The organism is Paenibacillus sp. Y930, assembly GCF_056786375.1.
The window spans coordinates 1-57,671 of sequence record NZ_JBXCIX010000011.1; the positions used below are offsets into that span (position 1 = coordinate 1).

Consider the following 57,671-nt stretch of genomic DNA (forward strand, 5'->3'; position numbering starts at 1 on the left):
TTGGACCGCAGGGTCCTGGGAGAGTAGGACGTCGCCAAGCACGGATGAGTCTACTGCATACGCAGTAGGCTTTTTTGTTGTTTTCTAACGGGTGATTACGAGGGATCGCTGTAGAGTGAAGAACATTGTCTAAACAATGACAGATAGAGGCAAGTTCAAAAGAAAATGAAGTAGTTTGGCTTAATGTTATTCATTTTCTCGCCCTTTAAGCCGTTAATAAGGTATAGACTATTATTATAAGTCAGAAAGGATAGGATATTGTGAAAGTGCTTGATCGTTGGAACGTATTATTAGGACAGGGGTATAGATGGTTAGCTATTGCACTCGTGATCACGCTTATAACAACTTCTATGACAGGAATTGCATATGCGGCAGAGGATAAGGTAATAGGAATTGAATTCGATTATGAATCTTCCGATTACAATAGTAATACTTCAGCTCTTGAATTATTTGTAGAAGATGACAAGGTGAATTTAGATGTACTAGCTGAGATGTCAGAATCAACATCGAAGAAGGATGTTACATCAGCCGTGACATGGAAGTCTTCAAATACGGCCTATGTAAAAGTTGAAAAAGGCGTTCTTACCGCTGTTGGTAAAGGAACTGCTACAATAAGTGCTACATATAAGGATTATAAAATTTCGATAAAAGCAACTTCAGACTATATTTACGATAGTATAACTCTAATGGAAAATAACGTGGCTGCTCCCGCAAAAACCGAAATTGAGATTGGTGAAGAACTAGTATACACACTTGATGGTTCCAAAGATTCCGTCGTGGAGGATATTACTTCAGAGGCGACATGGACATCCTCCAATTCTTCAATTGCTAAAGTGGAAGAAGGTACAATTACACTCCTAGCAACGGGTACAGTTACTATTACTGCGAAATTAAAAGGAAAAACAGATTCAATCAATATCGTTGTAACTTCACCATATAAATCAATTTCAATCTCCCCTGAAAAGCTAATTGAGCTTGAGATTGGTACGGATGATAAAGAACTGCAAGCTACTGCTCAACCTAAAGCTGGAGGGCTGTCTGAGGTTGTTACGGATGTTGCAGAATGGACAAGCGCTAATTCCGAGATTGCTTCCGTTGAGAAGGGCATTGTAAAACCTATAAGTCCTGGTCAGACAACGATCAGTGTCTCATACAAGGGAGTAAAGACATCAATCGATGTTATTGTACGTACTGCATACCAATCGATTAGATTATCACCAGAGACAGAATACCATATGCTTTTGCAGGACAAACCTTTACAAATTGAAGCTGAAGTATTGAATAATTTCAATGTTTCATATAATGCTACTAAATTAGCTGATTGGACTACATCTAATGCGGTCGTTGCTACGGTGTCAGATGGTCTTGTAACGCCAAAAGCTATTGGAACAACAAAAATTACGGCATCCTATAAAGGGGTAAGCCGCAGTATTAATGTTACAGTTTATCCAAGTATCACTGAACTAAGCTTAGAAAGTGAAACGCTTGATGGCTTTGTTAATAGCAGTGGTCAGCTGCCAGCTGTAACAGGTAAATTGTTCGACGGCTCAGTAGTTGATGTATCTAAGCTTGTGCAATGGTCTTCTAAGGATCAGAAAGTCGCTATCATTGAAGACGGAAAGTGGAGTGCTAAGACTTTAGGAGAAACTATTCTTACAGCTAAGATAGGTAACTATGAAGTTGATGTGAAGTTACTTGTCCATGCTAAACCACTCAAATTAGTTATTGACACTAAAGAATTAAATATTATTCTTGGGAAAGAATCTGCTTATCCATCTGTCATTGTTATTAATGAAGATGGGGAGGAAGAGGATGTTTCCAAAAGAGTGAAATGGAAAACTTCATCTGATAATCTTATATTAAAAGCAGATACAATTAAAGGATTGGAAGTATCACTTGTTACGTTAACAGCTACCTATCTGAATAAATCAACATCTTTGAAAGTACGAATTGATGAGGAAATTGTAAAACTTGTTGCTGAGCCTGAATCTTTAGAACTTAATCCAAATAAGTCAAAATCAATTAAAGTAAGAGGCTATTATAAGGACGGTAGATCGGTACTGCTTAGCTCTAAAATAAACTGGACGGTATCGCCAGCAACACTTGCATCAGTTAAAGGTTCAACGATTAAAGCATTAAAGGTCGGAACAGGTATAGTGTCAGGATCTTATCAAGGGCTAACAATCAATGTTCCAATTAATGTTACACCAAAGCTAAAATCATTAACTCTTTCAGACAGATCGGCTAAGCTAGCTCCAGGTGGAACGTTCACGGTTAAGCTTACGGCCAACTACACTACTGGAAACCCGGTAGAAGCGACAGAAGCTGCTATATGGACATCGTCAAAGGCTAGTGTTGCCACTGTTAAAAATGGTAAAATAACAGCGATCGCTAAAGGCTCGGCTACCATTAAAGCCACCTTTGGAGGCAAAAGCATAACGATACGTGTTATCGTAAAATAGCAAACAACAAAACATCCTTAGCCTTTGGCTAAGGATGTTTTGTTGTTACTAAGAAAATATGCCGCATGATTTGAATGATTTTGAGCTCCCTACGTAGAAATACTTATCATGATAATGGGTGAAGATTAAGGTTGAAAGTAGTTCACTTCTTTGTTTTGTATACGGAGAATACCTGTTTGTTTCTTTTTATTGAGCTTACGTAATCGAATGTTAAGCAGTAGTCGCGGCATGAGCAACCAAATATGCCATGTCATTAGGCTACTCATAATAGATGGATGAAGCCAAGGATACAATATCCCGATAATAATAATACCGAGCCAAAATAAATGATTATGAACTTTACGGAATACTGTGAAGCTAATATCATTAGCAGGCATAAATCCAGTCCACGGCGGAATAATCGTCCATTTCCATTGGCGATCGGCAGCTTCATTAACTTGTATAAACGTTATTAAAATAATGATGATATGTAGTATTTGAACAGCAGCAAACCCAATTAGCCATGCAAATAACCCATACATATTATAATAAAGCATTTGAAACCCTAAAAGTAATAGTACACATAGTATATAACTGAGGAGCATTTCAGGACGTATACAAATTTTCAGAACATGTTTATACTGGTAAATGGTTGCTGTAGGGTGATCAGTTAACGATTGCTTCATACTTATATCCCTTCTTCAAACATGGTGATACTATATATATCGGTTATTTTCCAATCTATGTTTATAAGAGATATTTATGTTAGGTAGGGTTAAGCGATATATTGAAAATAGCGATGTATATTTTCATAGAATATAAGACATACTATTAGTATAAGTTCAAACAGCTATTAGAAAAAAGATAGAATGACAAGGTGGCTATACTATGAACACAATAACAGAACACAACTGTACGATATGCGGTTTACAACGAGAAGAAGGTATTCGTATCGTTTCCAGCTTTATTTGTTCGAGCTGCGAATATGAAATGGTAACTACAGATGTGATGGATGAAAAGTATCCTTTTTTCATAACTAAAATGAAGCATATATTTTTCAAGAAAAACGCGTAACGACTACCAATGGGTGGTCGTTTTTTGTTTGCTAGTATACAGAGATATGATACAGTTAATGCAAGCTATCGTAAGGAGTTGAAACATTTATGCAAAAGCATTGGCATGCGCCATTGTTAGAACATCTCATACAGTTTTCACAGCAAAAGCCGTTGTCTCTACATGTACCTGGTCATCGTCATGGCGAAGTATATAATCAACTAACAGAGCAACTACGACATACAGATTATGAAGAACTCATGCGATATATGGCTAAGCTTGGAGCGATTGATGTAACGGAATTATCCCATACCGATGATTTGCATGATCCCGAGACCATTATTAAGGACGCGCAAGCTGCTACAGCAAAGCTATACGGTGCCGAGCAAAGCTTTTTTCTAGTAGGTGGAAGTACGGCAGGTAATTTAGCGTTGATACTATCTCTTTGCGACACAAATGATTATATAATAGTGCAACGCAATGTCCATAAATCAATAATTAATGGCTGCAAATTAGCAGGAGCTAACGTTATATTTCTTAATCCAGCCAATGAGGCTACGACAAATTTACCTGTTATACCAAGTATTGATACGGTGCAGCAAGCATTAGTACAATACCCACAAGCGAAAGCTGTGTTTCTCACGAACCCTAATTATTATGGAATTAGTGCGGACTTAACAGAATATGTAACACTTATCCATGACTACCATATGCCACTAGTAGTAGACGAAGCACATGGCGCTCATTATGGAATAGCACCCTATGCGCCACATTCGGCGCTCGAGGCAGGTGCTGATGCCGTTGTACAGTCTATGCACAAGACGTTACCTGCCTTCACAATGGGGGCAGTATTGCATACACAAGGGCAGTATATATTGAAGATGAGGTTACAGCAGCAATTAAGCATCATTCAAAGTTCGAGTCCATCTTATGTTATTATGGCGTCGTTAGATGCAGCAAGAGCGACTTTGGAGTGTTATGGCTATGAATGGTTTCTTCAAACGTATACGATTGTGAATCGATTAACAGAGTGGCTACATAGTAAGCAATTATGTTTACGTGTAGAACAGTTAGATAGTAAGTTATTAGAATATAAGCAGGATCCATATCGAATGCTATTGTTTGATCAGTCTAATAAGGTGACGGGTCATCAACTGCAAAAAATGCTGGAATCTAAAATGCTCTGGGCTGAAATGGCTAATGAAAAATATGTAGTACTTGTATGGCATATGAATGCTACAGAACAACAGTATGAAATGGTGCAACGGGTGTTATTAGAAATTCATCAGCAGATTTCACTTATGGTCGCGTTACGTCATTCTGTTTCTACTATTAAAAATGCAACCGGAGTAACGATTAGCAATCCCGTTAAGCTGCAACGGTTTCCTAGCAATAGGAAGGTTGAAACGATCGCACTAATTGAGGCAAAAGGAAGACATAGTGCGGAAATGGTCATTCCATATCCACCAGGCATTCCTATTTTATTTGAAGAAGAGATTGTTCAAGCTGTTCATATTGATTATTTGCTGCAATTGATTCATTCAGGGGCAAGATTTCAAGGTTCAACTACAATATCTGAAGGAATGATTAAAGTATTTATTTAGGAAACGTATAATATAGACGGTTAGTCTGATACAATAATAAGTATATTTAGAATGAGAACGCTATTGGTAGAATAGGGGCTTGTACGTTGAATAAGGGACTATTTATTTCATTTGAAGGCGGCGAGGGTGCAGGTAAGTCCTCCGTTATTACATCGCTAACTACAGCGTTAATAGAGCAAGGACATAAAGTGATCGTAACGAGAGAACCAGGTGGCATTCCGATTGCAGAAAAAATTAGAGAAGTTATTCTCGACCTAGAACATACTGCAATGGATGCTCGCACTGAAGCTTTACTATATGCTGCAGCTAGACGCCAACATCTTGTAGAAAAAGTCATACCTGCTCTTGAAGAAGGATATATTGTAATATGTGATCGATTTATTGATAGTAGTCTAGCCTATCAAGGTGTAGCACGCGGACTAGGAATTGATGAAATATGGTCTATTAATCAATTTGCTATTGAGCATCTAATGCCACAATTAACGATCTATATGGATGTAACGCCAGAGGTAGGGCTAGCTAGAATTTCAGCGGCAGCAGGACGCGAAATTAATCGACTTGATTTGGAAAGCAAAAGCTTTCATGATAAGGTTAGGGCAGGATATTTGACTTTATGTGAACGCTACAGTAATCGTATGATTAAAGTGGACGCGAATGAGAGCCAACAAGATGTTTATCATAACATTTTTAATATTGTTAGCGCATTTATAGAAGAAAAATGATTAGGTATCGTCAAAATGTAACATATACACGTGATGTCTTATTCGTAAATAATGTGAATTGCGTTCAATCGCACAACCAAGATTTCAAATTCTATCATATAATAGGAGGAATTCTTATGAAATTGGTCATTGCAGTAATTCAGGATAAAGACAGTAATCGTTTATCGATTGCGTTAGTTCAAGAGGGCTTCCGCGCTACAAAGCTTGCAAGTACGGGTGGTTTTTTACGAGCTGGTAATACAACCTTTTTGATCGGTGTCGAGGATGAGCGTGTACATGAGGTTTTCCAAGTCATTAACAATAGTTGTAAAGTAAGAGATCAATTGGTTACGCCAGTTACACCAATGGGTGGGTCGACCGATTCTTATATTCCATTCCCTGTAGAGGTACAGGTAGGTGGCGCAACGGTATTTGTAGTTCCAGTAGAAAGATTTGAACATTTTTGAATGGAAGTGAGCATGAATGAGGGTAGACCAAAGCTTTAGACCACTTGGGCAAAGTCGCACAGCTAATGAAGGTGTTAATAAGCAAGTCCAGTCTAATCAGTTTTCTGAGATGTTAATGCAGAAAAATAGACAGCATACTGTTAGTGAAATGCAACAAATGATAAAAGGCATTCAAGAACAAGGTGATCGTCTGTCACGACATATGACTGTTCGCGAATTGAAAATTTATCGCCAAATGGTCAAACAGTTTTTAGAGGATACACTCAGAAAAGGCATTGGCTTGAAAGAAGTGCGAGGCTTTGATCGTCGAGGCCGTGTAAAGCGCTATAAGCTATTAGAAGAAGTGGATGAAAAGCTAGTATTATTGGCCGAAGAATTGTTAGCAACGGAAGAAGGCCGTATACAGCTACTTCATACACTAGGTGAAATTCGAGGCATACTTATTAATTATGTGTTTTGATGTAAGGAGCATTAAGATGATGACTGAGGATACGACAGAGCAACAATGGAGAGCACAGCGAATATTGAAAAATGCACTTAGAGACAATCGTATATCGCATGCCTATCTATTTGAAGGACCCTCAGGAACAGGGAAGTTAGCTGCAGCCAATGCTTTCGCAAAAGCAATATTTTGCTTGCACCCAATAGACGGTACAGCTTGTGGAGAGTGCCAACAATGTCGGAAATTCGAAAATGGTAATCAACAAGATATCAGGTACATCGCTCCTGAAGGGCAAAGTATAAAAATCGATCAAATCCGTCAATTACAGCGAGATATGTCATATCGTACAACATCGGCTGGGCAAATGATCTATATCGTAGAGCAAGCTGAAAAAATGACCGTTCAAGCGGCTAATAGCTTATTGAAGTTTCTTGAAGATCCTGTATCACCTGTCGTTGCCATACTAATTAGTCACAATGAACAGGCTTTACTGCCAACCATTAGATCAAGAACAATGCGCGTTCCATTTACCCCGCTTGCACCAGAGATTATGTTGCAATTACTTGTAGCAGAAGGGATCTCACCAACATTAGCTAGGACGGCTGTTCATCTTTCGTCTGGTATCGATGGGGCTCGAGAAATTCTTGAAAAGAATGGGTTTGCAGAAGTTAGAAGCCTAGTGATACAATTAGGAAAGGAAAGTATAATAAAATATACTACAGCAATGGTGACCGCCGGGCAAAAGCTATTCAAAACTGAATATGCGGAGCAAATATCACTTGTGCTACAGTTACTATTGTTATGGTATAAAGATATGACACAATTCCAAGCTGGGAGAAATGAGAACATTGTTTTCATTGATCAATTGGAGTGGATCAGCGAGCATGCGTTTTCACGCTCATTCGCTAACTGGGTTACATGTATGGAATATGTACTGGAAGCGGACAAGCGTATGAGAGCAAATGTAACGCCCCAACTTTCTTTTGAGCAACTTTTGGTTAAATTACAGGAGGGCTAATCCTTGTATAATGTTATAGGTGTTCGCTTTAAGAAAGCGGGCAAAATATACTACTTTGACCCTGTAGAGCATCCCGTAGAAAAGGATCAACATGTTATTGTTGAGACAGCCAGAGGAATTGAATACGGTAAAGTAGTTATTGGTCAAAAGCAAGTAGGAGAAGAGGATGTTGTACTACCTCTTAAGCGCGTCATTCGTATTGCAAATGACTCTGATGCACAAGTTGTTGATGAGAATCGCAATGCTGCAACAGGAGCCTTTACAACATGTATTGAGAAAATTCAACACCATCAATTGCGTATGAAGCTAGTGGACGTTGAATTTACTTTTGATCGCAATAAAATTATTTTTTACTTTACTGCTGAAGGAAGAGTCGATTTTCGTGAACTTGTGAAAGATTTAGCAAGTGTATTCCGCACTCGGATTGAGCTACGTCAAATCGGTGTACGAGATGAAGCGAAAATGCTAGGTGGAATTGGTCCTTGTGGTAGAGTATTATGTTGTTCATCTTGGTTGGGAGATTTTGAGCCTGTTTCTATAAAAATGGCTAAGGATCAAAATTTATCGTTAAATCCAACCAAAATATCAGGACTTTGTGGAAGATTAATGTGTTGCTTGAAATACGAGCATGATAATTATGAAAGTGTTCGTGAAGAGATGCCTACAATCGGTAAAATGGTTGTTACTTCTATGGGTGAGGGCAAAGTAACCGGAATTAATGCTTCGACAAAAACAGTATTTGTACAGTTATTTGATATACCAGGTAAGGCAAAAGAACTTTCTTTAGATGAAGTAGTAGTAAAATAGGCATAATGCCAATAGTAGCTTAGCATGTGACTCTGGGGTGGATACTTAGAGATGAAGGATATATTTATTCAAATGACTGAAATAGAAGAGCGAACAGGACAATTACATGTCGATCTTGCTTTGCTGAAACAGCAAGTAGTAGCGTTAATAGAAGATAATCAACGTCTATCTATTGAAAACGAGCAACTTAGACAAGTATTGAAGCGGGAGCATGATTCTGAGCGAGAAGTGGATACAAGTTCTTCTGTCCACGAGAAAACAAATCAGCATACGATGCAAACAGCGGATTCTTTAGAGCAATCTGCTGAACCAGGCGAAGGTCATGATAATTTGGCAAACTTATATCATGAAGGCTTCCATATTTGTAATGTATACTATGGACATCTTCGTACCGAAGGGGATTGTCTGTTCTGCCTGTCTTTCTTGAATAAGTGAGAACACATTGAGATATAAGGGCCGCCCAGATCTAATAAGGGCGGCTTTTTTTAGATGAAAGTTCAAAAAGCGGACTTTTATATAAATACAGTAATGTAAGGAGAGAGAATTGCTTGGTCACACACAATCCAGTAGAGCTATTTGAAGGCGAACGAATTGATGATTTATTAACGGAATCACAGTTGAAAATTATTCAAAGTAGAGAAGTGTTCAGCTTTTCATTAGATGCGGTCTTACTTGCTCGGTTTGCTCGCTTTCCGAAGAACGGTAGAGCAGCTGACTTCTGTTCAGGTAATGGTGTTATAGCGCTACTGAGTACCGATAAGACGGAGGCTCATATCGATGCGATAGAGATCCAACCGCGCGTAGCGGAGATCGCAAGACGTAATGTAGCGATGAATGGGCTAGAGGAGCGTATTACAATTATTGAAGCTGATTTGAAGGAATATGCCCAGGCAGCGGAAAATGGTATATACGATGTTATAACGGTTAATCCTCCCTATATGAAGTCTGCTGCTGGTGATATGAATATTAATGAACATTATGCGATTGCTCGCCATGAAATTTATTGTAATGTCGAAGATATAGCTAAAGCTTCATGTAAATTACTTCGTCCAGGTGGAAAGTTATTTATGGTTCATCGACCATCGCGTCTAGTCGATATCACAGAGGCATTACGCAAATGGAAAATTGAACCTAAAGTTATTCAGTTTGTACATTCTCATATCGATTCGGAAGCTAATATGGTATTAATTGAAGCAACGCGTGATGGGAAGCCTGATATTAGAGTACTACCACCACAAATTGTATATAATGAAGCGGGAGAACAAGTGATATGAACATTCAGAAGAGCTTTATAGGGGCTTCACAGGAGCAACAAGTGGGTAAGCTGTATTTAGTTGCTACACCGATTGGTAATCTTGAAGACATGACGATGAGAGCGATTCGTACATTACAGGAAGTTGATCTTATTGCTGCAGAGGATACAAGACAAACGAGAAAGCTATTAACGCATTTTGAAATCAAAACAAAATGTGTTAGCTATCATGAACATAATAAGGAAGCTAGTGGACCTGAGTTGATTAAGCTTCTATTAGAAGGAAATAATATTGCACTTGTAAGTGACGCAGGGATGCCGGCGATTTCTGATCCAGGAGTAGATATTGTAAGAGATGCAATCACTAGCGATATTTCAGTTATTCCGATACCAGGAGCAAATGCAGCCTTATCTGCACTTATTATGTCAGGCTTGCCAACGGATCGATTTTCATTTATTGGTTTTTTACCCCGTGATAAAAAAACGATTATACAACTCCTTGATAAATATTCATCTTATACAGAGACACTGATTCTTTATGAATCTCCACATCGAATTCGCAAAACCTTAGCTATATTATTAGAAGTTTGGGGTAATCGTAAAGTTGCCATCGTAAGGGAGTTAACGAAGCGTCATGAGGAAGCTTTGCGAGGAACGTTGACGGAATGTATAGACTGGTTTGAAGAACATCAACCAATGGGGGAATTTTGTATCCTTATTGAAGGTTTGGATCAAGAAGGAATCAAGCAGCTAGAAGAAGCAGCTAATGAATGGTGGCAGAGATTGACTCTTGAAGAGCATGTAGAGCATTATGAAGCAACGATGTCTAGGAAGGATGCAATGAAGCAAGTAGCGGGGGATCGTGGGGTGTCCAAGCGTGACATATACAACGAAGTCAATAGATGAGATGAAGTTCAAAAAGTGGGCTTTGATAACGAAGTGATGCTAACGTAGCGTATTCGACATCGCATCTGAAACGAACTTGGAAAGTACGGTTCGCGTGTACCAATAACGTACACTTGCGCTTCCGCCTTTCTCAAGTAGCGTTTCACCTGCTCGATTCTGAAAGCCCACTTTTTGAACCTCGATTGGAAGATGAAGTTCAAAACTTGCTAGAGACTTGTGTACGTATGACGTACACGGTCGCTTACTTTAATCGAGACAAAAAAAGACCTTCCTGGCAGAAAACATCCAGGAAGGCATCAAGGAGTATTTAAAAGGTTAGAATTAACATATCAATAAATACATTATACATCATTTTTCTTATTTTGTCACAGGTTCAGGCATTTCTGATAAACAGCTATGGCAAATAATTTTTCCTTTGAAGTAAGAAACGTTTTCTGCGTTACCACAGAAGATACATGCAGGCTCGTATTTTTTCAACATAATACGTTCACCGTCTACATAAATTTCAAGAGCATCTTTCTCTCCGATACCTAATGTACGTCTTAATTCGATAGGGATAACGACACGACCTAATTCATCTACTTTACGTACAATACCTGTTGATTTCATCATAATAATTCCATCCTCTCGCAAGTTAACAATGCCATCTTTCGACAATGTTCGTGTTATTTACATTAATAATACCAACAATTACCATACCAGTCAATATTATTTTTGTGTGGAAGAGCTTATACAATAGACTTTACATTATAAAGATGGTAATTTACTTTGTAATAGAATACAACATTTTCGACAATTTGGAAACTATTAAACGACATTGTTCGACAAAAAAAACGACATGTGTCTAAAAAATGAACAAAAGGAGGTAGTTAGAGATGTCAATGCTGGGTGAAGAGAAAGTATTTAAGGATCCGATACATAATTATGTGTATGTACAAGATGAACTCATTTGGAATTTAATTAATACATCGGAGTTTCAACGATTGAGAAGAATTAGACAACTTGGCACGACATATTTAACATTTCATGGAGCTGAACATAGCCGATTTTCACATTCATTAGGTGTATATGAAATTACAAGAAAGATAATTTCGCAATTTGAACGATATAATTATCCTGACTGGCCGAAAGAAGAGCGATTAATAGCTCTATGTGCAGCGTTGCTTCACGATGTTGGTCATGCTCCATTCTCTCATTCTATTGAAGAAATATTTGAAACAGATCATGAAGAGTGGACAATAGAAATATTACTAGGCGATACGGAAATTAATAAAGTGTTAAAGAGCAGTTCAGAGCTGTTGCCACAGAAGGTAGCTCAAGTGATTAAGAAGACATATCCCCAATCTATCGTTGTCAGTTTGATCTCAAGTCAATTGGATGCAGATCGCATGGATTACTTACTAAGAGATGCATATTTTACCGGAACGAATTACGGAAACTTTGACTTAGAGCGAATTTTAAGAGTATTACGTCCGCATGAGGGAAGTATAGTTGTAAAGGAAAGTGGCATGCATGCGGTTGAGCATTATTTGATGTCGAGATATCAGATGTATTGGCAAGTTTATTTCCATCCGGTCACTCGCAGTTCAGAAATAATTCTGCGACAAATTTTCAAGCGTGCCAAACAATTATTTGAGAAAAAGTATACATTTAAATGGATGGATTCAGCAATTCTCTCTTTAATAGAAGAAACACTAAATTTAGAGACATATTTACGACTAGATGAGTCACTAATGCAGTATACTTTTTCATGCTGGATGAACGAAGAAGATTCGATTTTATCGGGGTTGTGCGAACGCTTTCTCAATCGAAAACTGTACAAGTATATAACGATTGAGAAATTAAGCGAAGAATGGCTGGAAGAACTAAAAAATGTATTTGTTTCCATTGGATTGCATCCAGAATATGATCTGGAAATTGACTATCCATATGATCGACCATATGATATATATCGACCTGAGCAAGGTGGAAATGGAAGTAAGGAAAAAGCGCCAATTATGCTACTGAATCAAAATGGAAGTTTGTCTGAAATTGCGTCTAAATCTGATATTGTTGCATCAATTAGCGGATTACATGAAGGTAAAGTTCATCTTTATTATCCAGAAGAATTACTAATTAGACATATTGACCAATTAAACGATAACATCCTACAAATTTTCAATCTAACTAAAGAGGAGTATTGAACAACATGCCTGTATTATTCGACACACACGCTCATCTAGATTCGCCTCAATTCGATGAAGATCGCGCGGAGATGATTGCTAGAGCAAGAGAAGCTGGCGTAGAGCTTATAGTAAATGTTGGTTTTGATCGCAAAACAATTCCAACGACAATTTCTTTAGCAGAAGAGTACGATTTTATCTATGCTGCGGTTGGCTGGCATCCTGTAGAAAGTATACATATGCAAGCGGGAGATCTTGAATGGATTGAGGAATTATGTCAACATCCTAAGGTGGTAGCGATTGGTGAAATTGGTCTTGATTATCATTGGGATACATCTCCTAAAGAGGTACAGCATGAGGTGTTTCGCAAGCAGATTAGATTAGCCAAAAAAGTTAATAAACCGATCATTATCCATAATCGTGATGCCCATGAAGATGTGATTCGAATATTGAAAGAAGAAGATGCCTCAGAAGTAGGAGGAATTATGCATTGTTATTCAGGAAGTTGGGAAAGTGCAAAGCAATGTCTAGATATGAATTTCTATATATCATTCGGAGGACCGGTCACATTCAAAAATGCTAGAGTCCCAAAAGAGGTGCTTGCAAATGTTCCACTTGATCGATTATTAATTGAAACAGATTGCCCATATCTTGCTCCTCATCCGCATCGAGGGAAACGTAATGAAACCGCTTTTGTGTCTCTTATTGCGGAGACTGCCTCTCAAATTAAGGGGATTTCTGTAGAGGAATTGGCAGCTATTACGACTCAAAATGGAAAGAATTGTTTCCGAATTAAGTAGAATCGGTTGAAATCAGCAGGAAAACGGACATTTCATGGATTAAAACTAACCTTTGTAGCCGAAATCAATATAATATTCCGAAATAACCCTCAAATTTACGTGAAATCGCATTTTATCGCGTCTTTACAAGTAGTCTCTGAACAAGGTATGATTCATCTCAGAACTTTTAGATTCTGTATTGGATTTCCAATTTTCGCTATTAACGTTTCAATCGCATCATAAGTTGTCTCACTTTGTTATTTGATAACACTTATTATCATAACTTCAAAGTTGCTATCTATCGATTTTGCATAATTAAGAGATAGACGACATAGAGATAGAGATGTGGGAGGAATCAGAAGAACTGGAAGCGTGCAAAGCACGTCATATAAGTTATAGTCACGTCAGTTGTAACATGCGTAACACTTGGCGGCGGGGCTATGAAGGAGGACCGATGAAATGGGCAATATTCCAGCTAAGGACACCCATGGCAAACGATCATCCAGCATGACTTTCGCAATGCGATGGCAGCATGGAAACTTGCGTTTGATTATGTTAAGTATAATAATCTCACTCGCTATGACTTTCATGTTTTTGGTGTTGTTATACGGGGCGACGGAAAAAAACGTCTCCGTAGTAGTGAATGGACAAGAAACCATTGTAAAAACAAAACAATGGGTCCTGCAACGCCTACTGGATGAACAAGCTATTACTGTAGGACCACATGATAAAATTTCAGCATCACTCAATGCACCGATTAAAGATGGTGATGTCGTTGAAATTGATCATGCTATGCCAATTACGGTTATAGCCGACGGAAATACGTCAAAAGTATACACGACGGAGAAAACGGTGCAGGCAGCGATCGAAGATCTCGATATATCGATTGGCAGTCAAGATGAAATAGATCCTCCCCTTGCTTCGAGTATCGGGGAGAACGCAACCATCATGGTTGTTCGTGTAGAAACAAAAATCACGTCTAACGAAAAGACGGTACCATTCTCTATCGTGAAGAAGGAAGACACTAATTTGAATAAGGGCACAGAAAAGGTAGTGCAATCTGGCCAAGCAGGTGTTGTGGTTGAACAGTTAGAAGAAAGATATGAAGATGGTGTGTTCGTATCTCATTCGGTTCTAAGTGAAACTGTGAAGACAAATACGGTAGACCAGGTAGTCGCTGTGGGTGCAGCGAAACCTAAGTCAACAGTCACAACGTTATCAAACAGCAGTCCAGCTGTTGAAAAAGTAACGAAGGGTGACTACACTTTCAATGCGAAAAAAGTTTTAACGAATGTTACGCTGACTGCATATACGGCGGGCGCTGAATCGACAGGTAAAAGTGCAGGAGATGAAGGCTATGGCATTACTGCTTCTGGCACTACTGTGGAGGAAGGCCGTACGATTGCAGTGGATACATCTGTCGTTCCTATGGGATGGTGGGTATACATCGAAGGCGTAGGCTTAAGACGTGCAGAAGATAAAGGCGGAGCGATTAAAGGAAATAAGATTGACGTTTACTTTGAAAGTCTAAAAGTCGCTACGAAATTTGGTAAGAAGAAAGGTGTTAAGGTCTACGTAATCGGACCTAACAAACCTTCTGCTAGTTAATTTTATTTTCTGTATCGCATGGTTTAGTTGAATATGCGATCATAAGAGGGAGGCTCATAGCCTCCCTTTTTTGTTTTTATGTAGAAGTAATATCGGTTATACTAAAGAAATGAGTAAGCGACCGTGTACGTTATTAGTACACGAGTCTCTACAAGGTTTCTGAAAGAAACATCCTTCGGAAGCATAAGTTCGCTTTATATTCGTTGAACTAACTTAAAATAGAGGTTCAAAAAGTGGGCTTTCAGAACCGAGCAGGTGAAACGCTACTTGAGAATGGCGAAAGCGCAAGTGTACATGATTACGTACACGCGAACCGTACTTTCCAAGTTCGTTTCAGATGCGATGCGGAATACGCTACGTTAGAGCTACATCGTTATCAAAGTCCACTTTTTGAACTACCTCTAAAGGGGGGGGGATTAGTGTTGATTAAAGAAGTAATAGTCGTTGAAGGTAAGGATGATACAACGGCGATTAAGCGTGCAGTCGATGCAGATACGATCGAAACAAATGGCTCCGCGATCGGAAAAGATGTACTAGCACGTATTCGACTTGCCAATGAACGTAGAGGTATTATTATTTTTACAGATCCTGATCATGCGGGCGAAAGAATACGAAAAATTGTAGCTAACCATGCGCCGGGTTGTAAGCATGCGTTTTTACCGCAGGAAAAGGCTTGTTATAAAGGTGATATCGGCATTGAGAATGCCTCTCCAGAGGCGATTCGTCAGGCTCTATCGGAGTTGCGTACAGAGACGACCGCCATGATAGGGGAAGTGACGATGGAGGATTTGATGGCAGCAGGCTTGCTCGTCCATCCTCAGGCTGCTTCGCGGAGATTAGAATTAGGTAAATTGCTAGGGATTGGCTATGCCAATGGTAAGCAGTTCTATAAGCGCTGCACAAGCTTTAACATTACGAAGCAGGAGTTTCAAGCTGCGCTCGATCAATTAGGATATCAGTTGGAGGAATAGAATTCATGAACGAATTAGAGGTTTCAACCCCACAACGTACAAAAGAAATTATTGCAAAGCATAAGTTTTCATTCAAAAAAAGTTTAGGACAAAACTTTTTGATTGATGGTCATATCCTTGATCAAATTGTAAATGCTGCAGACTTGAGTAAAGATAAAGGTGCTTTAGAGATCGGTCCTGGTATTGGTGCGTTGACACAACCATTAGCGCAACAAGCGGGCAAAGTGACAGCTATTGAAATCGATAGACGATTAATTCCAATACTAGCAGAAGTTTTTGAAGATCAAGATCATGTCAATATCGTGCAGGGTGATGTCCTTGACATTAATTTACGTCAATTATTTACCGATCAATTTTCGGATTATAAGAAAGTAAGTGTTGTTGCAAACTTGCCATACTATGTAACGACGCCAATTTTGATGAAGCTGCTAGAAGAGAAGTTACCACTTGAAAACATTGTTGTCATGATTCAGAAAGAAGTAGCACAGCGTATGTCAGCAAAGCCAGGTGGTAAGGAGTACGGAAGCTTGAGTGTAGCGGTACAATATTATTGCACGACGGAAATTGTCTGTATCGTTCCTAACACGGCATTTATACCGCAGCCTAATGTAGACTCAGCGGTTATAAAGCTGACGGTAAGAGATGAACCTGCAGTTAAGGTTGAGGATGAAGCCTTTTTCTTCCGCGTTGTTCAGAGCGCATTTGTACAGCGTCGTAAAACATTAATTAATAATCTAATGATGGTTACTGGTAAAGAGAAGCGTCCTGAGTTAACAGCGTTGTTAGAATCTATTCATATCGATCCGATTCGTAGAGGGGAAACGCTTAGTCTTGAAGAATTCGCAACGCTAAGCATTGCGTTATTAGCTGTGGATTGGTTTAACTAGAAATTCTGCTCTGAATTACTCACCATTCGCCTTGGCTATCCATACGATAGACCAAGAGGTGATTTACCTATGAAGCAAGGTGATCTTGTTGTTCGTCAATCTTATGGCGGAGATGTGTTATTTCGCATAGAGATGGTTCAAAGTGAAAATGTAATATTAAAAGGATTAGATTTCAGACTTCTGGCGGATTCGCCCAAAGTTGATCTTAGGTCCATTCATGATCCTGCGACCACAGTAGTCGCACAGACGGTACGGCATAAAGTGAACGAAACATTACGTCATATGCATACTACAATTGAACGACCAGATCTTTATAGAGATATGATGTATAGCTACCGGGAAATTGAAGATGAGATGTATTTTGAATGGCCTGGTAAAGTACTTCATCTTGATGGAGATGCTAACTATTTGAAAAAAAGTATGCAGCTATACGAAGCGATGAAGGTTCCGGCAGAAGGATATTTTATTAATGAATCTAAGATGGCAGATGCTCTTGTACGACTGCTTCCGGAGATTCAACCAGACATTGTCGTAATTACTGGTCATGATGGCGTATTGAAGCATCGCGAGGGTATGGACCTTAATAGTTTAAGCAGTTATAAAAATTCGCAGCATTTTGTTAATGCAGTTAGAGTAGCAAGAAATTATGAGCGCAATCGGGATAGTCTAGTTGTCGTTGCTGGAGCATGTCAATCACATTATGAGGCATTGCTTAATACAGGAGCTAACTTTGCAAGTTCACCAGGCAGAATACTTATACATGCCCTTGATCCGGTTTATATCGCGATTAAAGCGAGCTATACTCCGATTAAGGAAATTGTTAATCTGAAAGATCTCGTTGCGGGTACAATTAGCGGGATAGACGGTGTCGGTGGAATAGAGACGATTGGTCGATATCGCGTTGGTTATCCAAAGCCAAAACAATTTGTATAGTTTCGGAGATGATGAGCATAATAACGAAGCTTAGATAATATTCGAAAAAATGGATAAAATAACCGTTGACAAGAACTTATTGCTACTGATATAATATTTTGTTTATTTGACAAACTCCAAATTGTTCGTTATAATGGACAAGGAAAGAGGTGGTGTCACAATGGCAAAAAATACGCTATTGGATATTAAACGCAGCTTAGAGGCTCATGTTGGTTCAAGAATCACTCTTAGAGCAAATGGAGGTCGTCGTAAGACGATTGAACGTACTGGCACGTTAGAAGAAACCTACCCTTCCGTATTCATCGTTAAGTTAGATGAACAACAGCATGCTTTCAAACGTGTATCCTATAGCTATGCGGATATCTTAACGGAATCGGTAGAAGTTACAGTTTGTAATGATGAGGGGCAAGTTCGTATTGCTCATCTTCAAGAATAACGGCTTAATAGCGATAGTGAATATGATCGGATAATCGACGCAGAGAAATCTGCGTCTTGTTTTTTTATTCAGCATGAATTTAAGGATTCAACACATACTAAGCTTACTTCATTCCGATGAAGGAGTTCATATTCGATGCCGAGTACGCTACGGAGTGTATGCATCGTAATCACAAGTGGACAATTTAACCATCTGCTAAATCAGGAGGTAAAGCTTATGGGTAGACGACGCAGCGTGATGTCCGAACAGTTAAAGATGGAAGTCGCTAAAGATCTTGGGATTTTGGATACAGTCGAGCAAGAAGGCTGGGGCGGTATTAAAGCCAAAGATGCTGGTAACATGGTGAAGCGTGCCATTCAATTAGCAGAGGAAGCAGTAGCAAAGCAAAATAAGTAACAACAAAAATTAGCTAAACATGCTGTCAATTAAAAGCATTGTTTAGCTTTTCTTTGTTTCCTTTGCTATAATGTACCTATGCTAAAATGGACGGGTGAAGAAAAATAATGAAGATATATGAAAAAGCGCCAGCCAAAATCAATCTAGTATTAGACGCGTTACATAAGCGTGAAGATGGATTTCATGAAGTTGAGATGATTATGACAATGGTTGATTTGGCTGATCGTCTGGAAATGGAACCACTGGCTCGTGATCAAATTATCATAAGCTCTCAAGTTGGTTATATTCCGCTAGATTCAAAAAATCTAGCTTTTCAAGCCGCTCAGCTGATTAAAGAAAGATATCAGGTGAAGCAAGGCGTATATATACATTTGGACAAAAAAATTCCTGTAGCTGCTGGCTTGGCAGGAGGTAGCAGTGATGCGGCAGCGACACTTCGTGGCTTGAATCGTCTCTGGAATCTTAAAATTTCAGAACACGAGCTATGTGAATTGGGTGCGGAACTTGGTTCTGATGTGCCTTTCTGCGTTACAGGAGGAACAGCACTTGCTACTGGTCGAGGTGAACGACTACAACCGATCTCTATTCCGCCGCAATGCTGGGTAGTGCTAGCAAAGCCGCCAATCAATGTATCTACAGCTGATGTATATGGAAAATTTAAAGTAAATAAGGTGGAGCAACATCCATCTGTGCAAAATATGATCAATGCATTGGATAGCGGTTCATTTACAGGAATGTGTGATTCTCTTGGCAATGTGTTGGAATCGGTGACGCTTCAATTGTATCCTGAAGTAAAGCAATTGAAAGAAATTATGATTCGACTCGGAGCAGATGGGGTACTAATGTCTGGGAGCGGGCCAACTGTATTTGGTCTAGTATCCAAAGAAGCGAAGCTGTCAAGAATTTACAACGGACTACGTGGTTTCTGCAAGGAAGTTTACGTTGTTCGTATACTGACATAAGCCAAAAGCAAATCAAACTTGATTAAACCCGAATAAAAATGTAATATTGACATTATATTATTCGGATTTAGAGGAGAGATTGCATTGAAGAAATTGAAGCGTAGCTCCAGGCTTGTAGAAATGACACAATATCTGCTTGCTCGTCCTCACACTTTAATCTCGTTAACTGCATTTGCAGAGCGGTATCAATCTGCCAAGTCCTCCATTAGTGAAGATCTAGCTATTATTAAAGAGGTATTTGAAGAAGAAGGTATCGGTCAACTGCATACATTAGCAGGAGCTGCAGGTGGGGTTAAGTTTAAGCCGATGATGCCAATTGCAACATCTTTAGCTATTATTAATGAAGTATGTCAGACATTGCAGCAGCCAGATCGTGTGCTTCCTGGTGGATACTTATATATGACCGATATGCTTGGTCAACCGAAGTTGTTGGCAGATATCGGTAAGATGTTTGCAACAGCATTTGCTGAATCACAAATTGATATTATTATGACTGTGGAGACGAAAGGGATTTCATTAGCGTATGCTACAGCTGCGTGTATGAATATTCCTGTTGTTATCGTCCGTAGAGACAATAAGGTAACAGAAGGATCTGCAGTAAGTATTAATTATGTATCCGGTTCAACGAAACGCATTCAGACGATGTCGCTAGCACGTCGTGCATTGAAAGAACGCTCGCGTGTTCTTATTATCGATGATTTTATGAAAGCAGGCGGCACGATTCAAGGTATGATGGACTTGCTTCATGAGTTCAATGCTACGGTCGCTGGTGTCGGTGTACTCGTAGAATCTGGCGAAGTTGAGAATGAGGAACGACTATTAACGGATTATGTATCGCTTGCTAATCTTATTGCGGTAGATATGAAGACAAAGCAGATGGAAGTTGTCCCAGGAAACTATTTTGCTATGCCAACGATTTGATACAATGACATAACTGAAAGACCGTCTAGGGCGGTCTTTCTTCATAAATATTGCACCAAGCATAGAGACGATTCCCAAAATGAAATTGTCAAAAATAAAACGTTTTCATCGATTCGTGTCGAATATAGACGAATATTATGTAAATTAAAAAAAATATTAAAAAAAAGTATCAAATTACCAAATAATAAGAAGGAATTGGCTTTGAAATGTGGAATTATACACCAAGTCTCCAATAGACAAAGGTGGTGAACACAAATGCAAATTACTGATGTAAGACTCCGCCGCGTGAACTCTGAAGGACGTATGAAGGCTATCGCATCTATCACGATTGATAACGAATTCGTTGTTCATGATATTCGTGTAATCGATGGAAACAACGGTATGTTCGTTGCTATGCCAAGTAAGCGTACTCCAGACGGAGAATTCCGCGATATCGCTCATCCAATCTCCTCAACTACAAGAGAGAAGATCCAATCTGCTGTACTAGCAGAGTATGAGCTTGCAGCTGATGAAGTTGTAATCGAAGAAGTATCGTAATCCAAGAAGCTATTATTAGTATGTTAACAAGGGGGAAGAGAGCTTAGGCTCTCTTTTCTTTTTTTGTATAATAAGATATATTCAGTTGAGGGTTTTATTGATGAAGGAGGTAGAATGACATGAAAATTATGTCTATTGTATTAGCGGCAGGACAAGGCAAGCGTATGAAATCAAAACAATATAAAGTATTACATCCCGTATGCGGTAAGCCGATGGTGGGTCATGTATTAGATACAGTTATTCAAGCAAATAGCGAAAAAATAGTTGTTGTAGTAGGTCATGGTGCTGAGCAGGTTCAGACATTCATTGGCGACCAAGCACAATTTGTGAAACAGGAGCAGCAATTAGGTACGGGGCACGCCGTACAGCAAGCTGAAGGCTTACTAGGCGCTGAAGAAGGCACAACGATCGTAATCTGCGGAGATACTCCACTTGTTCAAGCAAGCACGATTAAGCAAATGTTGAAGCTGCATGAAGAAAGCGGAGCAGTAGCGACAATACTAACGGCATTATTTGATAATCCGATAGGCTATGGTCGTATTATTCGTAATGAAGCAGGCATCGTTGAACGGATTGTAGAGCAGAAGGATTGTTCGGATGCTGAAGCGGCAGTTCAAGAAATTAATACAGGAACATATTGCTTCGACAATAAGAAATTATTCGAGGCTCTAAGTCGTGTAACGAATAATAACGCGCAAGGTGAATACTACTTGACGGATGTTATTGGATTGTTTAGACAAGCTGATGAAGTTGTGCAGGGCTATTGCACACCAGATATTGCAGAAGCTATTGGGGTTAATGATCGTGTAGCACTAGCAGAAGCAGAACAGCAGATGCGCACACGGATTAATCGTCAGCATCTTGTTAATGGTGTAACCATTATCGATCCAGCATCGACTTATATTGAGTCGGATGTAGTCATTGGTGCGGATACGATTATATATCCTGGAACGCTGTTGAAAGGTAAGACTACGATTGGGGAAGATTGTATTATTGGACCACAATCGGATATATCTCATGGTACGATCCATAACGGAGTATCAATCAAACATTCTGTACTTGATCATGCAGAGGTAGGGGATGAAAGCAGCATTGGACCATTTGCCTACTTGCGTCCTGGTACGAAGGTTGGCAAGCGGTGCAAAGTTGGCGATTTTGTCGAGCTCAAAAATGCGATCCTTGATGATGGCAGTAAAGTATCACATCTAAGCTATGTTGGTGATGCTGAAGTAGGGAAAGAAGTTAATATTGGTTGTGGTGCAATTACCGTTAACTATGATGGGATTAACAAAGCGAAAACGGTTATTGGCGATCATGCTTTTATTGGCAGTAATGTTAATCTAATCGCTCCAGTTAATGTTGGTCAAGGTGCTTATGTCGTTGCAGGATCAACGATTACTAGAGATGTACCGGCTGGCGACTTAGCTATTGCCCGTCAACGACAAGAAAATAAACCTGAATACGCAGATAAAATTCGTGCTCGTGCGAAAGCGAAGAAGGATAACGATAAGGATTAAGAGTCTATGCTTCCGATGTATTTTTCTGCACGGAGAAGGTAGACTCTGAAGCTTAGAAAAATTGAAGGTCTATGCTTCCGATGTATTTTTCTGTACGAAGAAGGTAGGTTTTAAGGCTCTGAAAAATTGAAGGAGACGAAGTATAATGAAATGGATTGTAGGTCTGGGAAATCCAGGCGCTAGCTACGCAAAAACACGTCATAATGTCGGCTTTATGGTTATTGATGAACTATCGCGCCGCTTTGGTATCACTATGAATGGGAGCAAGTATAAAGCACTAGTTGGCGAAGGTAATATTGCTGGCACAAAGGTAGCTTTAATTAAACCAATCACCTATATGAACTTATCTGGCGAGGCAGTTCGAGCTTATATAGACTTCTATAAGCTTAACGTTGAAGATGGAATTATCGTCTATGATGATCTTGATACGGAGGTAGGTAAGCTTAGACTACGCTATCAGGGCAGTGCAGGCGGTCATAACGGCATTAAGTCACTTATTGCGCATTTGAATACACAAAAGTTCAATCGCGTGCGTATGGGTATTTCTCGCCCTGAACCAGGTATCGTTATTGCGGATTATGTGTTAAGTAAATTTGCTAAGGCAGAGCAAGGTCGTCTAGAAGAGATGATCAGCAATGCCTGTGATGCGATCGAATATAGTCTGAAACATCCATTCGAAGATACGATGGGCAAATATAATGGGTAATAGAATGTAAAAATTAGGGCATACTGAAGGGTATAAATAACCTTCGGGAGGCATAACATGGCTGTAACCTATATTTGCAAATATTGCAGATCCAATATTGGTAAGATCGAAGAGACGGTTATATCTGAGCAGCGTCTAGGCTTCAATTCCTTGACCGACGATGAACGTAAAGATATAATAACGTATAATTTAAATGGCGACATTGTAGTGCAGCTCGTTTGCGATTACTGCAATGAAGCATTAAGCAGTAACCCGGAATTGATGCTAATTAATAATCCTTTGCAGTAGTCAAAGTCAAAGAGTCGTCTTCACCGCCGGGTAACCTGCGCAGCAACAAATCGTGATTACAGGTGAATCATTTGAACTTCCTCACGTGCGTAACAGCCGTCCACAAGCTAGCGTCACCCAGTGGATGGCTTGTTTGCGCACAATATGTGAGTTGTTATAGTGCAAGATAGAGTTACATAGCTTGTAACTTAGAAAGAAGGTGTCACACAAATTGAAAGCGCTAATAGAGTTATTGGCTGAAGACTCTGAGTTAAAATCAGTAGTACAAGGCTTTGAAAAAGGAATGAAAGAACAGATGGTGTCAGGGCTCGCGGGCTCTTCTAGGCAAGTGTTTCTCGCAGCATTAGAAGATCACTTGCAGCATCCTTTACTAGTTGTTACGCATAATATGTTTTCCGCTCAGAAAATAGCAGAAGACTTGCAAGATTGTTTGTCTAGTGACAAGGTGCTACTATACCCTGCCAATGAATTAATGGCTGCTGAGGCAGCGATATCTAGCCCCGAAACATTAGCCCAAAGAATGGATGTACTACTATCCTTGGCTAAAGGCTTTCGTGGTATTGTTGTCGTGCCATTTTCGGGAATTAGAAGATATCTTCCGACGAAGGAAGCTTTTCTACATGCCGAATTAGAAATTTCCGTAAATCAGCAAATAGATCCTGATCATTTTCTCCATAAGCTCAATGAGCTTGGTTATACGAGAGCTGATCGTGTGGAATCTAAAGGTGAGTTAAGTGTGCGCGGTGGAATTATAGACTTCTATCCACTTACTTCAAAGCTTGCCGTACGTGTAGAGTGGTTCGGAGATGAAATTGACTCGATACGTACCTTTGATCCAGTAGATCAAAGGACCGTTGAACGTATGGACAGTTTCGTGATTCCGCCAGCACAAGAAATATTAGCAACGAAAGAAAGAATGGAAACGGCAGCAAGGCATGCAACGAATCTATTAGAAGCTCAGCTAGATAAGATGACTGATCGTGCTACGCAGGACAAGTTGCGTGATCAGATTGGAGCCGAAATTGGCAAGCTTCGAGAAGGAATCTACTTCTCTGAAATTTATAAGTACATTTCATTACTATATCCGGAGCAGCAAAGCATACTAGACTTTGTGCCAGCCGATACATTGCTGGTGCTCGATGAACCAAGTCGATTAATAGAAACAGCGAAGCAGCTTGAACGCGATGAGTCGGAATGGAACTTACATTTATTGCAAAATGGTAAGTCGTTGCCGAGCTTTGTGCTTGCTAGAGAAAGCACACAAATTCTACAGTATCGTCCGTTTCCAACATTATTTCTTCAGCTATTTTTAAGACAAATTCCCCATACGCAACCGCAAAATATCGTCAATATTACGACGCGTACGATGCAAAGCTTCCACGGTCAGATGAATGTGCTGAAGGCGGAGATGGAACGTTGGCGGAAAAACAACGCAACGATCATTATGCTAGCGGGCAACAAAGAGCGCTTAGATCGGATACAACGTGTATTATTGGATTATGATATTGTGCCACCACAATTGCTAGAAGGTAACTTACAGCAAGGTTTTGAGTTGCCATCATCTAACTTAATTGTCATTACTGAAGGAGAAATGTTCACGCAGAAGCAACGTAAAGCTAGACGTGTAGATAAGAAGATGGACAATGCTGAGCGTATTAAGAGCTATACAGAATTAAAAGTTGGCGATTATGTTGTTCATCAAAATCATGGCGTCGGTAAATACGTAGGGATTGGCACACTGGAAATTGGTGGGATTCACCGCGACTATTTACATATCGTATATGCAGCTGGTGATAAGCTTTCTGTACCTGTAGACCAAGTTGATCTGATTCAGAAATATGTAGGTAATGAAGATAAAGAGCCTAAAGTGAATAAGCTTGGCGGCTCGGAATGGACGAAGGCGAAAAGTAAGGCAAGATCATCGGTGCAAGATATTGCGGATGATCTTATTAAGCTATACGCGGAAAGACAAGCGACTCCTGGCTTTGCATTTAGTGAAGATACAACATATCAAAATGAATTTGAAGCGATGTTTCCGTACGAGGAAACAAAGGATCAACTACGAGCGATTCAAGAAATTAAGCGAGATATGGAAAAAGCGCAACCGATGGACCGACTATTATGCGGTGATGTTGGCTATGGTAAGACGGAGGTTGCGGTTCGTGCCGCCTTCAAATCAGCGATGGAGGGCAAGCAGGTTGCCGTACTCGTACCTACGACAATATTGGCACAGCAGCATTATGAAACGTTCCGTGAGCGATTCAGTGGCTATCCTATTAATGTCCAGGTTATGAGTCGTTTCCGCTCCCGCAAAGAGCAAAATGAAACGATTAAAGGGTTGAAGAATGGTACGGTTGATGTTGTTATTGGTACACATCGTCTCCTGTCCCAAGATATTATATTCTCTGCATTAGGAATCGTTATTGTCGATGAAGAACAACGCTTCGGAGTAACACACAAAGAAAAGTTGAAAAAACTAAAAACAAGTGTTGATGTGCTTACATTAACAGCGACACCTATTCCACGAACACTTCATATGTCTATGCTAGGGGTACGTGACTTGTCTGTAATTGAAACACCACCTGAAAATCGTTTCCCTGTACAGACCTATGTATTGGAGCATTCGCATGCGCTAGTTCGTGAATCGATTGAGCGTGAATTAGCACGTGGCGGGCAAGTGTATTACTTATATAATCGTGTGCAAGGTATCCAACAAATTGCTGAGGAAATAAGTGAGCTTGTACCAGGTGCTCGTGTTAGCGTTGGGCATGGACGAATGAGTGAGCAGGAGCTTGAATCGACGATTCTAGATTTTCTTGAAGGTGAATCAGATGTATTGGTAAGTACAAGTATTATTGAGACGGGTGTAGATATTCCGAACGTTAATACATTGATCGTGCATGATGCTGATAAAATGGGATTGTCTCAACTCTATCAACTACGTGGACGTGTTGGTCGTTCTAATCGAATTGCTTATGCATATTTCACATATCAACGAGATAAAGTATTAACCGAAGTGGCTGAAAAACGTTTGCAATCGATTAAAGAATTTACAGAGCTTGGTTCAGGGTTCAAAATTGCAATGCGTGATTTGTCGATTCGGGGAGCGGGTAACTTACTTGGAGCCGAGCAGCATGGTTTTGTTGCTTCCGTTGGTTTTGAGATGTTCTCGCAAATGCTTGCTGAAGAGATCAAGATTAGAAAACAACAGATGGATGGCGTGGAAGTTGAAGAGAAGAAAGCTGTTCAGACCGTTATCGATCTTAGTGTAGATGCGTATTTACCGAATGAATATATTTACGACAGCATACAAAAAATTGAGATTTACAAAAAAACTGCCGTCATATCGACCATTGAAGAATCAGATATATTAATCGAAGAGATCATCGATCGTTTCGGTGACTTACCGCAATCGGTTGTTAATCTAATGACGGTTGCTCGCTTGAAGGTGCTTGGTTCTTTACTTGGTATTACGCAGATTACGAATAAAAATGATGATTTCCGCTTATTATTCGATACGATGCCTAAGAAAAAGGCGGTCCGAAAAGATATTGATAAATTATGTTTGAAGATGGAAAATCGCTTTAAGCAATCAAGAGAAGATGAAGGCTCATATAGTATTGAATTGCGTGGCAAAGGTTTGTCGATGGAACAAAAGTTACATTTAACCGAGCGATTCCTATTTGAATATCAATCTTTAACTCAGCAAGTGGAAGAGAGTCTTCATAAGGCAACAACGTAATGAGAAATTGGCTTTTGCTTTATAGAATCTGCTACAATGGATAGCAGATTCCAACATTCGAAAGGGGTTTACACATGTTATTAAATTTTACAGCTAAGAGCTTTAGTAATGCGCTAAAGTTAATCGTAATATCTGCAGTGTTCGTAGCATTATTGGCTGCCTGCGGTAAAGATGAAGTTAATCCTTCCTTAACGTTCAAGGGTGTCGAAGGTGGAGAAGTTATTGCAACGTATAAAGAGGGTACGGTAACCGATCTAGAGTTTAATAAGTTCAAATCAGGCATTGCTTTATTACAAGGAATGGACGAAGCGCTTCTTGATCAAAGTGAATATCGTGAAGCGTTTTTAGAACAATATATTACGTACAAAATTTTGGCTCACCGTACTACGGAAGAGCAACAAGCGAAGTCCAAAGAAGAAGCATTAGCGAGTTTCGAGCAAACAAAAGAAGGACTAGCTGTATATGGTGACTTCAAAGATATGCTGAAAGAAAAGAATTTAACAGAAAATGATATGGCTTCGCTTATTATGATTGCTGCTACTGCTAATGAGTATATTCAAAGCCAAATTACTGACGATATGATTAAGGAAGAATATGAAGCAAATAAAGATATTTATACGCTTTATAACGGTCGTCAAATTATTGTGAACAATAGTGTGGTAGACGCAACAACGCAACAAGTAACAGAAACTCGTACCGATGAAGAAGTGTTAGCTCGTGCGAAAGAGGTACAAGCTAAGCTTGTGGCAGGTGGAGACTGGGAGGCATTAGCTGCTGAGTATTCTGATGATGCAAGGACAAAAGCTACTGGCGGAGTATTCACAAACTATATGGGTGGATATTGGACTGAAGAGATTAAGACAGCTGCATTCACGCTTCCGTTGAATGAAGTGAGCGAGCCGATTAAATCTTCGACTGGCTACAGTATTATTAAAGTAGAAGCACGCGATGTTTTAGAGTATGATGCGATTGCTGATACAACGATAGAAATGATTCGTAACGTATTATCTAATACGGTAACAACAAACTTTGTGAACAACGAGTTACCAGGCTATGAAATTAATATGACATTACCTCCGCTAGAAACAACAGAAGGCGATCAAGCGCCTACGACAGAAACACCTGAAAAATAATAAATAGCGAAATAAGACAGCGGTCGTTCGTTATTGTATAAAAAGCTCATCTACGTCCATATTAGACGTAGATGAGCTTTTTGTGTGCAGGAATGGAACCGGGATTTCGGTTATAGATCATAATACAGTGCGATAAGCAATTCCATTATTATTGAGAAATGATGTCATTGTTATGTATAAGATGCTAGTTATGGATGAATACTATGGTCAGATTCAATTTTTGGCTGCGCCTTATGTTATTGGAGTTCTTTATAGAAGTAATGAATGCAAACTATTTTGATCTGTTTGAAAGAGAGGTCTTGCGTAATGAAAGCTACAGGCATTGTTCGTCGTATTGACGATTTGGGTCGTGTTGTAATACCGAAAGAAATTCGTCGCACATTAAGAATTCGTGAAGGCGATCCATTAGAGATATTTGTTGACCGTGATGGTGAAGTTATACTTAAGAAATACTCTCCTATCGGGGAACTAGGTGACTTTGCTAAGGAGTATGCGGAATCGTTATTCGAAAGTATTGGACATATTACACTTATTTCCGACCGAGATACGATTATTACTGTTGCAGGAGCATCAAAAAAAGAAATGCTCGATAGATCTATTGGACAAACGTTAGAGGATTGTATGGATAATCGCAAGACACATCTAGAAACAAATAGTGGAAGTTATGAAATTGTTAAAGATCAGCCAGATACTTACAGCTCCTACATCATTGCACCGATTATTGCAGGCGGAGATCCCATCGGTACGGTTGTTATGCTTACTAAGGAAGATAACGTTAAGATTGGTAATCTAGAACAGAAAATGGCCGAAACTGCAGCGGCATTTCTAGCGAAGCAAATGGAACAATAATCGACAGTTTTCACGTGAAACATACAAGCTTCCTCATCCAGATAACAATTCTGGCAGAGGAAGCTTTTTTCACCTATAATGGTGTGATGGTACAAACCACAATAGAATCGGGTGAACATGAAACATTGAGTCTTAGAACAAAGTGGCTGAAGCTAAGTGGTTATGGTGCGCTATGGTTAACATCGGCAACATTTGCTACGAAGCTCATTGGTGTATTGCAAAAGATACCGCTGCAAAATCTAGCGGGAGATGCGGCATTTGGTATTTATAATATTGTATATCCTATTTACCAGCTAATGATGGCATTAGCGATTGCCGGAATTCCAACGGCGCTGGCCTTTTATGTCGCGCAAAAAAATGAAAAAGAGCAGCATAATACTTTGACTATAGCATTAGTTGTCATTAGTGGGGCAGCAGTATTGAGCTGTATAATCGGATTGTTAGCTGCGCCTTGGCTCGCTAATCTTATTGGTAATGATGAGGTTATAACATCTATTCGGATTTTAGCGCTTGCGCTATTGTTTACTCCTTTACTAGCAGTATATCGAGGGTACTATCAAGGAAAAGATGATGCTAAAGCATCTTCTATCTCGCAATTGATTGAGCAATGCGTTCGAGTAGCGTGTATGCTGTTACTGCTTTGGATTGGACTTAGCTACAATTGGTCAGATAGTAAGCTTGCGGCTGGCGTGATGTTCGGTTCAGTTGTCGGAGCTATCGCAGCACTGTTATGGTTTTTGTTGTATCAAAAAGGTGACAAGATCGTGCGGGTAGAACGGAAGCTTATTGCGACAGAAGGTAAATTATTATTCCGAATGGCTTTACCGACCGCGCTGGCGGCTATAGTTGTGCCGATGGTAGCTGTTGTTGATGCAATAAGTATTCCTCGCTTTATGCTGGGAGCAGGTGAACAGGTTTCATTCGTAATGGCGGAATTTGGTCGATACAGCCGTATACAGCCGCTTATTCAATTAGTTTCGATGTTGCTTGGTGCATTTGCCGCAGGCTTTATTCCTAATTGGGTGAAGCGAGGTAAAATAGCACTTTATGGGGAAAGATTATTACTCGTTCATCGACTCGCATGGATGATCGGAGCAGCGGCAGCAGTTGGTCTATGTCTGCTCGCTACGCCGTTAAATATTATGCTATATAAGAATACGGAAAGTCTGATGACCTTCCGTATTCTAAGTTGGACGACATTAGCAAGCAGTATGTTAGCTGTACAAGCCCCATTACTACAGGCTGCAGGAGTAAGAAAGCTACCACTTTACTTGTTGCTTATTGCAGCTGGAAGTAAAGCGCTGTTGAACTATGTATTTGTGCCAATTTGGGGTATTGAGGGTGCGGCATTGTCTGGCAATATTGCCCTATTTATTCCCGCAATAATCGGTGCATTAGTACTGCGACGGGCAACGAAACATATAGATGCAGTTGTGCATCGCAGGGCATATAGCTGGCTAGAGGCGCTACGAGTGCTTGCTGTAACGCTACTAGCGCTTGTACTGATGATTCTATCGATTAACATCGTCAGTGAGCTTGTTCGTTATCTATGGCCGCTAGGCTGGAATATACGTCTTTACTCTACGTTAGAGTCACTATTGTCGGTAGTAGTTGGGTCGATTGTATTCGGTCTCATACTTCTAGTATGTAAAGGTATAACTAAAACGGAGTTGAAATTGTTGAATAATCGCGATTGATTGTTCAGATGAAAGTGAAGGAGTGAGTAGCAAATGATGAAATCAATTACTGTCGTTGGACTAGGTTCAGGTAGTGAGGAACAGATTACATTAGGAATATGGAAACAGATTAAAGAGGCAAGTCAGCTTTATGTTAGAACCGAACATCATCCGATGATGAAGCTGTTACACGATGAGCATATTGCTTATATAAGCTTTGATAGCATTTACGAGGCGCATAGTAATTTTCCAGAGGTATATGCAGAAATCGTTCAAACATTGCTGCAGAGCGTTCAGGCTATTGCAGAAGCGGGCGAAGAGGCTCATATCGTCTATGCGGTGCCTGGACATCCTATGGTCGCGGAAAGCACCGTTCAGCAGCTCATTACGCGTTGTGAAGCGGAAGGAATAGCCTTACATATTCGTGGCGGTGAAAGTTTTTTGGATGCAGCGTTCACAGCACTTAGATTCGATCCTATCGAAGGATTTGCATTACTTGATGCGGCCGAACTGCAGCCATCGTTATTGCAACCGCAATTGCATACACTAATCGGGCAAGTTTATGATAAGTATACGGCATCTGATGTAAAGCTGGCATTGATGGAGCGGTATCCAGATGACTATGAGGTTATTGTTGGGCATGCACTAGGCGTAGCGGGCGAGCAGGAGCTCATCTCCGTGCCTGTCTATGAATTAGATCGAATAGATGGCTATCACAACCTATCGATCATCTATGTGCCGCGTGCGACCGATGAGGCCGTGCGGAATCGCAGCTTCGACCGCTTGCATGAAATTGTTACGATTCTACGTAGTCCAGAAGGTTGTCCATGGGATCAAGAACAGACTCATCAATCGATTCGCAAAAATTTCATTGAGGAGCTGTACGAAGCGTTGGAGGCAATTGATGCCGATGATCCTGAGGGAATGCAGGAGGAGTTCGGTGATGTACTATTGCAATTAATGCTGCACAGTCAGATGGAGGAGGAGCTAGGCAGCTTTTCCATCTACGATGTGCTTCAGACGTTGAATGAGAAATTAATTTATCGTCATCCGCATGTATTTGGTGAAGACTCTGCTCAAAGCTCAGAGGAAGCGCTAGTCAGCTGGGAGAAGATGAAAGCTGAAGAACAACGTGCTAATGGAATTATAGATCAACGGCCATCTAAGCTGGATGGTATTCCGAAAGACCTACCTGCTATTCTAACTGCTTATAAGATTCAGAAAAAAGCATCTAAAGTTGGTTTTGATTGGGACGAGATTGGTCCTGTACTTGCCAAAATCGAAGAGGAAATTGCCGAGTTGAAGGAAGTTATTGCATCAGGTGAGCAGGATAAGCAAGCAGAAGAATTAGGTGATCTGCTATTTGCAGTTGTGAATGTTGCTAGATTCATTCATGCGGATCCGGAAGCATCACTTGCCCGGACAAATATGAAGTTCAAAGCTAGATTTCAATATATTGAAGAGCAGCTTCGTATAAATGATAAAAGCTTTGACGATACTGATTTAGTAGAGATGGATCGATGGTGGGAGGAAGCCAAAGGGATTGTAAAATTCTAAAAGTCGTCATAAACTTTGCTTATTCAGCAAATCTTGTAAATAATTTAATAGGAATAAGAAGGATTTTGTAAACTTTAGTTGAATTAATAATCTTCGTGAGATTCAAATGCATATCGCTGTAATCTCACTAAATGGCGTTAGCCTTAAATTAAACATATATTTTTCAGGAGGAATATAAGAAATGAACAAAACAGATCTAATTAATAACATTGCAGAAAAAAATGGTTTAACGAAACGTGATGTAGAAACAGTACTTAACGGTTTTCTTGCTGAAGTAACAGAAGCGCTTGCTGGTGGAGATAAAGTACAACTTATTGGTTTTGGTACTTTTGAAACTCGTAAACGTTCTGGACGTGTTGGTCGTAACCCTCAAACGGGTGCTGACATTAACATCCCTGAAACTACTGTTCCCGCTTTTAAAGCTGGTAACAAACTGAAAGAAGCTATCAAGTAGTCTATGCGCTTAGATAAATTTCTCAAAGTATCAAGACTAATTAAGCGACGTACCGTTGCCAAGGATGTGTCAGAACAGGGACGGATTTGGATCAACGGCCGTGAAGCTAAGCCTAGTAGTGCCGTTAAAGTAGGCGATGAATTGCAAATCCAATATGGTCAGAAGATCGTAACGGTTCGCATAGATCGTATTGCTGAAACAACGCGAAAAGACGAAGCCACGGAGCTTTATACTTTGGTGAAAGAAGAAGCACGCCCAAAAGAGAATCTTCTGGATTGGGAATAGACATCATAGAGAGTAGTATCATTCACGAAAGTGAGCGATACTACTCTCTTTTGTATAGTTAATAGTTCTAAAGTTAGAATGCCCTCCATACACTATAAGAAATGAATAGAAGTGGAGGACGAGTCTATGATGGAACAACCGAAAAAGCAAAAACAGCAGGATGTAAAGCTAATGAATCGGAAGCTATTAGAGCTCACAGGAGTAACTAAGGTGGAGAGCTTCGATAGTGAGCTGTTTTTGCTAGATACGGAACTCGGAATGCTTACAATTACGGGGCATAATCTGCATATGAAGCATTTAAGTCTAGAACAGGGCTTAGTTACAATAGAGGGTATGGTATACTCACTCGCCTATTCTGATGGCAAAAACGCTGGCAAGAGTAAAGGCGTATTCGGTAAGTTGTTTCGATGAGCTTAAGTATACAATGGTTAACGTTAGGCACAATGTTAATGTCTGGTGTTGGGATGGGAATAATCTTCGATGGTTATCGAGTCGTTTCCTCAGAGTTTAAATTTCCGCGCTGGTCATTATCATTGCTTGATCTATTATATTGGATTGCATCGGCAATGATCGTCTTTCGAATGCTATATGTAAGCAATAATGGCGAGGTGCGTGCATATGTATTTGTTGGACTAGCTATCGGCGTTGTCGTTTATTACTGGTTATTCAGTAAAGCAACAACAAAAATAACGCTATGGTTGATTAACGCTGTGAAATGGTGTATACAATTAATAATGAACATTTTCCACTTTATAGTAATAAAACCCATTCTTTTTATATGGGCAATACTACTTTTTATTATGAAACTTGGTTCTAAGATCACTATTGGAATTGGAAAATTTGTGCTACAATTACTACGTCCGTTCATAAAACTGACATTATGGATACTTTCTCCCATTACAAAGCCGCTGGGTAGGTGGCTCAACCCGTATTGGGAAAAATCGAATATATCAACTAAGCTAGCGAAAATGTGGAACTTTGTGAAGCAAAAGTCGCAGTCATGGTTAAGGAGGAAGTAGCAAATGGCACAAACAAAATCAAAACAATCATTTAGTGGGGCAAAGCGAAGATTTAAGATCTTGTTTGTGCTTGCTGCAATTTTCTTAGCCTGGGCAGGTTACACATTTCTGAATCAGTCCAATCAACATGATGCGATCCAAGAGAAGCTAATGTCCCTCGAAAGTAATCGTGATTCAATCTCGCAAGAGCTTGATTCTCTAGCAACACAAGTCAAGCTGCTCAATGATCCAGAGTACATGGCTCAACTTGCAACAAAGGAGCAAGGAATGGTAAAAGAAGGCGAACAGCAAATATTTAGTGAGCAACCATGATGCCTGTCTGTTGACCTTAATTCGTCGATTCGGTTATAATCACGATATGAGCAATTTTATGCGTAACTGTTGATCGTACGTAAGATTGACTTTATATTACTTTAAGAGAGGAACATTTTATTTTATGGCAATTGAAGTGGGCGCCAAATTAGAAGGAAAAGTGACGGGTATTACTAATTTCGGAGCATTTGTTGATTTATCCGGAGGAGTCACTGGGCTAGTTCATATTTCCGAAATCGCTGATAACTATGTCAAGGATGTTAAAGATCATTTGAAGATCGAAGATGTCGTTACAGTTAAAGTTATTAATGTGGACAAAGATGGTAAGATCGGTCTTTCAATCAAACAAGCTGTTGATCGTCCAGCAGGAGAGCAAGCTCCACCTTCTCGAGAACGACATTCATCTGGAGGACAAAGCGGAGAGAGATTTAATCGCGGTGGTAGTAGCAGCGGCGGCAGTGGTGGCGGCGGAAACTTTGAAAGAGGCGGTCGTCCATTCAATAAGCAAGGTGGCGGCAAACCAGGCTTTGGTAAGCCAAGCTTTGGTAAAGTGACGTTCGAGGATAAAATGTCTAAGTTCTTAAAAGATAGTGAAGAGCGCATTTCATCTTTGAAAAAGAATACTGAAGGTAAACGTGGCGGTCGCGGAGCAAAACGAGACTAGTTACGATTCCTATGTTGATACAAGCAGGGCCACTATGGCTCTGCTTTTTTGTTTTTCCTTTAGAGGAAGTTCAAAAAGCAGACTTTGATAACGATGATTATGCTAACGAAGCGTAATCGGCATCGAATTTGCTTGTCGTATTAACGTATAGAACAGAAACTTTCGGTCAACATTCTTCATCTGAAACGGTAACTCTAGTTGATTCGTCAAATATTGTTTGAGGTTGCCGACACAATAAGACCGATGTACTGCAACGATCTTGTTCATAGGCAGCATGCTCATCTGTTGCTATGATTGAGGTTGAACGACTTCCGACAAGTGATGCGAGCGTCGTTAGTTTTGTCGGAAAAAACTTTTGACCATCTTCCTTCAAGTGACAAAATCTGTTGAGACAACCATCTATAATGAGGAACACATTAACATTCGGATGGTGGTGCGACGGTATGAAGAAGGGTAATTCAATATTTGCCCCGTTGAACGAAGGGCAAGCTCGTGTTGGTGAGAAATTGTTGCAGGTGAAGTGGATAAACAAAAGTTATGAGGCAGTGTCTAGTAGGAAGTGGGATATTTTACTGATCGGGCTCGCATTTTTGTTAGGTAGAGCAGTCATTCTAGATTCGTTAATGTCATTTGCAGTAGCTTATTTTGCAGTCATCTATTTTATTCGTAAAGATTTGGCACTTATGACAGGTATTATAACGGTACTAGGCAGTTTGTTCGCCGTTACACCAGCACCTTTATGGATTGCATTAGAAATTCTCGTTGTATATTTACTATTTCGTGGATTACAGGCTTATGAACGAGTTGCCATTTCTAAAGTGCCGCTTGTTGTTTTCATAGGGGTATTGCTCGTACAGCTATTCCATACTTCTATTGGAAATTCTTTAGATTGGTATAATCTCACAATGGTGATTGTCGAAGCTACCCTTGCCTTTATTTTGACGTTAGTGTTCATTCATGCCATCCCAGTCATTACTTTTTCACGTAAATCAGCAAAATTGAAGCATGAAGAAATTATTTGTGTCATGATCCTACTCGCTTGTGCTATGACTGGCACCGTAGGTTGGGTTGTGGAAGGGGTTTCAGTAGAACATGTGCTATCTCGTTATATGTTGCTCATCTTCGCTATTGTAGGCGGTGCACCACTAGGTGCGACGGTAGGAGTAATCGCAGGTTTAATTATCAGTCTTGCTAATTTTAGCGCGGTGCTACAAATCGGTGTGCTTTCATTCGCAGGTTTGTTAGCGGGCTTACTACGTGAAGGTGGAAAGCTAGGGTCTGCATTCGGACTATTGCTTGGTACTTCTATTCTAACGGTATACGTTGGTGGGCAGGGTGAAATATTCACATCGGTATGGGAATCAGCATTTGCTACTTTACTGTTTTTGTTAACACCTAAAGGAATAACGAATGCGATATCGCGGTATATACCTGGTTCGCTAGAAAATAATAAATCACATTACGAGTATGCGAAACATATTCGTAATGCTACGGCAGCACGAGTATTCCATTTTTCAGATATGTTCAAACAATTATCGAATAGCTTCTATCCGAATTACGTAAGTGGACAAGCAGTAAGTCAAGAAGAAAAAGTGGTGCAGTTTATCGATGCCGTTGCGATGCAGAGCTGCCATAATTGCCATAAGCAAAAATCATGCTGGGGTGATAAATTATTTCCAACAAAAAAAATGATGAATGAGATGATGACGAGTATCGAGGCAAGGCAAGGGGGATTGCAAAAAGATATCCCACGCGCATGGAAAGCACATTGCAGTCGTGTAGATGAAGTGCTAACTGCGATGAAGCATCAGTATGAACTGTATAATCTCAATTATAAATGGCAACGACAAATTCATGAGCTGAAGGGACTTGTTGCCGATCAATTATTAGGAGTCTCACAAGTAATGGAGGATCTATCGCTGGAAATTAAACGAGAAGGTCAAACGCTGCATGTACAGGAGGAGCAAATTAAAGAGGCGCTAGAAGGGTTAGGTTTATCCATTCAGAGCATCGACATTATTAGCTTAGAGCTCGGTAATGTGGAAATCGAGGTACAGCATAGCTTTGATGGTGGTTTCGAGGAGTGCAGAAAAATTATTGCGCCATTACTTAGTGATATATTAGGGGAAAATATTACCGTCCGTAGTGAATCATCATGGTCACAGCATAGTGAGCTGAAACGAGCAATGTTTGCATCGGCAAAACAATACGAAGTGGAAATTGGTGTAGCAGGGGTAGCAAAAGGTGGCGATCTGTTATCGGGGGATAGCTTTAGTATCGTCGAGCTAGATAGTGGGAAGTTTGCTGTAGCGATTAGTGATGGAATGGGGAATGGGGAACGGGCAAGGCAAGAAAGCAGTGCTGCGCTATCTATTCTTCAGCAACTATTGCAATCAGGAATGAATGAGCAGCTAGCTGTTAAATCGGTTAATACAATATTGTTGCTACGTTCTCCTGATGAGACATATGCAACGGTTGACCTTGCGATTATCGACCTCTATTCAGCAGACACAACGTTCTTGAAAATTGGCTCTACACCAAGCTTTATTAAGCGAGGGCAGGAAGTTATTCCGATATGTGCCAATAATTTACCCGTCGGAATTATTCAAGATATTGATGTCGACTTTATTCATATGCCATTATTACCAGGCGATGTATTAATTATGATGAGCGATGGTATTTATGATGCACCGGGATATGCGGTTAATAAGGACTTATGGATGAAGCGCGTCATAGGAGAATTGAAGAGTAATGATCCACAGGAAATTGCCGACTCTTTATTAGAGACGGTCGTAAGATTCCATGATGGGGAGATTGTTGATGATATGACGGTTCTTGTTACAAGATTGGATCGTTATGTCCCAGAATGGGCAACGTTTAAGTGGCCGGGGGTGGCGAAGATCGAAAGAGCGCAAGTCGTCTCTTAGGGGATGGTTCAAAAAGCGGACTTTGATAACGATGATTGGCTTGGTAGCGTATTCGATATCGTATATGAAGCGAACTTGGAAAGGGAAGTTCAATCAGCAAGCAAAAAAGTTTTTTGTGAGCTCTTGCTAAGTAGCAATCTCTCAAAAAACTTTTTTATTGTCTACTATCTGAATGAGAAATCGCCATTTTCTGAAAATTGGCACTCTATTGAATAACTGGAGTATAATTAATAGATTCAAGAAATAAGTAGTTTGCTAGGGTTAACTTCCTCTCATTTTGGCAAAGATAGAGCTATATAGTCTTATCTATGTCTGGAATACGAAGACTAGGCTTCTGATCTGCTTTTCACGAGTAGATAACGAAGCGTGGACGAAAAGTTTGAGGAGGTATAGTGATGAAGCAAATATTACTTATTACAGACGGTTGTTCTAATGTTGGAATGAGTCCTGTTGTCGCTGCGGCCCACGCCAAATCCGAAGGAATCTCGGTTAATGTTATCGGAGTAGTGGATCAAGGTGAATTGGGAGAGTATGGTTCGGCCGAAATTCATGAGATTGCTAGAGCAGGTGGAGGATTAAGTAGACTTGTCCAGACGAAGGAGCTTGCGCAAACTGTCCAGATGATGACACGCAAAACGGTTGTACAAACGATTCAAATGGCTGTTCAGAAGGAGCTGCAGCATGTACTCGGTAATCACTCTATAGAGGCATTAGCGCCAGAGAAGCGCAGCGAGGTCGTGCGCGTCATGGATGAGCTTACAGAGACAACAGAGTTGCAAGTCGCATTACTCATTGATGCGAGTGCAAGCATGCGTCCAAAGCTAGCATCTGTAGAGGAAGCTATCTATGATCTTATGCTGAGCTTGCAAGCTAGAGAAGGTAAAAGTGAAATTGCAGTGCTTCACTTCCCAGGTGCGAAGCATCAGGAGGATTGTGTTGTTGATTTGCAATGGACGACGCATCTTAAAGGGATGCAATCGATTTTTCCGAAGTTGCATATGAGTGGTACAACACCAACAGGTCCCGCGCTTATGAAAGTTATAGAATTTTATACCGAGCAAAGAGCGAAAGCGCCATATGACCGGACAGAAATGGATGGGATAATGGGTGACGACGCTATCTAAATTACCCTTAAAAAAGGGAAATGTTCTTGTAGGTAAGTGGAAAGGTCAACAATATCTTGTAGAAAGATTGCTTGGCGAGGGCGCTAATGGTAAAGTATTTCTAGTCTCTAAAGATTGGAACTGGTATGCTTTGAAAATCGGTGCCAATGCGATCGATCTACAATCTGAAATCAATGCGCTTAAAGCGTTAGCGGGGCGTGATGCGTCAGCTAACGATAATTACTTGAAAGACGTTGATGATTGCATTATGCCAGACGGAAAAGAATATTCTTTCTATACGATGCGCTATATAAAGGGGCTAGATATTCCTTCTTATATTGAGCAAAATGGGCAAGAGTGGTTTCCATTGCTAGCATTGAATATGCTACGTCGTCTTGGTCAACTTCATCAAGCAGGCTGGATTTTTGGCGATTTGAAGGTGGAAAACATTATTGCTGCGGAATACGGCCATGTTGAGTTGATTGATTACGGTGGTGCAACCAAAATAGGAAAGAGTGTGAAACAGTTTACGGAAATATATGATCGTGGCTATTGGAATAGCGGAACTCGCTGTGCTGACCCAGCTTACGATTTATTTTCATTTGCTACCCTTTGTGTCCAATTGTTTGCCCCACGTAAATTAAGCCTAGCTACGAATGAGTTAATACCGCAAAACCGGTCAATTGAGGAGCTAATGGCAATTGTCAAAACGATTCCTCAGCTTGCGCCTTATGAAGGCTGGTTACTTAAGGCATTTCATGGACATTTTCGTGATGGTGAAGAGGCTGCAGAAGCTTGGAGAATGTTAGCACATCGACGGAAAGCTATTGTGAAGTCTAATAAAACGCCGCGTTGGCTGAAGGTGCTCATTACGATATCGGTACTTTCATTATGTACGGTAGCTTCCATAGCTTTATTGGATCTCGGTGGATTACTGAAATAGTTAGATTTGATAACGGAACGAGCCTTCTCGCTACTTAATATTGCAATTTTTGAACATAGGTTAGAAGGAGGTGCATGTTATGGAATTGGTTGAAGAAGCTTGGAATGTAGCGAAGAATCAACAATTATGGCAACCTAATAGTACAATTGTTGTGGCCGTTTCAGGTGGGCCAGATTCGATGGCATTGCTACATATCCTTCATAGTATCGCATTGCGTGACTCGCTCCAGTTGGTCGTTGCTCATGTTAATCATGGGTTTCGACCCGAGGAGTCTGCTGCAGAATATGAGCTAGTTAGACAGGCTGCCAAGCAATTAGCACTTATATGTGAATATACAGAACTAGAGATGCCACTTTATTTGCAGGAAAACAGAGGCAATAGTCAAGCGGCCTCTCGACAACGAAGATATGCGTTTCTCTATGAAGTATGTGAACGTCATAATGCCAACTATATTGCACTTGCCCACCATGGTGATGATCAAGCTGAGACGGTACTTATGCATGTTTTACGAGGAACAGGTATTTCAGGGCTAAGTGGTATGGCTATGAAGCGTTCTGAAAAAAACGTGGAACTCATTCGTCCTCTACTTCGTATGAGGAAGGATGACTTGATTGTTTACTGTCACGAGCAGCAAATACGATATGTTAATGACAGTAGTAATGAGCAACGAGATTATTTCCGCAATAAAGTTCGACTAGATGTTATTCCTTACTTAGAAACCTTTAATCCGAAGCTGACACAATCGTTAGCACGACTGGCTGACGTAGCGGGAGTTGAAGATGATTGGATGCAGCAACAAGCCAATCAGATGTTTGTAGAAGATGTGAAACATCAAGATCAGAGTATAATAATTAATTGCAAAGTGTTATTAGACGCTCACGTCGCTTTACAAAGAAGATTGATTAAACTAATATTAAGTTATCTTTCTCAAGAAGCAACTAGCATTTCGTTCGAGGGCATAGAGCGAATACGATGGGCTGCAGGAAATACTGCGACATCCACGTATCGTATCGATGTTGGCGAAGGGATCGTATGCGTCCGCGAATACGATATATTGCGCTTTGTACATAGTAATAATTATTCGCTTTTCCAGTCGACAAAAGCTAAGCCACTCATCATTGAACAACAACAGCTACCTTGTATGGTACAATACGGTAATTGGTTGATCTCATGTAAGCTTTACGAAGGCGATGCACAACTGCCGAATCCAGCTTCTAGATATGAAGCGGTATTTGATTATGATACGATTTCGTTTCCACTTACCATTCGTTCCCGATTAACTGGTGACCGAATGAATGTTATAGGGTTAAATGGAACGAAAAAAGTGCAAGATATGTTCGTGGATGAAAAAATCGCTATTTCTGAACGTGATACCTATCCAATCTTGCTCCAGCATTCGAATCAAATCATCTGGCTTCCTGGTGTGCGTAGATCAAGTTATAGCTTAGTCAATGAGCAAACGAATACTTATATTGTGATCACATGCAACAGAGGCAACCAATTTTTAGCTTGATCGATGAATAGGAATGAACTTGATTTAGAAACATAACATAGTTAAGTGTAGGGGGATTTCAGTTGTTAAACGACATTCAAGAAGTGCTATATAGTGAGGAACAAATTTCACAAAAGGTGAAAGAGCTTGGTGAACAATTAACGAAGGACTTTACAGGTCGCAATCCGCTCGTTATTTGTATCTTAAAAGGCGCATTTATTTTCATGTCTGATCTTGTGAAAGAGATCAAAATCCCACTAGAAATCGATTTTATGGCCGTCTCGAGCTATGGCCAATCTACAATTTCATCAGGCGTTGTCAAAATTATTAAAGACCTTGATGTTTCCGTTGAAGGTCGTGACGTGATCATTGTAGAAGATATTATCGATAGTGGTCTTACTTTAAGCTATTTGATCGATGTATTAGAGCATCGCAATGCGGCATCAGTTACTGTTGCAACGTTGTTTGACAAACCTGCTCGACGTACAGTAGATCTTCAGCCCCATTATAAGGGATATACATTACCAGACGAGTTCGTTGTCGGTTATGGCTTAGACTTTGCTGAAAAGTATCGTAATTTGCCATTTATCGGCATCCTTAAGCCAGAAATCTATTCGTAGGACTGGCCAGGTATGTCCTCTATAACAGCTATACGTTGTTATCGAAAGACATGCTATGTTAAAATAATTGAAGCGTCTGAGAGGAGGTAGGGGATGAAACGGTTCATCCGTAATACAGGTTATTATTTAATTATTTTTTTGGTTACGATAGGGATCTATAATTACATTAGTAAAACAGGTGATACTTCCAAACCTTTAAGATACGATGAGCTTGTTATAGCAATCGAATCAGGGAATGTGGCAGAATTAGTTTTGAGGTATGAAGATCAATCCTACTTAGTGACGGGTAAGTATACACAGGTGCCAGCAGATGATAGTAGTCAAAGCTTTACATCTCGTGCTGGGGTTAGTTCGTTAGGACAGCTCGAAGAGCTTCGTCAAGAATTTGGGTTCTCCTTAGAATACACGAAGATGAAGACACCAAGTTTCTGGTCTAACTTCTTAGTAACATTAATACCGTTCATCTTAATTTTCGTATTGTTCTTCTTCTTAATGAATCAAGCTCAAGGTGGCGGCGGCAAAGTTATGAACTTTGGTAAGAGCAAAGCCAAGCTTTATACGGAAGACAAGAAAAAAGTTACGTTCGAAGATGTTGCAGGAGCTGATGAAGAGAAACAAGAACTTATCGAAGTGGTTGATTTCTTGAAAGATCCTCGTAAGTTCAACTTGGTAGGTGCTCGTATTCCGAAAGGGGTACTTCTTGTAGGACCTCCAGGTACAGGTAAAACATTGCTGGCAAGAGCAGTTGCTGGAGAAGCTGGCGTACCATTCTTTAGTATTTCAGGTTCTGACTTCGTGGAAATGTTCGTCGGTGTTGGTGCTTCTCGTGTTCGTGACTTGTTCGAGAATGCGAAGAAAAATGCACCATGTATTATCTTCATTGATGAGATCGATGCAGTAGGTCGTCAACGTGGAGCTGGTCTTGGCGGTGGTCATGATGAGCGTGAACAAACGTTGAACCAGATGCTAGTAGAAATGGATGGTTTCGGTGCTAACGAAGGTATTATTATTATCGCTGCAACGAACCGTGCTGATATCTTGGATCCAGCGTTACTTCGTCCAGGTCGTTTTGACCGTCAAATTACGGTAGATCGTCCTGACGTTAGAGGTCGTGAAGACGTGTTGAAGGTACATGCGCGTAATAAGCCACTTACAAGTGAAGTAAATTTAGCTACTATTGCGAAACGTACAACTGGATTCAGTGGTGCTGATCTTGAAAACCTTCTGAATGAAGCAGCATTACTTGCTGCTCGTCGTAATAAGAAGGAAATAAATATGGTTGATATCGATGATGCGATTGATCGTGTTATCGTAGGTACAGAGAAGAAGAGTCGTGTTATTAGTGATCGTGAGAAGCGCATTGTTGCTTATCATGAAGCTGGACACACGATTGCTGGCTACTACCTAGAGCATGCAGATCAAGTTCACAAAGTTACGATCATTCCTCGTGGACGCGCTGGCGGATATGTAATCATGCTGCCAAAAGAAGATCGTATGCTTGTAACGAAGAACGAGCTACTAGATCGCGTATGTGGTCTGTTAGCAGGTCGTGTTGCCGAGGAAATCTTCATTGGGGAAATTGGTACAGGTGCATACAGTGACTTCAAGCAAGCTACAGCTATTGTTCGTAGCATGATTATGGAGTATGGTATGAGCGATAAACTAGGACCAATGCAGTTCGGTAGCTCGCAGCAAGGTTCTGTATTTTTAGGACGTGACATTGGTCACGAACAAAATTACTCAGATGCGATCGCATATGAGATTGACCAAGAAATGCAAGCGATTATTAACGAATGTTATAACCGTACGAGAGACCTTCTTAACGAGAAGAGCAAAGAGATGCATGCTATTGCAACGACATTGCTTGATGTTGAGACGTTGGAAATCGAGCAAATCAAGTCATTGCTTGAAACAGGTCACTTACCAGCTCCGTTTGCTGGCGGTGCTTCAACTGAAGCGATCGTAGAATCGAAAGCAGCACCAATTATCGATGAGATCGGTGATGTGAAAGTTCGCATTCAACCGCGTGAAGATGAAGAGTCTGTAACAGAGCAGGACCCGATTCCGAACAATCCGGTAGATGATGATAACAAAAAAGACTAATCATATTAAATAGCAAGGCTGTTCTCTTCAACTGTAAGGTTGTTGAAGAGGACAGTCTTTTTGTTTATTTGAAACTAACGGGCTTTAAAGCGAACAAATTAGCCTTCCATTATTTAAATGTTAAGGAATGATGAACATTTGCTGCTTACTCCATTGACATGACGGGTTAACACATGTAAATTAAATCTTGAATCGTTTATCTTTAATTACTTTTTTTAAATGTATAGGAAGCGACTTGTAGAGTAAGTGCAAGAATTCACAAAGTCGTTATTGCTATTGTAAATAGTAACAAAACCATTGTGCATAGAGGAGAGGATCTAGAGTGGAAACATTAGCGCTAGAACGCAAACAAGAACAGAATCGTCAATTGCGTGAACGTCTTATGGAGCTGAAGAAAGAAAGAAATGCGATTATATTAGCACATTATTATCAACGTGATGAAATTCAAGAGGTTGCCGATTTTCGTGGGGATTCGTTTCTATTAGCTCAAAAAGCTGCTCAAACTGATGCTGAAGTTATTGTATTTTGCGGTGTTCACTTTATGGGCGAGAGTGCAAAAATTCTTGCGCCTAACAAAACAGTCATTATTCCTGATGAACGAGCAGGTTGTCCGATGGCGGATATGGTTAATGTTGATGGTCTTCGTAAGCTAAAGGCACAGCATCCTAATGCGACCGTTGTCACATATATTAACTCATCAGCTGAGATTAAAGCTGAAACAGACATTTGTTGTACATCTGCCAATGCATTGAATGTTGTCAATTCTGTAGAAGGTGACGAAGTCATCTGGGTGCCAGATAAAAACCTTGGTCATTATGTTCAACAAAATACAGACAAAAAAATGATTATTTGGGAAGGCTATTGCAATACGCATGATATGCTAACCGTCAAAGATGTAGAAGAAATGAAAGCGAAATATCCTAATGCACAATTTGTTGTACATCCTGAATGTCGTCCAGAAGTAGTAGCGCTTGGAGACTTTGTAGGAAGTACAACAGCCATTTTGAAATATTGTAAAGAATCACCATGCCAAGAGTTTATTGTAGGTACAGAAGATGGAACAGGCTATCAATTACGTCTTGATAGTCCCAATAAAACATTCAACTTCGCTTCAAAATATTTAGTATGTCCGAACATGAAGGTTAATAATTTGAAAAAGCTTGTGAAATGTCTGGAAACGATGCAGCCTCAAATTTATGTGCCGCCTCATGTGGCTGACCAGGCACGTTTATCACTAGAGCGCATGTTACTTGTAAAGTAGAGGGTGTTTAAAAAGCGGACTTTGATAACGATGGGTATGCTTCGTAGGTTATTCGACGTCGAATAGGAAGCGAACTTGGGAAGTGTGGGACTCGTGTACCAATAACGTACACTGGAGTGTCCTCCTTCCTCAAGTAGCGCTCCCTCTTCTCGGCTTTCGAAAGCCCGCTCTTTGAACCTCGATTGGAAGTAGCTGAACGTGCACGTAGAGGAAGTTCGGAGGGTACAACAATGATTCCAAGATATTTAGTGGATATAGATATTCAGAGCTTGCCGGTAGTGGATACTGATGTGATTGTAATCGGAGCAGGAATTGCCGGTTTGTTTACGGCGCTTCGTTCTAGTAAAGGGCAATCTGTTGTGATGATTACGAAAAAGTCATTGTTGGATAGCAATACTCGTTATGCGCAAGGTGGCATTGCAGCGGTTATATCAGCTGATGATTCACCCGAATATCATTTGCAGGACACAATAGTAGCAGGTGCAGGTCTTTGTGATCATAGTGCTGTGGATGTGCTCGTTCATGAAGGTCCAGAAGGTGTAGAAAATCTAATTAAGCTCGGCACGCAATTCGACGTGGAAAATGGAGAATATGCCCTTACACAAGAGGGAGCTCATAGTCAGCGTCGTATTTTGCATGCCAATGGAGATGCTACAGGATTTGAAATTGTACGTGCTCTTTCTGAGAAGGCAATTGCCAATGCTAATATTGATGTATGGGACAATCATTTCGTTATTGATCTCGTAACAGACAAAGGTATTTGCTATGGAGCGATTGTCCAGAAAAGCAATGGAGAGCGATTATTTTTACGAGGCAAAGCTACAGTTCTATGCTCTGGCGGTTCGGGTCAACTCTATCGCTATACAACGAATCCAGAAGTTGCTACGGCAGATGGTGTTGCTATGGCATATCGTGCAGGTGCTAATATACGTGATATGGAGTTTATTCAATTCCATCCCACATCGCTATGTTACCCTGGCGCGCCACGCTTCTTAATTTCAGAAGCTGTTCGTGGTGAGGGGGCCTATTTACGTAATATTAAAGGCGAACGTTTTATGGACAAATATCATGAACAATTAGAGCTTGCTCCGCGAGATGTTGTTGCTCGTGCCATCGTAAGTGAGATGGAAGAGAGTAAATCTACTTTCGTATATATTGATATTACGCATGAAACCGAAGAGAAAATTAAGCATCGTTTCCCAACGATCTATAAATATTGTTTGGACTATGGTTTAGATTTAACGACCGATTGGATTCCTGTTGCCCCTGCCATGCACTATATGATGGGCGGAGTCGAAGCTGACTTGAATGGAGAAACTAATATTTCTCGTTTGTTTGCTTGTGGCGAAGTTTCATCAACAGGCGTACATGGTGCGAATAGATTGGCGAGTAATTCTCTTTCCGAAGCTATTGTTTTCGGTAGACGTATTGTCGACCGTATAGCGTTATTGTCACCACTTACAGGGGTGCCGAATACGAGTTTCACTGGTGATCGTCATATCCATGCGATCCAGCCTGTTGTGGAACGCCGCTTGAAGCTACAGAAAATTATGGTGCGTTATGCTGGTTTGAAACGTAATCGCGAAGGGCTGCAAAAGGGATTAGATGAATTAATGCGACAAGTTACTATTTTCAATACAGAACTTACGGAGCGTGAAGAGTTCGAATTTGCGAATATGTTAACTTGTGCGTTACTCGTTACGGAGTCAGCACTTTTCAGAGAAGAAAGTCGCGGTGGACATTATCGTGAGGATTTCCCGAATCGTGATGATGAACATTGGAGCAAGCATACGGTATTGAATCGTGAAACTGGTCAATTTGAGGAGTGGATCACAAATGTTTGAGTGGACAAACGGCGGATACGATTATGAACTGAAGCAATTGATACGTAGTTGGTTAGCAGAGGATATAGGTAGTGGAGATATTACAACAGAGACAACAATACCTGTAAACTCGATATCTAAAGCCGTCATTCATATGAAAGAACCAGGAATTATTGCAGGTATTCCGATTGCTCGACTTGTATTTGAAGTAGTAGATACATCATTAATATTTAACGCGTTAGTTGAAGATGGTGATTCTGTTGATAAAGGCACCGTCATTATTGAAGTTGAGGGTAGTACGAGAAGCTTGCTTACTGGAGAACGACTTGCTTTGAACTTGATGCAAAGACTTTCAGGGATCGCAACGAAAACGAATAGCTTTGTGCAAGCGTTGCAAGGACTACCGACAAAACTTGTTGATACACGAAAAACAACACCTGGTCATCGTATGCTTGAGAAATATGCGGTACGTATAGGTGGGGGTTATAACCATCGCTTTGGATTGTATGATGCTGTTATGATTAAAGATAATCATATTAAAGGAGCTGGTAGTATTACAGCTGCTGTTGCATCCGCACGCCAGCAAATTCCGCATACGATGAAAATTGAAGTGGAGACCGAATCGATGGAGCAAATTCAAGAAGCTATTCATTGCGGGGCTGATATTATTATGCTCGACAATATGCCGGCTGCAGCGATGAAAGAAGCAGTTGTATATATTAAGGAGCGCTCTTCACATGTTATCGTTGAGGCTTCTGGTAACATTACACTTGATACGATATATGATAAGGCAGCATCGGGTGTTGATGTCATATCTGTTGGTGGTTTGACGTATTCTTTTCAAGCCTTAGACATTAGTCTAGACTTGAATGAGAAGAAAGGTGGAACTATCGCGTGATTTTAGTTATAGATGTCGGCAATACAAACATCGTACTTGGTATATATAAAGGGAAACAATTATTGCATCATTGGCGTATTAGTACGAACCGTTCTGGAACAGTTGATGAGTATGGAATTATGATTCATAACTTGTTTCAGTATGCCGGCATAAGCTTGCAACAGATTGATGGGGTTGCCATATCGTCGGTTGTTCCGCCATTAATGGGATTGCTGGAGCAGCTATGTGCTAAGTATATGAAGAAGACACCACTTATTGTCGGACCTGGTGTGAAAACAGGACTTAACATTCGCTATGAAAATCCACGCGAGGTGGGTGCTGACCGTATCGTTAACTCTGTTGCTGCGATAGAGAAGTATGGCGCTCCATTGATCGTTGTTGATTTCGGAACAGCAACGACGTTTGATTATATTGATGAAGAGGCAAGCTATATTGGTGGAGCGATTGCTCCAGGAATTGGAATTTCGACAGAGGCATTGTATCAGCGAGCAGCCAAATTACCACGTATTGAGCTGACGAAACCGAAAAGCGTTGTAGGGCGAAATTCAGTAACCTCTATGCAAGCGGGTATTATTTTTGGCTATGTTGGACAAGTTGACGGTATTGTTAACCGTATCAAAAAAGAATTTAATGTAACACCTAAAGTTATTGCAACGGGTGGATTAGCGGAATTGATTTTTGCTGAGTCTGAAACGATTGAAGTCGTTGATCCTATGCTAACGCTTGAAGGATTACGTTTAATCTATGAACGCAATCAGGAGGGATAGTTATGACAGAACAATTGAAAGACATTCTCGTTCGCGGCACGGCATGGGGTGGTAAGATACGTGTATTTGCGACACGGTTGACTAATATTGTACAGGAAATGCAGACGCGTCATCAGACCTATCCAACGGCAACAGCAGCGTTAGGAAGAACAAGTGCAGTTGCTGCGATGATGGGAGCTATGCTGAAGGGCGAGGAACGTCTTACGATTCAAGTAAAGGGCGACGGTCCAATCGGCAATGTTGTCGTTGATGCGAACACTTATGGCGAAATTCGAGGCTACGTTGATTATCCACAAGCACATCATGCAAGCAACGAGCGCGGCAAGTTGGATGTGGCAGGTGCTGTAGGTACAACAGGATTTATTTATGTAACCAAAGATTTAGGAATGAAAGAGCCGTATAGTGGAAGTATACCTATTATTTCAGGGGAGCTTGGTGAAGACTTCACTTATTACTTTGCTGTATCCGAGCAGACGCCTTCCGCTGTTTCAGTAGGTGTATTAGTAGATGCTGACAATTCAGTGCTTCATGCAGGTGGGATGATTGTCCAAGTGCTACCTGGACTTAAAGACGAAGATTTGACGAGATTAGAGAATGCTATCGCGGCATTGCCCCCCGTTACAACTTTGCTTGAACAAGGTGAAACACCTGAAGGTATTATTCGCTCGTTAGTGGGAGACGATTTCGTCATTCATGACATCATGGATTTGCATTTCCAATGTAAATGCTCGGAGGAGCGTGTAAGTGCAACGTTGTTAAGTGTCGGCGCGGACGAACTACAAAGTATGATTGATGATACTGGAGAGGCAGAGCTTGTATGTCATTTCTGTAATGAAAAGTATCATTTCAACAAAGAGAAGCTAGTGGAACTTAGAGATGAAGCAAGGTCTTAAGTAAGGATAGTAGAATATGAAAAAATATGATGTATTGAAGCTTGTAGTTATTATTCAAGCGGTAGGCATGTTCGCTCTAGCTAGCTTTGCGATTTGGCAGCTATGGCCTAACTTGCAGGGCAAATCAGCCGAACTTGAAGGATCAATGATCGAAGACGATAGAAATCGAATTGACGATGAGATTGTCGCCGTGGTAGCAGATAAAAATATAACAAAGCAGCAGCTTATTGATGAGTTGATAGAACTATACGGAGATCAAGCACTGCAGCAATTACTGCTGCATGTAACGATTGAGCTTGCTGCACAGGCAAAAGGGATTATGCTTACTCATAGTGAGCTAGAAGCAGCGATTAGTGAAGCTTCTAGCGGATATGAAAGCAAAGAACAATATTTTCAGATGATGAAGGAGCAATTAGGGCTTTCACAGAAAAGAGTAATAGAAGGTATTCAAGACCATGAATTACTAGTCAAAATCGCGATCTCCGATATTGAGGTTAGCGAAGCAGAAATTACTGCTTATATCGAAAGTCATCCAGAGCAATTTCAACAAAAACAGCAGTTTCGTCTAAGCTGGATTCTTACTGAAAACGATAGTGATGCCAATTATGTGCTTAATGAGCTTACGCAAGGGGCTGATTTCGCCGCGACGGCATCACAATACTCTATAGATATTTACTCTGCTGAAATGGGTGGAGACTTAGGTGAAATTGAATACAATGATCCATTTTATGATCAAAGCGTGCTGGAAGAAGCCTCGAAGATGCAAGTAGGTGATGTCGTTGGTCCGATTCGTACAGCGGACGGCTATGCGATATTGTATTTAGCTGGAAGGAACATACCTGAAGGACTAACGAAAGAACAGCGACAACAAAAAGCTAAGGTCGAAGTTGCTCTACAAAAAGTTGGATCTTTGATCGATGTACAAGAGCAGTTAATGAATCAGTACGCAAGCGGAATTAAAAAATAAGGGGTAGTTCAAAGTTGTTTCCATTATTTGATAAAACCTATTGACAAGATAAGGTCTTCATTGATAATATAATAATCAAAGCCAACTAATCTAGTCGGAATAAGGAGGGTTCATTGTTATGGCAAGAATTGTACAGAGCGTAACTGATCTTATCGGAGATACACCACTGGTGCGTTTGAATCGTTTGGTCCCTGAAGGTAGTGCAGAAATATATGTGAAACTTGAGTATCAAAACCCAGGCGCAAGTGTAAAGGATCGTATTGCAATTAGCATGATTGAAGTTGCAGAAGCAGAAGGTCGTATTAAACCAGGAGATACAATCGTTGAACCAACAAGCGGTAATACTGGTATTGGTCTAGCACTTGTTGCAGCTGCAAAAGGCTATAACGCTATTTTTGTAATGCCAGAAACAATGAGTATTGAGCGTCGTAACCTACTTCGTGCGTATGGTGCAAGTCTTGTACTAACACCTGGCTCTGAAGGTATGAATGGTGCAGTTCGCAAAGCTGAAGAGCTTGCTGCTGAAAACCCGACGTACTTTATTCCGCAACAATTCAAAAACCAAGCAAACGTGAAAATTCACCGCGAAACAACTGGTCCTGAAATTATTGAAGCGATTAATTCTCTTGACGGTAAATTGGATGCCTTCGTTGCTGGTATCGGTACTGGTGGTACAATTTCTGGTGCAGGCGAAACACTTAAAGGTGCATTCCCTAAAATCAAAATTGTAGCAGTTGAACCTGCGGGCTCTCCAATCCTTTCTGGTGGTAGTCCAGGTCCTCACAAAATTCAAGGTCTTGGTGCTAACTTTATTCCAGACATCTTGAATCGTGAGATTTACGATCAAATTATTACAATTGAGAATGAGGATGCATTTGATCATGCTCGTCGAGCTGCGAAAGAAGAAGGTATTCTATGCGGAATTTCTTCTGGTGCTGCAATTTCTGCTGCATTGCAAGTTGCCAAAGAGCTTGGCACTGGCAAACGTGTAGTAGCAATTATTCCAAGTAATGGTGAGCGTTACCTAAGTACTCCACTTTTCAACTTTGATAATTAATAGTAAGTAATAAGTAAGTAGAGGAGCTGCCTTGCGTTATGACGCTTGGCTAGTCCTCTACTTTTTTGCATATATTACGAAAATACAACTCCAACGGCATATGTAGAATAGCGAATGATCATCCAAAATGCTTTATTTTTCGAGTAGGTTTTTGTATACTAGGCGAAAGTAGTTAGAACGGAGGAAGTTAGCATGCTAACCTCATGGGAAACATGGTTACAATGGCATAAAGAGAAGCAGTATACGATGTTACCTTATATAAAGCGTGTAGAGTTAGATTGGTCCCAGCAAAGCTATGTACCATCTTGGGGTGGAGTATGGCAAGATGCTTCCCCGCATGCATTTGTATTAGAAAGTGGTAAAGTAGGTCGCTATACGTACTTAGGTATTTCGCCAGAAAGTTTAATATATGGAACAGATGAAATCGCTCGTACGATTTCTTATTACAATCCTGATGAACAGGCGCAAAACTGGGAAGAAATTTGTGGGAAACCATTAGAGGTTGTTCGTGAGTGGATGAAGCCATACAAAAGTCCATATGTTGCAAATGGTCCAAAGTTCAGCGGAGGATGTGTTGGCTTTTGGGGATACGACGTTATTCGTAGCATCGAAAAATTACCTCGACTAGCTAAGCGAGATATCGAAGTTCCTGATTACTTGTTCATGCGGATGAATGAGGTATGGGTGTTGGACCATCAGGAACGGTGCGTTTACTGTGTTGTACATCGACCTATTTCTGATGAAATGGGCGAAGCGGAACTGCTTCACACGTATGAAGCTGCTGCAGGACATGCAGAAGGAATGGCGGATTATTGGCTAACGTGGTTTGAAGGTGAGCAGCAGCGTGCACAGGATGAGGCGGAGCGTGAACGGAGGCTTGCTCATATTGAGCAACAAAGTCTACATATTGATGTGGAGAGTATTACTGGAATCTATTCTCCATTTGCTAAGCAAGAATTTATCCAGGCAGTAGAGAAAATTCAAGATTATATCGCACAGGGCGATGTGTTTCAAGTGAATTTGTCACAACGTCAAAGTAGAGCGGTGCAATCAAACGCTGCAGAATTATATGAATGGTTGAGATTGTTTAATCCATCTCCATATATGGGTTATATTACAACTCCTCATTTTCAAATTGTATCAGCATCACCAGAGTTGCTAGTGGAGCAATATGGTGGCAAATTAGCAACGCGCCCGATTGCAGGAACACGTCGCAGAGGTCGTACAGAGGAAGAAGAAGCATTATTCGCCGAAGAGCTAATGAACAATGAGAAGGAAAAGGCTGAGCATATTATGCTCGTTGATCTTGAAAGAAATGATCTAGGTAGAGTTTCTGCTTATGGTACAGTCAAGGTAGAAGAACTTATGGTTATCGAACGCTATTCGCATGTCATGCATTTGGTATCACAGATTGAAGGTGAGCTGGCAAGCGGCAAAGATTGCTTTGACGTTATTGCAGCAACATTTCCAGGCGGGACGATAACTGGCGCTCCGAAAATTCGCACAATGGAAATTATTGAAGAGCTTGAGCCAGTGACACGTGGACCGTATACAGGCTCAATGGGCTGGATTGATTATAATGGCGATATGGAGTTCAATATTATTATTCGGACCATGGTTATTGAGCGAGATGAGGTTCATATTCAAGCAGGTGCAGGGATTGTGATTGACTCTGATCCTGAGCGTGAATATGTTGAGTCGTTGAGTAAGGCTAAGGCTCTGTGGAAGGCGATTCAATACGCCGAATCTTTTTCGGATTTTCCGACGTGATCACGATGCGTAGCTTCGAAGCACTTGATGGTAACTCTTCCGCGAATATGGGCGTTGCCCATGAGTTCGCTGGTGCTTGATAGATTTTAGTTTGTCATTATACATTGTGGGAGGGATTACTATGATTCTGGTTATCGATAATTATGATTCATTTACTTACAACTTGGTGCAATATTTGGGTGAGCTCGGTCAGGAAATTATTGTTAAACGTAATGACGAGATTGATATGGCTGGCATCGAGGCGTTAGCTCCTGATCACATTATGATCTCTCCTGGTCCTTGTTCTCCGAATGAAGCGGGGATTAGCTTAGAGGTTATTGAGCAATTTAAAGGAATTATCCCGATTATTGGAATATGCCTTGGTCATCAATCGATCGGTCAAGCTTTTGGCGGTGAGGTTGTTCGTGCGGAGCAATTGATGCACGGTAAAACTTCGCAAATTCTTCATGATGGCAAATCATTATTCGATGGACTACCATCGCCATTTACGGCAACAAGATATCATTCCTTGATTGTACGCCGAGAGTCATTGCCTGATTGTCTTGAGATTACTGCGGAGACGGAAGCGGGAGAAATTATGGGGCTACGTCATAAGGAGTATCCGATTGAAGGACTACAGTTCCATCCAGAATCGATCATCACTGAGCATGGCTTACGTATGCTTAGCAATTTTTTGAAGCTAAGCGTAGCGAAATAGTTACTCGGTCACTTATGGAGATTAGATAATGAAAATATATATAAATGGACAAATGATGAAGGCGGAAGAAGCTATGGTCTCAGTGTATGACCATGGCTTTTTATACGGTCTAGGTTTGTTTGAGACTTTTCGTACTTATGGTGGGCAAAGTTTCCTGCTAGAGCGACATATGGAGCGTCTTGAGACTGCTAGCCAATACCTTGGTATTAAGTTATCAATAACTTTAGGGCAATTACAGCGTATCGTACAATCGCTATTAGAAGCTAATGCATTAGAAGATGGCTATGTAAGAGTAACGGTTAGCGCTGGTACAGGTGAACTTGGACTGCCTACGCAAGATTATAATGAACCAACCGTTGTTGTGATGGTGAAATCAATCGGAGATCCGACGTTTGAACAGTGGCATAAGGGGAAAGCATTACAGTTATTGCAGACGGTACGTAATACGCCAGAGGGTCCATATCGCTTCAAATCACTACATTACATGAATAATATTATCGCCAAACGTGAGTTGCTAGCGTTAGGTGAAGTGACGGTTGCTGGTGCAGAAGGTTTGATGTTAACGAATAAAGGTTATATTGCAGAAGGTATTGTTAGTAATTTGTTTTTCGTCAAAGATGAGAAGATCTACACGCCCCATCTGGATACAGGGATTTTGCCAGGTATTACGCGGGAGTTCGTAATGCAATTGGCAAAGCAGCGAGGAATTACAGTTAAAGAAGGATTGTATACATTTGCAGAGCTATGGGAAGCTACAGAAATTTGGATGACCAATTCCATTCAAGAGCTTATCCCGATTACTTCCTTACTGGATGCAGCAGGTCATATGAAGCTGATTAGCGAAGGAGTAGCGGGTCATTACTGTCAGCAGCTAGCAGCAGCTTATCGCGCTACGATACAACGAAAAGATTGAAGGTGAAGACATCATGGTACAACCGGTATTTTGGACAAGAAATTATTTGCTAAGTGGACATGTTCCTTTGCAATTAGGACAGCGGACGCTAATGATGGGAATATTGAATATAACGCCAGATTCTTTCTCGGATGGTGGTAAGTATAATTCTGTGGAGCGAGCACTTCAGCATGTAGATCAGCTTGTTGCCGATGGTGTAGACATGATCGATATTGGTGGAGAATCGACAAGGCCTGGTTTTGTTCCGGTGACGATAGCCGATGAGATCGCCAGAGTGATACCTGTCATTGAAGCGATACGCCAAAAGTATCCGCTAGTTCCACTATCGATTGATACGTATAAGGCAGAAACAGCGAAGGCAGCATTAGCAGCGGGAGCACATATTATTAATGATATTTGGTGCTTGAAATATGATCCTGATATGGCTTATGTGGCAGCGGAATATCGTTGCCCTGTAATACTGAATCACAATCGTACTGATGCCAATGAGGAATATGGCATTGAGGAAGTGATTGCCGATTTACTGGAAAGTGTACATATTGCCATTGATGCAGGCGTTGCACATGATCAGATCTGGTTAGATCCAGGAATCGGGTTTGCCAAAACGTATGAGCAAAATTTAGAAATTCACGCGAGATTAGCTCAATTAAATGCGTTAGGATATCCTGTACTCTTAGGAACATCACGCAAAAAGTTTATTCGTGAAGCATTGGCTATGACCGTAGATGAAATTGCAGAAGGCACGATTGCTTCTAATGTGCTTGGAATTACGCAAGGCTGTCAAATTGTGCGAGTGCATGATGTCCGTGCCATGAAGAAGGCGGCGCTGATGACAGATGCACTACTATATCGAATACCACACTACAAGGAGTAACAGTTATGGATAAAATGCAATTAAAAGGTATGCGTTTCTATGGTTATCATGGTGTGTTTGCAGAGGAAAATCGTCTAGGTCAACAATTCATAGTTGATCTTGAACTAATAATGGATATGCAACAAGCTGCTCTTACCGATGAATTACAGTATGCGCTTGACTATTCCGAGCTACACGGCTTTGTACAAGAGATTGTAGAAGGTCCGCCATTCAAATTAATTGAAGTATTAACGTCACAAGTTGCTTCCCAAGTGTTAGAGCATTATACTAATGTGCATGAAGTTACTGTACGTGTTACGAAGCCACATCCGCCATTCAAAGTGGAGTTTGATGGTGTAACAATTGAAATGAATAGAAAGCGAGCTTCTCATGACTAATTCAGTAACAGCTATGACGGCATATATTGCCATGGGTTCAAATGTGGGTGATCGAGAGCAATGGTTACGCCAAGCCATCGATACGCTTGATCGACACGACGCAATCGAAATAACTAAAGTATCAAACATATATGAGACTGAACCCGTAGGATATACGGAGCAACCGTCTTTTCTTAATATGGTTATTGAAGTGCGTACGACATTAGCTGCACCGGCATTATTATTAGAGCAATTGGCCATTGAACAACAGTTAGGCAGAGTAAGAGAAGTGCAATGGGGTCCTCGCACTATTGATTTAGATTTGTTATTATATGATAATGTTTCATTGGAGTCAGAATTATTAGTGTTGCCACATCCTAGAATGATGGAGCGGGCATTTGTGCTAGTTCCACTCCATGACGTGTTATCTAAGGTGCATCTTCTATACAACGAAGTGAAGGGTATTGCCGAAGAAGCGCTGCGATTGAGAAAGGAAGGCATTACACTATGGACAACGATCAACTAGCTCAGAGAGTCAGGGCATTTCGTAAATTAAAAGGTTTCACACAAATCGAGCTTGCTGAAGAACTAGGAGTATCCGTTGCAGTTCTAGGTTCACTAGAACGTGGCACTAGACGGAATGATCCCAAGTTGCTGAAGTTGATAGCCAATACATTAGATATTAGTTATGAAGAACTGATTACAATTCGAGAGGGGTAAGG

General features: G+C 40.6%; 59 protein-coding genes. 56 read left to right on the forward strand and 3 right to left on the reverse strand.

The features are described 5' to 3' along the window. Nucleotides 1-260 precede the first annotated feature (260 nt). Nucleotides 261-2,462 carry an Ig-like domain-containing protein gene (locus AC1TO5_RS19835; protein ID WP_482064579.1) on the forward strand — a complete coding sequence of 734 codons (2,202 nt, stop codon included), beginning with the start codon at nt 261-263 and terminating at the stop codon, nt 2,460-2,462. 125 nt (nt 2,463-2,587) lie between these two features. Here the strand turns inward: AC1TO5_RS19835 and AC1TO5_RS19840 are convergent, their stop codons facing one another. Beyond that, a complete protein-coding gene (locus AC1TO5_RS19840; protein WP_482064580.1) occupies nt 2,588-3,127 on the reverse strand; it encodes a transposase in 540 nt (179 codons plus the stop codon). 202 nt (nt 3,128-3,329) lie between these two features. Between AC1TO5_RS19840 and AC1TO5_RS19845 the strand changes: the two genes are divergently transcribed. The 10 genes from AC1TO5_RS19845 (at nt 3,330) to rsmI (ending at nt 10,691) form a co-directional block, all read left to right on the forward strand. Next, on the forward strand, nt 3,330-3,515 hold the full coding sequence (locus AC1TO5_RS19845) for a sigma factor G inhibitor Gin (protein WP_482064581.1): 186 nt from the start codon (nt 3,330-3,332) through the stop codon (nt 3,513-3,515). An 89-nt stretch (nt 3,516-3,604) separates the two neighbouring features. After that, nucleotides 3,605-5,098: an aminotransferase class I/II-fold pyridoxal phosphate-dependent enzyme gene (locus AC1TO5_RS19850; RefSeq protein WP_482064582.1), complete on the forward strand. Its 1,494-nt coding sequence runs from the start codon at nt 3,605-3,607 to the stop codon at nt 5,096-5,098. 86 nt (nt 5,099-5,184) lie between these two features. After that, complete coding sequence (gene tmk, locus AC1TO5_RS19855) at nt 5,185-5,820, forward strand: dTMP kinase (RefSeq protein ID WP_482064583.1); 636 nt, start codon at nt 5,185-5,187, stop codon at nt 5,818-5,820. Between the two features lie 116 nt (nt 5,821-5,936). Next, a complete protein-coding gene (locus AC1TO5_RS19860) occupies nt 5,937-6,266 on the forward strand; it encodes a cyclic-di-AMP receptor (RefSeq protein WP_482064584.1) in 330 nt (109 codons plus the stop codon). A 16-nt stretch (nt 6,267-6,282) separates the two neighbouring features. Next, nucleotides 6,283-6,726, forward strand: a complete 444-nt coding sequence (locus AC1TO5_RS19865) for a YaaR family protein (protein ID WP_482064585.1) — start codon at nt 6,283-6,285, stop codon at nt 6,724-6,726. Nucleotides 6,727-6,745: 19 nt separating this feature from the next. After that, on the forward strand, nt 6,746-7,726 hold the full coding sequence (gene holB / locus AC1TO5_RS19870) for a DNA polymerase III subunit delta' (RefSeq protein WP_482064638.1): 981 nt from the start codon (nt 6,746-6,748) through the stop codon (nt 7,724-7,726). Between the two features lie 3 nt (nt 7,727-7,729). Continuing rightward, nucleotides 7,730-8,533, forward strand: a complete 804-nt coding sequence (locus AC1TO5_RS19875; RefSeq protein ID WP_482064586.1) for a PSP1 domain-containing protein — start codon at nt 7,730-7,732, stop codon at nt 8,531-8,533. 51 nt (nt 8,534-8,584) lie between these two features. Next, a complete protein-coding gene (locus AC1TO5_RS19880; RefSeq protein ID WP_482064587.1) occupies nt 8,585-8,968 on the forward strand; it encodes an initiation-control protein YabA in 384 nt (127 codons plus the stop codon). Between the two features lie 113 nt (nt 8,969-9,081). Further along, nucleotides 9,082-9,807 (forward strand): tRNA1(Val) (adenine(37)-N6)-methyltransferase, encoded by a 726-nt coding sequence (locus tag AC1TO5_RS19885; RefSeq protein WP_482064588.1) that lies wholly within the window; start codon nt 9,082-9,084, stop codon nt 9,805-9,807. Then, complete coding sequence (gene rsmI, locus AC1TO5_RS19890; protein ID WP_482064589.1) at nt 9,804-10,691, forward strand: 16S rRNA (cytidine(1402)-2'-O)-methyltransferase; 888 nt, start codon at nt 9,804-9,806, stop codon at nt 10,689-10,691. Before AC1TO5_RS19885 ends, rsmI begins: the two co-directional genes overlap by 4 nt. Nucleotides 10,692-11,048: 357 nt before the next feature. On the opposite strand, the gene AC1TO5_RS19895 is transcribed toward rsmI, so the two are convergent. Then, complete coding sequence (locus AC1TO5_RS19895; RefSeq protein ID WP_482064590.1) at nt 11,049-11,303, reverse strand: AbrB/MazE/SpoVT family DNA-binding domain-containing protein; 255 nt, start codon at nt 11,301-11,303, stop codon at nt 11,049-11,051. A 263-nt stretch (nt 11,304-11,566) separates the two neighbouring features. Between AC1TO5_RS19895 and AC1TO5_RS19900 the strand changes: the two genes are divergently transcribed. The 25 genes from AC1TO5_RS19900 to AC1TO5_RS20020 all read left to right on the forward strand — a co-directional run bounded on the left by AC1TO5_RS19900 (nt 11,567) and on the right by AC1TO5_RS20020 (nt 35,485). After that, nucleotides 11,567-12,874, forward strand: a complete 1,308-nt coding sequence (locus tag AC1TO5_RS19900) for an HD domain-containing protein (protein ID WP_482064591.1) — start codon at nt 11,567-11,569, stop codon at nt 12,872-12,874. Between the two features lie 5 nt (nt 12,875-12,879). Then, nucleotides 12,880-13,653, forward strand: a complete 774-nt coding sequence (locus AC1TO5_RS19905) for a TatD family hydrolase (protein WP_482064592.1) — start codon at nt 12,880-12,882, stop codon at nt 13,651-13,653. A 438-nt stretch (nt 13,654-14,091) separates the two neighbouring features. Continuing rightward, nucleotides 14,092-15,240 carry a ubiquitin-like domain-containing protein gene (locus AC1TO5_RS19910; RefSeq protein ID WP_482064593.1) on the forward strand — a complete coding sequence of 383 codons (1,149 nt, stop codon included), beginning with the start codon at nt 14,092-14,094 and terminating at the stop codon, nt 15,238-15,240. 422 nt (nt 15,241-15,662) lie between these two features. After that, nucleotides 15,663-16,211, forward strand: coding sequence for a ribonuclease M5 (gene rnmV / locus AC1TO5_RS19915; protein ID WP_482064639.1), 549 nt, complete (start codon nt 15,663-15,665; stop codon nt 16,209-16,211). Nucleotides 16,212-16,216: 5 nt separating this feature from the next. Next, a complete protein-coding gene (rsmA, locus tag AC1TO5_RS19920; RefSeq protein WP_482064594.1) occupies nt 16,217-17,098 on the forward strand; it encodes a 16S rRNA (adenine(1518)-N(6)/adenine(1519)-N(6))-dimethyltransferase RsmA in 882 nt (293 codons plus the stop codon). A gap of 69 nt (nt 17,099-17,167) precedes the next feature. Further along, the gene (gene yabG, locus AC1TO5_RS19925) at nt 17,168-18,031 is read left to right on the forward strand and encodes a sporulation peptidase YabG (protein ID WP_482064595.1); all 864 of its coding nucleotides are present in this window, start codon (nt 17,168-17,170) and stop codon (nt 18,029-18,031) included. 160 nt (nt 18,032-18,191) lie between these two features. Next, a complete protein-coding gene (gene veg, locus AC1TO5_RS19930; RefSeq protein WP_482064596.1) occupies nt 18,192-18,467 on the forward strand; it encodes a biofilm formation stimulator Veg in 276 nt (91 codons plus the stop codon). A gap of 216 nt (nt 18,468-18,683) precedes the next feature. Further along, entirely contained in the window at nt 18,684-18,863 is a 180-nt protein-coding gene (locus AC1TO5_RS19935; protein WP_482064597.1) for a small, acid-soluble spore protein, alpha/beta type, read from the forward strand. Nucleotides 18,864-18,970: 107 nt separating this feature from the next. Continuing rightward, nucleotides 18,971-19,825 (forward strand): 4-(cytidine 5'-diphospho)-2-C-methyl-D-erythritol kinase, encoded by an 855-nt coding sequence (gene ispE / locus AC1TO5_RS19940; RefSeq protein WP_482064598.1) that lies wholly within the window; start codon nt 18,971-18,973, stop codon nt 19,823-19,825. A gap of 84 nt (nt 19,826-19,909) precedes the next feature. Then, nucleotides 19,910-20,746, forward strand: coding sequence for a pur operon repressor (purR, locus tag AC1TO5_RS19945; RefSeq protein ID WP_482064599.1), 837 nt, complete (start codon nt 19,910-19,912; stop codon nt 20,744-20,746). A 255-nt stretch (nt 20,747-21,001) separates the two neighbouring features. Further along, complete coding sequence (gene spoVG / locus AC1TO5_RS19950) at nt 21,002-21,283, forward strand: septation regulator SpoVG (RefSeq protein WP_482064600.1); 282 nt, start codon at nt 21,002-21,004, stop codon at nt 21,281-21,283. A gap of 119 nt (nt 21,284-21,402) precedes the next feature. Beyond that, entirely contained in the window at nt 21,403-22,800 is a 1,398-nt protein-coding gene (glmU, locus tag AC1TO5_RS19955) for a bifunctional UDP-N-acetylglucosamine diphosphorylase/glucosamine-1-phosphate N-acetyltransferase GlmU (protein WP_482064601.1), read from the forward strand. 145 nt (nt 22,801-22,945) lie between these two features. Beyond that, nucleotides 22,946-23,506: an aminoacyl-tRNA hydrolase gene (pth, locus tag AC1TO5_RS19960; protein ID WP_482064602.1), complete on the forward strand. Its 561-nt coding sequence runs from the start codon at nt 22,946-22,948 to the stop codon at nt 23,504-23,506. 57 nt (nt 23,507-23,563) lie between these two features. After that, the gene (gene fin, locus AC1TO5_RS19965) at nt 23,564-23,794 is read left to right on the forward strand and encodes an anti-sigma-F factor Fin (protein WP_482064603.1); all 231 of its coding nucleotides are present in this window, start codon (nt 23,564-23,566) and stop codon (nt 23,792-23,794) included. A 211-nt stretch (nt 23,795-24,005) separates the two neighbouring features. Continuing rightward, nucleotides 24,006-27,536, forward strand: a complete 3,531-nt coding sequence (mfd, locus tag AC1TO5_RS19970; RefSeq protein WP_482064604.1) for a transcription-repair coupling factor — start codon at nt 24,006-24,008, stop codon at nt 27,534-27,536. 74 nt (nt 27,537-27,610) lie between these two features. Next, on the forward strand, nt 27,611-28,669 hold the full coding sequence (locus tag AC1TO5_RS19975) for a peptidylprolyl isomerase (protein WP_482064605.1): 1,059 nt from the start codon (nt 27,611-27,613) through the stop codon (nt 28,667-28,669). Nucleotides 28,670-28,975: 306 nt separating this feature from the next. After that, a complete protein-coding gene (spoVT, locus tag AC1TO5_RS19980; protein ID WP_482064606.1) occupies nt 28,976-29,518 on the forward strand; it encodes a stage V sporulation protein T in 543 nt (180 codons plus the stop codon). Between the two features lie 125 nt (nt 29,519-29,643). Next, nucleotides 29,644-31,215, forward strand: coding sequence for a putative polysaccharide biosynthesis protein (locus AC1TO5_RS19985; protein WP_482064607.1), 1,572 nt, complete (start codon nt 29,644-29,646; stop codon nt 31,213-31,215). Between the two features lie 33 nt (nt 31,216-31,248). Further along, a complete protein-coding gene (gene yabN, locus AC1TO5_RS19990) occupies nt 31,249-32,751 on the forward strand; it encodes a bifunctional methyltransferase/pyrophosphohydrolase YabN (protein WP_482064608.1) in 1,503 nt (500 codons plus the stop codon). A 181-nt stretch (nt 32,752-32,932) separates the two neighbouring features. Beyond that, a complete protein-coding gene (locus AC1TO5_RS19995; RefSeq protein ID WP_482064609.1) occupies nt 32,933-33,205 on the forward strand; it encodes an HU family DNA-binding protein in 273 nt (90 codons plus the stop codon). 3 nt (nt 33,206-33,208) lie between these two features. Continuing rightward, nucleotides 33,209-33,490: an RNA-binding S4 domain-containing protein gene (locus AC1TO5_RS20000; protein WP_482064610.1), complete on the forward strand. Its 282-nt coding sequence runs from the start codon at nt 33,209-33,211 to the stop codon at nt 33,488-33,490. A gap of 126 nt (nt 33,491-33,616) precedes the next feature. After that, a complete protein-coding gene (gene yabP / locus AC1TO5_RS20005; RefSeq protein WP_482064611.1) occupies nt 33,617-33,901 on the forward strand; it encodes a sporulation protein YabP in 285 nt (94 codons plus the stop codon). After that, entirely contained in the window at nt 33,898-34,509 is a 612-nt protein-coding gene (yabQ, locus tag AC1TO5_RS20010) for a spore cortex biosynthesis protein YabQ (protein WP_482064612.1), read from the forward strand. The genes yabP and yabQ overlap by 4 nt, the downstream gene beginning before the upstream one ends. A gap of 3 nt (nt 34,510-34,512) precedes the next feature. Beyond that, nucleotides 34,513-34,821, forward strand: a complete 309-nt coding sequence (locus AC1TO5_RS20015; protein ID WP_482064613.1) for an FtsB family cell division protein — start codon at nt 34,513-34,515, stop codon at nt 34,819-34,821. Nucleotides 34,822-34,945: 124 nt separating this feature from the next. Further along, nucleotides 34,946-35,485, forward strand: coding sequence for a S1 domain-containing RNA-binding protein (locus AC1TO5_RS20020; protein WP_482064614.1), 540 nt, complete (start codon nt 34,946-34,948; stop codon nt 35,483-35,485). A gap of 102 nt (nt 35,486-35,587) precedes the next feature. Here AC1TO5_RS20020 and AC1TO5_RS20025 read toward each other — a convergent pair whose 3' ends face one another. After that, entirely contained in the window at nt 35,588-35,752 is a 165-nt protein-coding gene (locus tag AC1TO5_RS20025) for a hypothetical protein (protein ID WP_482064615.1), read from the reverse strand. A 176-nt stretch (nt 35,753-35,928) separates the two neighbouring features. On the opposite strand from AC1TO5_RS20025, the gene spoIIE reads away from it, so the two are divergent. The 20 genes from spoIIE to AC1TO5_RS20125 all read left to right on the forward strand — a co-directional run bounded on the left by spoIIE (nt 35,929) and on the right by AC1TO5_RS20125 (nt 57,669). Next, nucleotides 35,929-38,412: a stage II sporulation protein E gene (gene spoIIE, locus AC1TO5_RS20030; protein ID WP_482064616.1), complete on the forward strand. Its 2,484-nt coding sequence runs from the start codon at nt 35,929-35,931 to the stop codon at nt 38,410-38,412. A 395-nt stretch (nt 38,413-38,807) separates the two neighbouring features. Then, nucleotides 38,808-39,536, forward strand: coding sequence for a vWA domain-containing protein (locus AC1TO5_RS20035; RefSeq protein ID WP_482064617.1), 729 nt, complete (start codon nt 38,808-38,810; stop codon nt 39,534-39,536). Further along, a complete protein-coding gene (locus AC1TO5_RS20040; RefSeq protein WP_482064618.1) occupies nt 39,520-40,458 on the forward strand; it encodes a protein kinase domain-containing protein in 939 nt (312 codons plus the stop codon). The genes AC1TO5_RS20035 and AC1TO5_RS20040 overlap by 17 nt, the downstream gene beginning before the upstream one ends. A 79-nt stretch (nt 40,459-40,537) precedes the next feature. Beyond that, nucleotides 40,538-41,971, forward strand: a complete 1,434-nt coding sequence (tilS, locus tag AC1TO5_RS20045) for a tRNA lysidine(34) synthetase TilS (RefSeq protein ID WP_482064619.1) — start codon at nt 40,538-40,540, stop codon at nt 41,969-41,971. A 62-nt stretch (nt 41,972-42,033) separates the two neighbouring features. Further along, nucleotides 42,034-42,570, forward strand: a complete 537-nt coding sequence (gene hpt, locus AC1TO5_RS20050; RefSeq protein WP_482064620.1) for a hypoxanthine phosphoribosyltransferase — start codon at nt 42,034-42,036, stop codon at nt 42,568-42,570. Between the two features lie 93 nt (nt 42,571-42,663). Beyond that, nucleotides 42,664-44,673: an ATP-dependent zinc metalloprotease FtsH gene (gene ftsH / locus AC1TO5_RS20055; RefSeq protein ID WP_482064621.1), complete on the forward strand. Its 2,010-nt coding sequence runs from the start codon at nt 42,664-42,666 to the stop codon at nt 44,671-44,673. Between the two features lie 322 nt (nt 44,674-44,995). Next, nucleotides 44,996-45,934, forward strand: coding sequence for a quinolinate synthase NadA (gene nadA, locus AC1TO5_RS20060; RefSeq protein ID WP_482064622.1), 939 nt, complete (start codon nt 44,996-44,998; stop codon nt 45,932-45,934). Between the two features lie 230 nt (nt 45,935-46,164). After that, nucleotides 46,165-47,778 (forward strand): L-aspartate oxidase, encoded by a 1,614-nt coding sequence (nadB, locus tag AC1TO5_RS20065; protein ID WP_482064623.1) that lies wholly within the window; start codon nt 46,165-46,167, stop codon nt 47,776-47,778. After that, on the forward strand, nt 47,771-48,655 hold the full coding sequence (nadC, locus tag AC1TO5_RS20070) for a carboxylating nicotinate-nucleotide diphosphorylase (RefSeq protein WP_482064624.1): 885 nt from the start codon (nt 47,771-47,773) through the stop codon (nt 48,653-48,655). The genes nadB and nadC overlap by 8 nt, the downstream gene beginning before the upstream one ends. Then, complete coding sequence (locus tag AC1TO5_RS20075) at nt 48,652-49,422, forward strand: type III pantothenate kinase (RefSeq protein WP_482064625.1); 771 nt, start codon at nt 48,652-48,654, stop codon at nt 49,420-49,422. The genes nadC and AC1TO5_RS20075 overlap by 4 nt, the downstream gene beginning before the upstream one ends. Before the next feature lie 2 nt (nt 49,423-49,424). Further along, nucleotides 49,425-50,315, forward strand: coding sequence for an Hsp33 family molecular chaperone HslO (gene hslO, locus AC1TO5_RS20080; RefSeq protein ID WP_482064626.1), 891 nt, complete (start codon nt 49,425-49,427; stop codon nt 50,313-50,315). A 16-nt stretch (nt 50,316-50,331) separates the two neighbouring features. Beyond that, nucleotides 50,332-51,282 (forward strand): peptidylprolyl isomerase, encoded by a 951-nt coding sequence (locus AC1TO5_RS20085; RefSeq protein ID WP_482064627.1) that lies wholly within the window; start codon nt 50,332-50,334, stop codon nt 51,280-51,282. Between the two features lie 118 nt (nt 51,283-51,400). Further along, nucleotides 51,401-52,339, forward strand: a complete 939-nt coding sequence (gene cysK, locus AC1TO5_RS20090; RefSeq protein ID WP_482064628.1) for a cysteine synthase A — start codon at nt 51,401-51,403, stop codon at nt 52,337-52,339. A 192-nt stretch (nt 52,340-52,531) separates the two neighbouring features. Beyond that, nucleotides 52,532-54,109, forward strand: a complete 1,578-nt coding sequence (locus AC1TO5_RS20095; protein WP_482064629.1) for an anthranilate synthase component I family protein — start codon at nt 52,532-52,534, stop codon at nt 54,107-54,109. A gap of 121 nt (nt 54,110-54,230) precedes the next feature. Then, on the forward strand, nt 54,231-54,806 hold the full coding sequence (gene pabA, locus AC1TO5_RS20100) for an aminodeoxychorismate/anthranilate synthase component II (protein WP_482064630.1): 576 nt from the start codon (nt 54,231-54,233) through the stop codon (nt 54,804-54,806). A 28-nt stretch (nt 54,807-54,834) separates the two neighbouring features. Further along, nucleotides 54,835-55,719 carry an aminodeoxychorismate lyase gene (gene pabC, locus AC1TO5_RS20105; protein ID WP_482064631.1) on the forward strand — a complete coding sequence of 295 codons (885 nt, stop codon included), beginning with the start codon at nt 54,835-54,837 and terminating at the stop codon, nt 55,717-55,719. Nucleotides 55,720-55,732: 13 nt separating this feature from the next. Continuing rightward, nucleotides 55,733-56,593: a dihydropteroate synthase gene (folP, locus tag AC1TO5_RS20110; RefSeq protein ID WP_482064632.1), complete on the forward strand. Its 861-nt coding sequence runs from the start codon at nt 55,733-55,735 to the stop codon at nt 56,591-56,593. Nucleotides 56,594-56,598: 5 nt separating this feature from the next. Next, complete coding sequence (folB, locus tag AC1TO5_RS20115; RefSeq protein ID WP_482064633.1) at nt 56,599-56,970, forward strand: dihydroneopterin aldolase; 372 nt, start codon at nt 56,599-56,601, stop codon at nt 56,968-56,970. After that, on the forward strand, nt 56,963-57,475 hold the full coding sequence (gene folK / locus AC1TO5_RS20120; RefSeq protein WP_482064634.1) for a 2-amino-4-hydroxy-6-hydroxymethyldihydropteridine diphosphokinase: 513 nt from the start codon (nt 56,963-56,965) through the stop codon (nt 57,473-57,475). Before folB ends, folK begins: the two co-directional genes overlap by 8 nt. Continuing rightward, nucleotides 57,457-57,669: a helix-turn-helix domain-containing protein gene (locus AC1TO5_RS20125; protein WP_482064635.1), complete on the forward strand. Its 213-nt coding sequence runs from the start codon at nt 57,457-57,459 to the stop codon at nt 57,667-57,669. Before folK ends, AC1TO5_RS20125 begins: the two co-directional genes overlap by 19 nt. Nucleotides 57,670-57,671: the final 2 nt, after the last annotated feature.

What these genes read in the sequence shown, in the direction of transcription:
- yabG (WP_482064595.1), top strand. Translation starts at nt 17,168, where the DNA reads ATGAAGCAAGGTGATCTTGTTGTTCGTCAATCTTATGGCGGAGATGTG.
- veg (WP_482064596.1), top strand. Translation starts at nt 18,192, where the DNA reads ATGGCAAAAAATACGCTATTGGATATTAAACGCAGCTTAGAGGCTCAT.
- ftsH (WP_482064621.1), top strand. Translation starts at nt 42,664, where the DNA reads ATGAAACGGTTCATCCGTAATACAGGTTATTATTTAATTATTTTTTTG.
- AC1TO5_RS19975 (WP_482064605.1), top strand. Translation starts at nt 27,611, where the DNA reads ATGTTATTAAATTTTACAGCTAAGAGCTTTAGTAATGCGCTAAAGTTA.
- hslO (WP_482064626.1), top strand. Translation starts at nt 49,425, where the DNA reads ATGACAGAACAATTGAAAGACATTCTCGTTCGCGGCACGGCATGGGGT.
- AC1TO5_RS19880 (WP_482064587.1), top strand. Translation starts at nt 8,585, where the DNA reads ATGAAGGATATATTTATTCAAATGACTGAAATAGAAGAGCGAACAGGA.
- yabP (WP_482064611.1), top strand. Translation starts at nt 33,617, where the DNA reads ATGATGGAACAACCGAAAAAGCAAAAACAGCAGGATGTAAAGCTAATG.
- AC1TO5_RS19900 (WP_482064591.1), top strand. Translation starts at nt 11,567, where the DNA reads ATGTCAATGCTGGGTGAAGAGAAAGTATTTAAGGATCCGATACATAAT.
- pabC (WP_482064631.1), top strand. Translation starts at nt 54,835, where the DNA reads ATGAAAATATATATAAATGGACAAATGATGAAGGCGGAAGAAGCTATG.
- nadB (WP_482064623.1), top strand. Translation starts at nt 46,165, where the DNA reads ATGATTCCAAGATATTTAGTGGATATAGATATTCAGAGCTTGCCGGTA.
- AC1TO5_RS19860 (WP_482064584.1), top strand. Translation starts at nt 5,937, where the DNA reads ATGAAATTGGTCATTGCAGTAATTCAGGATAAAGACAGTAATCGTTTA.
- yabQ (WP_482064612.1), top strand. Translation starts at nt 33,898, where the DNA reads ATGAGCTTAAGTATACAATGGTTAACGTTAGGCACAATGTTAATGTCT.
- AC1TO5_RS20085 (WP_482064627.1), top strand. Translation starts at nt 50,332, where the DNA reads ATGAAAAAATATGATGTATTGAAGCTTGTAGTTATTATTCAAGCGGTA.
- AC1TO5_RS20035 (WP_482064617.1), top strand. Translation starts at nt 38,808, where the DNA reads ATGAAGCAAATATTACTTATTACAGACGGTTGTTCTAATGTTGGAATG.
- folK (WP_482064634.1), top strand. Translation starts at nt 56,963, where the DNA reads ATGACTAATTCAGTAACAGCTATGACGGCATATATTGCCATGGGTTCA.
- glmU (WP_482064601.1), top strand. Translation starts at nt 21,403, where the DNA reads ATGAAAATTATGTCTATTGTATTAGCGGCAGGACAAGGCAAGCGTATG.
- pabA (WP_482064630.1), top strand. Translation starts at nt 54,231, where the DNA reads ATGATTCTGGTTATCGATAATTATGATTCATTTACTTACAACTTGGTG.
- AC1TO5_RS19865 (WP_482064585.1), top strand. Translation starts at nt 6,283, where the DNA reads ATGAGGGTAGACCAAAGCTTTAGACCACTTGGGCAAAGTCGCACAGCT.
- tilS (WP_482064619.1), top strand. Translation starts at nt 40,538, where the DNA reads ATGGAATTGGTTGAAGAAGCTTGGAATGTAGCGAAGAATCAACAATTA.
- fin (WP_482064603.1), top strand. Translation starts at nt 23,564, where the DNA reads ATGGCTGTAACCTATATTTGCAAATATTGCAGATCCAATATTGGTAAG.
- yabN (WP_482064608.1), top strand. Translation starts at nt 31,249, where the DNA reads ATGATGAAATCAATTACTGTCGTTGGACTAGGTTCAGGTAGTGAGGAA.
- AC1TO5_RS20020 (WP_482064614.1), top strand. Translation starts at nt 34,946, where the DNA reads ATGGCAATTGAAGTGGGCGCCAAATTAGAAGGAAAAGTGACGGGTATT.
- rsmI (WP_482064589.1), top strand. Translation starts at nt 9,804, where the DNA reads ATGAACATTCAGAAGAGCTTTATAGGGGCTTCACAGGAGCAACAAGTG.
- AC1TO5_RS20095 (WP_482064629.1), top strand. Translation starts at nt 52,532, where the DNA reads ATGCTAACCTCATGGGAAACATGGTTACAATGGCATAAAGAGAAGCAG.
- holB (WP_482064638.1), top strand. Translation starts at nt 6,746, where the DNA reads ATGACTGAGGATACGACAGAGCAACAATGGAGAGCACAGCGAATATTG.
- AC1TO5_RS20015 (WP_482064613.1), top strand. Translation starts at nt 34,513, where the DNA reads ATGGCACAAACAAAATCAAAACAATCATTTAGTGGGGCAAAGCGAAGA.
- AC1TO5_RS20000 (WP_482064610.1), top strand. Translation starts at nt 33,209, where the DNA reads ATGCGCTTAGATAAATTTCTCAAAGTATCAAGACTAATTAAGCGACGT.
- AC1TO5_RS20025 (WP_482064615.1), bottom strand. Translation starts at nt 35,752, where the DNA reads ATGAACAAGATCGTTGCAGTACATCGGTCTTATTGTGTCGGCAACCTC.
- AC1TO5_RS19840 (WP_482064580.1), bottom strand. Translation starts at nt 3,127, where the DNA reads ATGAAGCAATCGTTAACTGATCACCCTACAGCAACCATTTACCAGTAT.
- folP (WP_482064632.1), top strand. Translation starts at nt 55,733, where the DNA reads ATGGTACAACCGGTATTTTGGACAAGAAATTATTTGCTAAGTGGACAT.
- AC1TO5_RS19935 (WP_482064597.1), top strand. Translation starts at nt 18,684, where the DNA reads ATGGGTAGACGACGCAGCGTGATGTCCGAACAGTTAAAGATGGAAGTC.
- spoVT (WP_482064606.1), top strand. Translation starts at nt 28,976, where the DNA reads ATGAAAGCTACAGGCATTGTTCGTCGTATTGACGATTTGGGTCGTGTT.
- AC1TO5_RS19845 (WP_482064581.1), top strand. Translation starts at nt 3,330, where the DNA reads ATGAACACAATAACAGAACACAACTGTACGATATGCGGTTTACAACGA.
- rsmA (WP_482064594.1), top strand. Translation starts at nt 16,217, where the DNA reads ATGAACGAATTAGAGGTTTCAACCCCACAACGTACAAAAGAAATTATT.
- AC1TO5_RS19910 (WP_482064593.1), top strand. Translation starts at nt 14,092, where the DNA reads ATGGGCAATATTCCAGCTAAGGACACCCATGGCAAACGATCATCCAGC.
- AC1TO5_RS19850 (WP_482064582.1), top strand. Translation starts at nt 3,605, where the DNA reads ATGCAAAAGCATTGGCATGCGCCATTGTTAGAACATCTCATACAGTTT.
- folB (WP_482064633.1), top strand. Translation starts at nt 56,599, where the DNA reads ATGGATAAAATGCAATTAAAAGGTATGCGTTTCTATGGTTATCATGGT.
- pth (WP_482064602.1), top strand. Translation starts at nt 22,946, where the DNA reads ATGAAATGGATTGTAGGTCTGGGAAATCCAGGCGCTAGCTACGCAAAA.
- cysK (WP_482064628.1), top strand. Translation starts at nt 51,401, where the DNA reads ATGGCAAGAATTGTACAGAGCGTAACTGATCTTATCGGAGATACACCA.
- AC1TO5_RS20125 (WP_482064635.1), top strand. Translation starts at nt 57,457, where the DNA reads ATGGACAACGATCAACTAGCTCAGAGAGTCAGGGCATTTCGTAAATTA.
- AC1TO5_RS19995 (WP_482064609.1), top strand. Translation starts at nt 32,933, where the DNA reads ATGAACAAAACAGATCTAATTAATAACATTGCAGAAAAAAATGGTTTA.
- AC1TO5_RS19905 (WP_482064592.1), top strand. Translation starts at nt 12,880, where the DNA reads ATGCCTGTATTATTCGACACACACGCTCATCTAGATTCGCCTCAATTC.
- AC1TO5_RS19895 (WP_482064590.1), bottom strand. Translation starts at nt 11,303, where the DNA reads ATGATGAAATCAACAGGTATTGTACGTAAAGTAGATGAATTAGGTCGT.
- ispE (WP_482064598.1), top strand. Translation starts at nt 18,971, where the DNA reads ATGAAGATATATGAAAAAGCGCCAGCCAAAATCAATCTAGTATTAGAC.
- nadC (WP_482064624.1), top strand. Translation starts at nt 47,771, where the DNA reads ATGTTTGAGTGGACAAACGGCGGATACGATTATGAACTGAAGCAATTG.
- spoIIE (WP_482064616.1), top strand. Translation starts at nt 35,929, where the DNA reads ATGAAGAAGGGTAATTCAATATTTGCCCCGTTGAACGAAGGGCAAGCT.
- spoVG (WP_482064600.1), top strand. Translation starts at nt 21,002, where the DNA reads ATGCAAATTACTGATGTAAGACTCCGCCGCGTGAACTCTGAAGGACGT.